Annotated in this window: 42 protein-coding genes, 4 tRNA genes, 3 rRNA genes and 1 riboswitch (2 of these 50 cut by a window edge); of the genes, 13 read left to right on the forward strand and 36 right to left on the reverse strand. The window is 57.7% G+C overall.

What is annotated here, in order from left to right; genetic code table 11:
- Positions 1–85, forward strand: partial view of a 4'-phosphopantetheinyl transferase family protein gene (locus ACYZTZ_RS20785; protein ID WP_461999572.1) — the final stretch only. Its footprint begins 641 nt before the window's first position; 85 of the gene's 726 nt are visible here — the last part of the coding sequence; its start codon lies off the left edge, out of view; its stop codon occupies positions 83–85.
- A 126-nt stretch (positions 86–211) separates the two neighbouring features.
- Here ACYZTZ_RS20785 and ACYZTZ_RS20790 read toward each other — a convergent pair whose 3' ends face one another.
- Positions 212–1,822, reverse strand: coding sequence for an ATP-binding protein (locus tag ACYZTZ_RS20790; RefSeq protein WP_461999573.1), 1,611 nt, complete (start codon positions 1,820–1,822; stop codon positions 212–214).
- A complete protein-coding gene (locus tag ACYZTZ_RS20795) occupies positions 1,819–2,532 on the reverse strand; it encodes a response regulator (protein WP_046046510.1) in 714 nt (237 codons plus the stop codon). Before ACYZTZ_RS20795 ends, ACYZTZ_RS20790 begins: the two co-directional genes overlap by 4 nt.
- A gap of 739 nt (positions 2,533–3,271) precedes the next feature.
- On the opposite strand from ACYZTZ_RS20795, the gene ACYZTZ_RS20800 reads away from it, so the two are divergent.
- Complete coding sequence (locus ACYZTZ_RS20800; RefSeq protein WP_008147967.1) at positions 3,272–6,166, forward strand: ribonucleoside-diphosphate reductase subunit alpha; 2,895 nt, start codon at positions 3,272–3,274, stop codon at positions 6,164–6,166.
- Positions 6,167–6,417: 251 nt separating this feature from the next.
- On the opposite strand, the gene flgE is transcribed toward ACYZTZ_RS20800, so the two are convergent.
- The 6 genes from flgE to ACYZTZ_RS20830 form a co-directional block, all read right to left on the reverse strand.
- The gene (gene flgE / locus ACYZTZ_RS20805; RefSeq protein ID WP_056743312.1) at positions 6,418–7,743 is read right to left on the reverse strand and encodes a flagellar hook protein FlgE; all 1,326 of its coding nucleotides are present in this window, start codon (positions 7,741–7,743) and stop codon (positions 6,418–6,420) included.
- A 31-nt stretch (positions 7,744–7,774) separates the two neighbouring features.
- On the reverse strand, positions 7,775–8,497 hold the full coding sequence (gene flgD / locus ACYZTZ_RS20810) for a flagellar hook assembly protein FlgD (RefSeq protein WP_056743314.1): 723 nt from the start codon (positions 8,495–8,497) through the stop codon (positions 7,775–7,777).
- A gap of 15 nt (positions 8,498–8,512) precedes the next feature.
- Positions 8,513–8,956, reverse strand: a complete 444-nt coding sequence (gene flgC, locus ACYZTZ_RS20815) for a flagellar basal body rod protein FlgC (protein ID WP_007937507.1) — start codon at positions 8,954–8,956, stop codon at positions 8,513–8,515.
- 3 nt (positions 8,957–8,959) lie between these two features.
- The gene (flgB, locus tag ACYZTZ_RS20820; RefSeq protein WP_461999574.1) at positions 8,960–9,367 is read right to left on the reverse strand and encodes a flagellar basal body rod protein FlgB; all 408 of its coding nucleotides are present in this window, start codon (positions 9,365–9,367) and stop codon (positions 8,960–8,962) included.
- A gap of 365 nt (positions 9,368–9,732) precedes the next feature.
- Entirely contained in the window at positions 9,733–10,560 is an 828-nt protein-coding gene (gene cheR / locus ACYZTZ_RS20825; protein ID WP_056743318.1) for a protein-glutamate O-methyltransferase CheR, read from the reverse strand.
- Between the two features lie 46 nt (positions 10,561–10,606).
- A complete protein-coding gene (locus ACYZTZ_RS20830; RefSeq protein ID WP_008147956.1) occupies positions 10,607–11,539 on the reverse strand; it encodes a chemotaxis protein CheV in 933 nt (310 codons plus the stop codon).
- An 82-nt stretch (positions 11,540–11,621) separates the two neighbouring features.
- Here ACYZTZ_RS20830 and flgA point away from each other — a divergent pair, with 82 nt between their 5' ends.
- The 4 genes from flgA to ACYZTZ_RS20850 all read left to right on the forward strand — a co-directional run bounded on the left by flgA (position 11,622) and on the right by ACYZTZ_RS20850 (position 14,231).
- Entirely contained in the window at positions 11,622–12,383 is a 762-nt protein-coding gene (flgA, locus tag ACYZTZ_RS20835; protein ID WP_461999575.1) for a flagellar basal body P-ring formation chaperone FlgA, read from the forward strand.
- A 166-nt stretch (positions 12,384–12,549) separates the two neighbouring features.
- On the forward strand, positions 12,550–12,876 hold the full coding sequence (gene flgM, locus ACYZTZ_RS20840; RefSeq protein ID WP_033055236.1) for a flagellar biosynthesis anti-sigma factor FlgM: 327 nt from the start codon (positions 12,550–12,552) through the stop codon (positions 12,874–12,876).
- Between the two features lie 48 nt (positions 12,877–12,924).
- A complete protein-coding gene (locus ACYZTZ_RS20845) occupies positions 12,925–13,392 on the forward strand; it encodes a flagella synthesis protein FlgN (RefSeq protein ID WP_056743324.1) in 468 nt (155 codons plus the stop codon).
- A 92-nt stretch (positions 13,393–13,484) separates the two neighbouring features.
- Positions 13,485–14,231 (forward strand): flagellar brake protein, encoded by a 747-nt coding sequence (locus ACYZTZ_RS20850; protein ID WP_223432459.1) that lies wholly within the window; start codon positions 13,485–13,487, stop codon positions 14,229–14,231.
- Between the two features lie 72 nt (positions 14,232–14,303).
- Here ACYZTZ_RS20850 and ACYZTZ_RS20855 read toward each other — a convergent pair whose 3' ends face one another.
- The 4 genes from ACYZTZ_RS20855 to ACYZTZ_RS20870 form a co-directional block, all read right to left on the reverse strand.
- Positions 14,304–15,674: an MFS transporter gene (locus ACYZTZ_RS20855; RefSeq protein WP_461999576.1), complete on the reverse strand. Its 1,371-nt coding sequence runs from the start codon at positions 15,672–15,674 to the stop codon at positions 14,304–14,306.
- A 71-nt stretch (positions 15,675–15,745) separates the two neighbouring features.
- Complete coding sequence (locus ACYZTZ_RS20860) at positions 15,746–16,987, reverse strand: glutamine synthetase family protein (RefSeq protein ID WP_462000692.1); 1,242 nt, start codon at positions 16,985–16,987, stop codon at positions 15,746–15,748.
- A gap of 202 nt (positions 16,988–17,189) precedes the next feature.
- Entirely contained in the window at positions 17,190–17,882 is a 693-nt protein-coding gene (locus ACYZTZ_RS20865; protein ID WP_461999577.1) for a sensor histidine kinase, read from the reverse strand.
- Positions 17,879–19,483, reverse strand: coding sequence for a response regulator (locus ACYZTZ_RS20870; RefSeq protein ID WP_461999578.1), 1,605 nt, complete (start codon positions 19,481–19,483; stop codon positions 17,879–17,881). Before ACYZTZ_RS20870 ends, ACYZTZ_RS20865 begins: the two co-directional genes overlap by 4 nt.
- A gap of 203 nt (positions 19,484–19,686) precedes the next feature.
- On the opposite strand from ACYZTZ_RS20870, the gene ACYZTZ_RS20875 reads away from it, so the two are divergent.
- A complete protein-coding gene (locus ACYZTZ_RS20875) occupies positions 19,687–23,823 on the forward strand; it encodes a CheR family methyltransferase (protein WP_461999579.1) in 4,137 nt (1,378 codons plus the stop codon).
- A 7-nt stretch (positions 23,824–23,830) separates the two neighbouring features.
- Here the strand turns inward: ACYZTZ_RS20875 and ACYZTZ_RS20880 are convergent, their stop codons facing one another.
- The 5 genes from ACYZTZ_RS20880 to ACYZTZ_RS20900 form a co-directional block, all read right to left on the reverse strand.
- The gene (locus ACYZTZ_RS20880; protein WP_461999580.1) at positions 23,831–24,370 is read right to left on the reverse strand and encodes a hypothetical protein; all 540 of its coding nucleotides are present in this window, start codon (positions 24,368–24,370) and stop codon (positions 23,831–23,833) included.
- Positions 24,371–24,519: 149 nt separating this feature from the next.
- Positions 24,520–24,635, reverse strand: a 5S ribosomal RNA gene (gene rrf / locus ACYZTZ_RS20885).
- 158 nt (positions 24,636–24,793) lie between these two features.
- Positions 24,794–27,685 (reverse strand): 23S ribosomal RNA (locus tag ACYZTZ_RS20890).
- 315 nt (positions 27,686–28,000) lie between these two features.
- Positions 28,001–29,539: ribosomal RNA gene (locus ACYZTZ_RS20895) — 16S ribosomal RNA — on the reverse strand.
- The 16S, 23S and 5S rRNA genes sit together here, the layout of an rRNA operon.
- A gap of 679 nt (positions 29,540–30,218) precedes the next feature.
- Positions 30,219–30,295 (reverse strand) — tRNA-Arg (locus ACYZTZ_RS20900).
- A 292-nt stretch (positions 30,296–30,587) separates the two neighbouring features.
- Between ACYZTZ_RS20900 and ACYZTZ_RS20905 the strand changes: the two genes are divergently transcribed.
- Both ACYZTZ_RS20905 and ACYZTZ_RS20910 read left to right on the forward strand, forming a co-directional pair.
- Positions 30,588–30,821, forward strand: a complete 234-nt coding sequence (locus tag ACYZTZ_RS20905) for a hypothetical protein (RefSeq protein ID WP_461999581.1) — start codon at positions 30,588–30,590, stop codon at positions 30,819–30,821.
- A 22-nt stretch (positions 30,822–30,843) separates the two neighbouring features.
- Positions 30,844–31,023, forward strand: a complete 180-nt coding sequence (locus ACYZTZ_RS20910; RefSeq protein ID WP_461999582.1) for a PA3371 family protein — start codon at positions 30,844–30,846, stop codon at positions 31,021–31,023.
- On the opposite strand, the gene phnN is transcribed toward ACYZTZ_RS20910, so the two are convergent.
- On the reverse strand, positions 30,998–31,570 hold the full coding sequence (gene phnN / locus ACYZTZ_RS20915) for a phosphonate metabolism protein/1,5-bisphosphokinase (PRPP-forming) PhnN (RefSeq protein ID WP_461999583.1): 573 nt from the start codon (positions 31,568–31,570) through the stop codon (positions 30,998–31,000). The genes ACYZTZ_RS20910 and phnN overlap by 26 nt on opposite strands.
- Positions 31,571–31,956: 386 nt before the next feature.
- On the opposite strand from phnN, the gene ACYZTZ_RS20920 reads away from it, so the two are divergent.
- Positions 31,957–32,283, forward strand: a complete 327-nt coding sequence (locus ACYZTZ_RS20920; protein WP_003178899.1) for an Arc family DNA-binding protein — start codon at positions 31,957–31,959, stop codon at positions 32,281–32,283.
- A gap of 105 nt (positions 32,284–32,388) precedes the next feature.
- Here the strand turns inward: ACYZTZ_RS20920 and mgtE are convergent, their stop codons facing one another.
- Positions 32,389–33,831: a magnesium transporter gene (mgtE, locus tag ACYZTZ_RS20925; RefSeq protein ID WP_056741416.1), complete on the reverse strand. Its 1,443-nt coding sequence runs from the start codon at positions 33,829–33,831 to the stop codon at positions 32,389–32,391.
- Between the two features lie 320 nt (positions 33,832–34,151).
- Between mgtE and ACYZTZ_RS20930 the strand changes: the two genes are divergently transcribed.
- Positions 34,152–34,670, forward strand: coding sequence for a cell envelope protein SmpA (locus ACYZTZ_RS20930; RefSeq protein WP_461999584.1), 519 nt, complete (start codon positions 34,152–34,154; stop codon positions 34,668–34,670).
- Between the two features lie 19 nt (positions 34,671–34,689).
- On the opposite strand, the gene ACYZTZ_RS20935 is transcribed toward ACYZTZ_RS20930, so the two are convergent.
- From ACYZTZ_RS20935 to ltaE, 7 genes are all read right to left on the reverse strand, one after another.
- A tRNA-Arg gene (locus tag ACYZTZ_RS20935) sits at positions 34,690–34,766 on the reverse strand.
- A gap of 71 nt (positions 34,767–34,837) precedes the next feature.
- A tRNA-Arg gene (locus ACYZTZ_RS20940) sits at positions 34,838–34,914 on the reverse strand.
- Positions 34,915–35,021: 107 nt separating this feature from the next.
- Positions 35,022–35,112: transfer RNA gene (locus tag ACYZTZ_RS20945), tRNA-Ser, on the reverse strand.
- 62 nt (positions 35,113–35,174) lie between these two features.
- A complete protein-coding gene (csrA, locus tag ACYZTZ_RS20950; RefSeq protein ID WP_002554426.1) occupies positions 35,175–35,363 on the reverse strand; it encodes a carbon storage regulator CsrA in 189 nt (62 codons plus the stop codon).
- 187 nt (positions 35,364–35,550) lie between these two features.
- A complete protein-coding gene (locus ACYZTZ_RS20955; protein ID WP_046045479.1) occupies positions 35,551–36,792 on the reverse strand; it encodes an aspartate kinase in 1,242 nt (413 codons plus the stop codon).
- 91 nt (positions 36,793–36,883) lie between these two features.
- A complete protein-coding gene (gene alaS, locus ACYZTZ_RS20960; RefSeq protein ID WP_461999585.1) occupies positions 36,884–39,508 on the reverse strand; it encodes an alanine--tRNA ligase in 2,625 nt (874 codons plus the stop codon).
- A 146-nt stretch (positions 39,509–39,654) separates the two neighbouring features.
- Entirely contained in the window at positions 39,655–40,659 is a 1,005-nt protein-coding gene (gene ltaE / locus ACYZTZ_RS20965; protein WP_461999586.1) for a low-specificity L-threonine aldolase, read from the reverse strand.
- 195 nt (positions 40,660–40,854) lie between these two features.
- A riboswitch (FMN riboswitch) is annotated at positions 40,855–41,025 on the forward strand.
- A gap of 101 nt (positions 41,026–41,126) precedes the next feature.
- On the opposite strand from ltaE, the gene ACYZTZ_RS20970 reads away from it, so the two are divergent.
- Positions 41,127–41,636, forward strand: a complete 510-nt coding sequence (locus tag ACYZTZ_RS20970) for a 6,7-dimethyl-8-ribityllumazine synthase (protein ID WP_140676536.1) — start codon at positions 41,127–41,129, stop codon at positions 41,634–41,636.
- Positions 41,637–41,787: 151 nt separating this feature from the next.
- On the opposite strand, the gene astE is transcribed toward ACYZTZ_RS20970, so the two are convergent.
- From astE to ACYZTZ_RS21005, 7 genes are all read right to left on the reverse strand, one after another.
- Positions 41,788–42,798, reverse strand: a complete 1,011-nt coding sequence (gene astE, locus ACYZTZ_RS20975; protein ID WP_461999587.1) for a succinylglutamate desuccinylase — start codon at positions 42,796–42,798, stop codon at positions 41,788–41,790.
- A 12-nt stretch (positions 42,799–42,810) separates the two neighbouring features.
- Positions 42,811–43,098, reverse strand: a complete 288-nt coding sequence (locus tag ACYZTZ_RS20980; RefSeq protein WP_033056735.1) for a hypothetical protein — start codon at positions 43,096–43,098, stop codon at positions 42,811–42,813.
- 19 nt (positions 43,099–43,117) lie between these two features.
- Positions 43,118–44,464: an N-succinylarginine dihydrolase gene (astB, locus tag ACYZTZ_RS20985; protein ID WP_033056736.1), complete on the reverse strand. Its 1,347-nt coding sequence runs from the start codon at positions 44,462–44,464 to the stop codon at positions 43,118–43,120.
- Between the two features lie 162 nt (positions 44,465–44,626).
- Positions 44,627–46,096, reverse strand: a complete 1,470-nt coding sequence (gene astD / locus ACYZTZ_RS20990) for a succinylglutamate-semialdehyde dehydrogenase (protein WP_415760810.1) — start codon at positions 46,094–46,096, stop codon at positions 44,627–44,629.
- A complete protein-coding gene (astA, locus tag ACYZTZ_RS20995; RefSeq protein WP_008154313.1) occupies positions 46,093–47,118 on the reverse strand; it encodes an arginine N-succinyltransferase in 1,026 nt (341 codons plus the stop codon). The genes astD and astA overlap by 4 nt, the downstream gene beginning before the upstream one ends.
- A gap of 83 nt (positions 47,119–47,201) precedes the next feature.
- On the reverse strand, positions 47,202–48,221 hold the full coding sequence (gene aruF / locus ACYZTZ_RS21000; RefSeq protein WP_056741423.1) for an arginine/ornithine succinyltransferase subunit alpha: 1,020 nt from the start codon (positions 48,219–48,221) through the stop codon (positions 47,202–47,204).
- Between the two features lie 225 nt (positions 48,222–48,446).
- On the reverse strand, positions 48,447–49,667 hold the full coding sequence (locus ACYZTZ_RS21005) for an aspartate aminotransferase family protein (protein WP_461999588.1): 1,221 nt from the start codon (positions 49,665–49,667) through the stop codon (positions 48,447–48,449).
- Positions 49,668–49,954: 287 nt separating this feature from the next.
- Between ACYZTZ_RS21005 and ACYZTZ_RS21010 the strand changes: the two genes are divergently transcribed.
- Positions 49,955–54,820 (forward strand): dermonecrotic toxin domain-containing protein, encoded by a 4,866-nt coding sequence (locus ACYZTZ_RS21010; RefSeq protein ID WP_461999589.1) that lies wholly within the window; start codon positions 49,955–49,957, stop codon positions 54,818–54,820.
- A 31-nt stretch (positions 54,821–54,851) separates the two neighbouring features.
- Here ACYZTZ_RS21010 and argR read toward each other — a convergent pair whose 3' ends face one another.
- The 3 genes from argR to ACYZTZ_RS21025 form a co-directional block, all read right to left on the reverse strand.
- Complete coding sequence (gene argR / locus ACYZTZ_RS21015) at positions 54,852–55,832, reverse strand: transcriptional regulator ArgR (RefSeq protein ID WP_046045451.1); 981 nt, start codon at positions 55,830–55,832, stop codon at positions 54,852–54,854.
- A 269-nt stretch (positions 55,833–56,101) separates the two neighbouring features.
- The gene (locus ACYZTZ_RS21020; RefSeq protein ID WP_008154324.1) at positions 56,102–56,866 is read right to left on the reverse strand and encodes an ABC transporter ATP-binding protein; all 765 of its coding nucleotides are present in this window, start codon (positions 56,864–56,866) and stop codon (positions 56,102–56,104) included.
- 27 nt (positions 56,867–56,893) lie between these two features.
- Positions 56,894–57,671, reverse strand: partial view of a M14 family metallopeptidase gene (locus ACYZTZ_RS21025; protein ID WP_461999590.1) — the 3' portion only. Its footprint extends 335 nt past the window's final position; only the last 778 of its 1,113 coding nucleotides appear in the window; its start codon lies beyond the right edge, outside the window; the stop codon is at positions 56,894–56,896.

Below are 57,671 nucleotides of genomic sequence, written 5' to 3' on the forward strand. Positions count from 1 at the left end.
CGAGTGGCGCAATGGCACTGAGCTGGATGCGCAGTTTGGGGTGGTGGATGGGCAGTTGTTGAGTCTGGTCAGTATCAAGGCCTGAATTTATGCAGCGCTGATTCGGGCCTCTTCGCGAGCAGGCTCGCTCCCACAGGGGATCTTCGGTATGGCATAGATCAGTGTGGGAGCGAGCCTGCTCGCGAAGGCGGTGGATCATTCACCACATATCTCAACGTTTCTCCTGATTCCTCGGCCAGCTCAGGCTGAAACACGCCCCGCCCAGGCTTTTGCTCTTGCTGATCAACGCCCGGCCATCATGCCAATGGATGATTCGCCGCACGATGGACAACCCCAACCCATGCCCGCCCGAAGCGCGGGTACGGCTGTCATCGAGGCGCAGGAACGGTGTGAAAATCTTCTCCCAGGCCGTTTCCGGCACGCCCGGCCCGTCATCCTCGACATCCACTCGACAGCGCTGCTGCCCAACCTGATAGCTGACGGTCACCCGTGATTGGGCGTGGCGCATGGCGTTGCTCACCAGGTTCTGCAATGCCCGGTGCAGGTAACGCGGCTCGGCCTCGACCCAGGCGTCGTCGTTGTCCGAGGCAGACAGGCACAAACCGCGCTGTACTGTGACCTCGGCGCGTAACGGCGCCAGTTCTTCGATCACCTGATTGACCAACGCATCCAGATCGATCCGCTGAAAATTCAGCGCCGGCGAACCCTGCTCCAATCGTGCGTAGGTGAGCATCTCGTCCACCAGTCGATCGAGATCCTCGATGTCGTGGTCCATGCCTTCACAGTATTTTTCCAACGCTTGCGGCGTGGTGGCCGAGCCGATCATTTCCAGGCCAAAACGCAACCGCGCCACGGGTGTGCGCAGCTCATGAGACACGGCGCGCACCAGCTCACGCTGAATCGCCAGCAACTGCTGCAAGTGCTCGGCCATGCCGTTGAACGCCGAAGCCAGCCGTCCCACCGAGTCCGCGCCGCGTGCCGGCACGCGGGTTTCCAGGCTGCCTTTAGCGATGCGCGTGGCGGCCGCTTCCAGGCCACGCAAACGACGCTCAAGTTGGCGCACCAACAAATAGACGATCAAACCGATCAGGCTCAAACCGAGGGCGGCGATCAGCACCAGCCATTCCGGCGGATAAGGATTCATCTGATACAACGGGCCGATTTCCAGCACCCACGGCGTACCGACCATGCCGGCAAACACCCGGATCGAATCGCCGCCCTTGCCCAGCGCCATCACCGTGTCACCCTCGGACACCCGGCGACTCTGGTCCTCGTCCATGTCCGCCTGTTCGATCGTCACCAGCCGCAAGTCGAAACCAAACCCTTTATCGCGCTTCAACTGCGCCAGGCGCTCGGGTTGCTCAGCCACCGGGTAGCGCACCAGTTCGTCGGCCAACAGGTAAATAGTCGCCCGGGCCAGTTGTTCACTGATCTGCTGGACTTCGCCGGTCAGCACCAGCTGTTCCTTGTCGCTGACCAGTCGATACACCTTCGCCGCGTGCGGACCGGTCTGTTCCACCAGCGCCTGACCGCGCAGCACGCGGGTGCGCTGGGTGAGGTCGAGGTCGGTTTGGGCAAAGGTCTTCAGCGCCAGAGGAATCCCCAGCAACCGCTCCCACACCAGCAAGGCACGGTGGCGCTCGGTTTCGTTCATCGGGGTCAGATTGTCGGCCATCAACGAAAACGTGCCGTGGGCCAGGCGTTCGCGGTATTGCTCGCCGCGCACCTGGTTGAGCAGGTGCAACGCGAGCACGCCAAGTACCGCGACCAGAATCAGCGCCGCACACATGCCGCCATAAATGCGCAGGAAGATCGAGTTCACAGCGTGCAGGCTTCCGGAACGAACAGATAACCTTTGCTGCGGATGGTCTTGATCAGCCGCGGATGCTCCGGGTCATCGCCGATTTTCGGGCGAATGCGCGAGATGCGCACGTCGATGGAACGGTCCTGGCCGTCATAGCCGATGCCACGCAGCGCGGTGAAAATCTCTTCCCGGGACAGGATGCGTCCGGCGTTGGCCACCAGCAGCCAGAGCAGGTCGAACTCGGCGCTGGTCAGTTCGATGCCGTTGTCGTTCAGCCAGGCTTCACGCAATGCGTTGTCGACCACCAAGGGACCGAACTGCAGACGCCGTTGTTTTTCCGGCGCCACTTCAGGGGTTTCACTGCGTCGCAGCAAGGCCTGGATGCGCGCCAGCAGCAGACGTGGGCGAACCGGTTTGCACACGTAGTCGTCGGCGCCCAGGTCCAGGCCAAGAATCTGATCGGTGTCGTCGGTGCGGGCGGTGAGCATCAGGATCGGGCCGTCATACTTGTCGCGAACCTTGCGGCAGATGCTCAGGCCATCTTCGCCCGGCAACATCAGGTCGAGGATCACCAGGTCCGGTTTCTCCTTGATGATCCGTGCCGCAGCCAAGGCGCCGTTGCCCTCGATCGATACGCGCAGACCATTGGCTTCCAGGTAGTCGCGGGTCAGTTCGGCCAGACGCTGGTCGTCCTCGACAATCAATACCTGCCAGGCTTCTTGCTCCACGGTGACCTCTGCTTGCCAACAACACTTAATAAGGAAGGATCCGCCCGTCTTTTTGTAATGATTGGGGAGGATAAGAATGCGTACGCACTGGCCGATTGTATAAACGTCGCCCGCCGAGAACACAAGCCGGTAAATGCGTTCGGACAACGCGGTTTTTTGTGATAGGGTTCGCGCCCTTAAAAATCCAAATGACCGTTTTCAATCATTGAAAATCAGTGAAAAACGGTCCGCTCCAGCTAGGTCGCGGCCTACACGCTCGTTCTACGTTTCACACACAATTTACGCACAGGTTTATCCACAGGTAGTACGTTGCAACACCCTCCAAAACGCATTATCTTGTACCTCGGCGCGAAAAAAACCCTACATGTAGGGTTTTACGCCAAAAACCAAACACAAACCGGACACCGATTTCAAGCGCTTTTATTGCCTCTTTCCGGTTGAACCAAACGTATTTTTGAAAGACCAAACCGCGCGTGCGGATGGCTACTGTTTTTGAGCCGAAAACGGCGTTAACGGTACGGGTGTTGCAGTCAATTACTGTCACCCAAAAGGATCCCGGTTTCAGGTTCAAGGCCTGGGACCAAAGACTTCGGCATGGAAGCGGCGCCCCAATTGCCCCTTCCTGATCTGTCCCGAAGTTGGTATGCCCGGCCCCTCGCCGGTTGTAGTGCTTCAGGACGGAACGGTGGGCACCGTGATGGTGCCCAAACAAACATAGAGAATGTGGAGACAACCCCCCATGCAAACCGACACAACTCGCGAGAACCCGCAGGGCACCTTGCCGCAGGCCGCAGATTCGACTTCGGATCTGTCCGCCACCGCGCCTGGCCAACTGCGCGTGATCAAGCGTAACGGCACTGTCGTTCCTTACACCGATGACAAGATCACCGTCGCTATCACCAAAGCGTTTCTCGCAGTTGAGGGCGGCACCGCTGCCGCTTCGTCGCGAATCCACGACACCGTTGCCCGCCTGACCGAACAAGTCACCGCGACCTTCAAGCGTCGCATGCCTTCGGGCGGCACGATCCACATCGAAGAAATCCAGGACCAGGTCGAACTGGCCCTGATGCGTGCCGGCGAGCAGAAAGTGGCCCGCGACTACGTGATCTACCGTGACGGTCGTTCGAAAGAACGCGCCGCCCACGCTCCGGCCGAAGAAGCGGTCAACGCTCACCCGTCGATCCGCATCACCCGCGCCGATGGCACCTTTGCGCCTCTGGACATGGGTCGCCTGAACACCATCGTTACCGAAGCGTGCGAAGGCCTTGCAGAAGTCGACGGCGACCTGATCCAGCGCGAAACCCTGAAAAACCTGTACGACGGTGTGGCCCTGACCGACGTCAACACCGCCCTGGTGATGACCGCCCGCACCTTGGTCGAGCGTGAGCCGAACTACTCGTTCGTGACCGCCCGCCTGCTGATGGACACCCTGCGTGCCGAAGGCCTGAGCTTCCTGGAAGTCGCCGAAAGCGCGACCCACCACGAAATGGTCGACCTGTACGCCAAGGCCTTGCCTGCGTACATCGCCAAAGGTATCGAATTCGAATTGCTGAACCCGGTCCTGGCCACCTTCGACCTGGAAAAACTCGGCAAGGCGATCAACCACGAGCGCGATCAGCAGTTCACGTACCTGGGCCTGCAAACCCTGTACGACCGTTACTTCATCCACAAGGACGGTATCCGCTTCGAACTGCCGCAGATTTTCTTCATGCGCGTGGCCATGGGCCTGGCAATCGAAGAGAAGAACAAAGAAGACCGTGCGATCGAGTTCTACAACTTGTTGTCGTCCTTCGACTACATGTCGTCGACCCCGACCCTGTTCAACGCCGGCACCCTGCGTCCACAGCTGTCGAGCTGCTACCTGACCACCGTGCCGGATGACCTGTCGGGCATCTACCACGCGATCCACGACAACGCCATGTTGTCGAAATTCGCGGGCGGCCTGGGCAACGACTGGACCCCGGTTCGTGCACTCGGTTCGTACATCAAGGGCACCAACGGCAAATCCCAGGGCGTTGTTCCGTTCCTGAAAGTAGTGAACGACACCGCCGTTGCCGTTAACCAGGGTGGCAAGCGCAAAGGCGCTGTGTGTGCCTACCTGGAAACCTGGCACATGGACATCGAAGAGTTCATCGAGCTGCGCAAGAACACCGGTGATGATCGTCGTCGTACCCACGACATGAACACTGCCAACTGGATCCCTGACCTGTTCATGAAGCGCGTCTTCGATGACGGCAAGTGGACCCTGTTCTCGCCGTCCGAAGTGCCAGACCTGCACGACCTGACCGGCAAGGCCTTCGAAGAGCGTTACGAGTACTACGAAGCCCTGTCCGAGTACCCGGGCAAGATCAAGCTGTTCAAGACCATCCAGGCCAAAGACCTGTGGCGCAAAATGCTGTCCATGCTGTTTGAAACCGGCCACCCATGGCTGACCTTCAAAGACCCGTGCAACCTGCGCAGCCCGCAGCAGCACGTCGGCGTGGTTCACAGCTCGAACCTGTGCACCGAGATCACCTTGAACACCAACAAGGACGAGATCGCCGTTTGCAACCTGGGCTCGATCAACCTGCCGAACCACATCACCAACGGCAAGCTCGATACCGCCAAGCTGGAACGCACCGTGAACACCGCCGTTCGCATGCTCGATAACGTTATCGACATCAACTACTACTCGGTGCCACAAGCGAAGAACTCCAACTTCAAGCACCGTCCGGTCGGTCTGGGCATCATGGGCTTCCAGGACGCTTTGTACCTGCAGCACATTCCTTACGGTTCCGACGCTGCCGTCGAGTTCGCCGACAAGTCGATGGAAGCGGTCAGCTACTACGCGATCCAGGCTTCCTGCGACCTGGCCGACGAGCGCGGCGCTTACGAGACGTTCCAGGGTTCGCTGTGGTCCAAAGGCATCCTGCCGCTGGATTCGCAACAGATCCTGATCGAGCAACGTGGCCAGAAGTACATCGACGTTGACCTGAACGAATCCCTGGACTGGGCACCGGTTCGTGCTCGTGTTCAGAAAGGCATTCGTAACTCCAACATCATGGCCATCGCACCGACCGCGACCATCGCCAACATCACTGGCGTATCGCAGTCGATCGAACCGACCTACCAGAACCTCTACGTGAAATCGAACCTGTCGGGCGAATTCACCGTGATCAACCCGTACCTGGTTCGCGACCTGAAAGCTCGCGGTCTGTGGGACTCGGTCATGATCAACGACCTGAAGTACTACGACGGTTCGGTGCAACAGATCGAGCGCATCCCGCAAGAACTCAAAGAGCTCTACGCGACTGCCTTCGAAGTGGACACCAAGTGGATCGTTGACGCGGCAAGCCGTCGCCAGAAGTGGATCGACCAGGCTCAATCGCTGAACCTGTACATCGCTGGCGCATCGGGCAAGAAGCTGGACGTGACCTACCGCATGGCCTGGTACCGTGGCCTGAAAACCACTTACTACCTCCGTGCCCTGGCCGCGACCAGCACCGAGAAGTCGACCATCAACACCGGCAAGCTGAACGCTGTTTCCAGCGGCGGCAACCACGGTGAAGATTCGGTCCTGGCAGCGCCTGCCGGCCCTGCTCCAGTGCCAAAGGCTTGCGCCATCGACGAGCCGGATTGCGAAGCTTGCCAATAAGCTGAGCCGGTGAGCGCTGAAAGGCGCTTACCTGGATAACCCCCGATCGGTCCTCTGGATTGTCGGGGGTTTTCTTTTGCCTGCCTTTCAAGATCAAAAGATCGCAGCCTCGTTTCACTCGACAGCTCCTACAAAAAATAGCGGTCCCCTGTAGGAGCTGTCGAGTGAAACGAGGCTGCGATCTTTTTGCCAGCCATAAAAAAGCCCCTCGATTGAGGGGCTCTTTGTGCAGCGCTATCCGCCAACCCGCATCAGGTCATCTGAATGATGGTCTGCATGATGGTGCTCTGGGTGGAGATGGTCTTGGCGTTCGCCTGGTAGTTGCTCTGCGCCTTGATCAGGTCGACCAGTTCATTGGTCAGGTTGACGTTGGACTCTTCCAGAGAGTTGGAGTGGATCTCGCCCAGGGTACCGGTGTTCGGCGCATCGTAGCCCGGGATACCCGACGAATAGGTTTCTTTCCAACTGGTGCCGCCTACAGGCTGCAAACCTTGTTCGTTGGTGAAACTGGCGAGCGAGATCTGACCGATGGCCTTGGTCTGGCTGTTGCTGAAGTTGGCGAGCATCACACCGCTGGTATCGATGGTCAGGTTGGTGATCTGGCCGGTGGCGTAGCCGTTTTGCGAAGGAATCGAACGCGCGGTGTCAGCGTTGTACTGCGTGGTTTTGTCCATGGAGACCGTAACGACGCCGGAGGCAGCGCCGTTGGCTTTCCACACGCCATTGGTCACGGTACCCGGAACCCAGCCGGTGACCTGCAGGTCAGGGCTGGTTACCACGGATGGCGGAACGGTCGCTGGAACAACCGGTGTGGTGACCGAAGTCAGCTTGCCGGAGCTGTCGAAGTTCATGGTCGAAGCGACCGGAAGGGAAGCGGCAAGAGTAGGATCGCTGCCATCCGGGTTGCGACCCTCGATCAGGGTGTAGGTCTTCCAGGTGTTGTCAGCAGTCTTGACCATGTATTGATCCATGATGTGCTGGTTACCCTGGGTATCGTAAATCGGGGTACTGAACTGCTTGGTGAAAGACGCTTCCTTGGACGGGTCAAACGGATTGGTAGTCTGGTTGATGATGGGAGCTGTGGAGTTCAGGTTGATCGTCGACGAAACCGTGGAGGTGTTTTTTGGCGCCAGGTTCGACGTATCGATGCGCAGGTCAGTCAAAACACCATTGAGGATCTTGCCATTGGCATCCACGCCATAACCCTGCAGACGCGCAGAGCCATCGCTATTGGTGACGTAACCGTCCTTGTCGACCTTGAACGTACCGGCACGGGTGTAGGACATCGAACCGTTCTCGCTCAGCACGAAGAAACCGGAACCATTGATACCCATGTCCAGCACGTTGCCGGTGTTGCTGACGTCGCCCTGGGTGAACTGCTGGGAAACGTTGGACAGGCGCACGCCGTTACCGATGGTTTTGCTGCCGGTACCCAGCTTGGTGGCCGAGTAAACGTCTTCGAATTCCGCACGGGACGATTTGAAACCGGTGGTCGCGACGTTGGCGATGTTGTTGCCGGTCACGTCCAGTTGTTTGTTGGCCGCATAGAGACCGCTAAGGCCGATATTGAAAGACATATTCCACTCCTTTGTGCCGTGTTAGTCGGCTCTACATACCAATAGTTTGTACTTTGGACAGGGCGATGCTGCCCGCCCCGGCCAGGTTGAGCATCAACTCACCGCCGGTCTGGCTGATGGTCACGCTGTTGACGGTGGCCGGCAGGTACGTCACCAGCGAGGTCGCCTTGCCGTCGTAGGTCGCCGTAGCGCCGAAGGTATAGGTACCCGCCGTGGCCACTTCGCCGGCGTCGTTTTTGCCGTCCCAGATGAAACTGGAAGTACCGGTTTTCTGGCTGGCCAGGTCGATCGTGCGGACAACCTTGCCATCGGTATCGGTGATCTTGACCTTGACCGGGTCCACCGACGCCGGTACGGCAATGGTGCCGCTGAAACTCTTGGAGGTATCGACCACCGCCTTGTCGGTCGGTGCAATAACCGAACGTCCGACCAGCGACGACGCCTGCAATGCCTGGGACGAGTTGTAATTGCTCGCCAGGCCACTGACGGTGTCGTTAAGCGTGGTGATGCCTTCCAGGCTACTGAACTGGGCCAACTGGGCGACGAACGCGCCGTTGTCCTGCGGTTCCAGCGGGTTCTGGTTTTTCAGTTGCGTTACCAGCAACTGCAGGAACGCGTCCTTGCCCAGGGCCTTTTTGCCGGTGGCGCTGTTCGTCGCCGACGTCAGGCCATCCGTCGTGGTGCTGGTCTTGATCGAGGAGTTGGCCAGGATGTCCTTGAGGCTAATGCCACTGGTGGTATCGGTAACACTCATCTGAGTCGCCCCTTATCACTGACCGAGGGTCAGGACCTTCTGCATCATGGTTTTGGCGGTGTTCATCATTTCGGCGTTGGTCTGGAACGAACGGCTCGCGGAAATCATGTCAGCCATTTCTTCCACCACGTTGACGTTCGGGTAGTAGACGTAGCCCTTGGCGTCAGCCGCCGGATGGTTCGGCTCGTAGCGCGCCTCAAGGTTGCTCTGGTCCTCGACCACGCCCAGCACTTGCACGCCTTGACCGGCCGCGTCCTGGTTCTGGAACAGCGAGTCGCTGCCACCGCTCTGGCCACCCTGGAACATGGTGGCGAATACCGGGTGCCGTGCACGGTAGGTCTGGTCGATGCTCGACGAGACGGTTTCGGCGTTGGCGATGTTCGAGGCGACGGTGTTCAAGCGAGTGGTCTGGGCACTCATGCCGCTACCGGCAATGTTGAAAACACTGGATAGAGACATGACTTACTCTCCACGAAGGGCTGACATCAGCCCTTTGAATTTGCTGTTGAGCAGGGTGAAGCTGGCCTGGAAGCCGACCGCGTTTTCCGCGTAGTTCGACTGTTCCAGCTGGGCGTCCACGGTGTTCTGGTCGATCGACGGTTGCATCGGCGTGCGATACAGCAGCGACTCGTCGCCATTACCCAGGCCTTCGGCTTCGATATGACGGCTGTTGGTCATGTTCAAGGCGAAAGTGCCGCTCTTGGTCTTCTCGTTCTGCTCGGCGAGCACTTTCGAGAAGTCCAGATCCCGAGCCTTGTAGTTCGGGGTGTCGGCATTGGCGATGTTGTTGGCCAGGACTTCGGCACGCTGAGCGCGGAAGCCCAGGGCTTGTTCGTGGATACCGAGCGCTTTATCGAAGCTGATGCTCATGTCGGAAACCTTCGGGTGACCTGATTTTTCGTAACAGGGACATAGCAAGCGTCGTGCCAATTGAAAAAAGCCCGTAAACAGGGGCTTTGCGGGCAGTGGCAATGTGGCAATGCCAGAAAAGCGGCAACCGATTTCCGCCGCCTGCCGCTTTTCTGCCGCTTATCCCGGCCGGGAGAGCACCACCTGCCCCTGTGGGAGCGAGCTTGCTCGCGATAGCGGTGGATCAGGCAATGAAGATGTCGACTGATCCGACGCCATCGCGAGCAAGCTCGCTCCCACAGGGAATTGGGGTGTTTGGGGGAAATCATCAGGCAAAAAAAACGGGAGCCCCTGAGGACTCCCGCTTTTTTGATGACGCCAACGAATCACTTCGCCTGGTAAATGATCCCCGGGCTGCACTGGACCATCTGGTAATGATCCGGCAAACCGTTCAGCGCCTCGGAAGCACCAAGAAACAGATAACCGCCTGGCTTCAACGTGCTGTGAATGCGCAACAGGATGTCCTTCTTCACCTCGGCGGAGAAGTAGATCAGCACGTTGCGGCAGAACACGATGTCGAACTTGCCCAGGGCTGCGTAGCTGTCCAACAGGTTGAACGAGCGAAACTCCACCCGGCTCTTGATCGGTGCCTTGATTGCCCAGCGCCCCGGCCCCTTCGGGTCGAAGTAACGTTGAAGGCGCTCGGGCGACAGGCCACGGCCGATGGCCAGGCTGTCGTACTCGCCGGTCTTGCAGTTGGTCAGCATGGTACCGGACAGGTCGGTGGCAACGATCTGCACGCCCATCTTCAACTGGCCCATGTTTACGCGCTCGAACTCATCGATCGACATCGACAGCGAATACGGTTCCTGACCCGACGAACAGGCCGCCGACCAGATCCGCAGACGCTGGCCAGGGGCGGCCTTGATCGCTGCCGGCAGCACCCTGTTCTTCAAGACTTCAAACGGATAGGTGTCACGAAACCACAGGGTTTCGTTGGTGGTCATGGCATCCACCACCATCTCGCGCAAACCGCTGCGCGGCTGGGTCTGGATGCGCTGGACCAGCTCACCCAGGGACTTGATGCCTTGCTGTTCCATCAGTTTGTTGAGACGGCTCGAGACCAGGTACTGCTTGTTTTCACCGAGCAAAATGCCACAGGCTTTTTCCAGGAAGACCCGGAACTGTTCGAAATCCAAATTACCCGTAGACAAAGATGCCGCCTCTTAAATCGTATTAACCGTTAGGGGCAAAAGGCCCCTAGCTGATGTCTGCTGCTTTGATCCGGTTGACTACCCGGGATGCCAGGTCATCAGGACGGAATTTGGCAAGAAAGTCATCGGCACCGACCTTCTTGACCATCGCCTGATTGAATACACCCGACAACGAAGTATGCAGGATGATGTGAAGCTTTTGCATGCGAGGGTCGTTGCGGATCTCGGCCGTGAGGGTGTACCCGTCCATCTCCGGCATCTCGATGTCGGAAATCATCATCAGGAACTCTTCTTCCGGCTTCTTGCCCTCGTCGACCAGCTTGCGCAGGTAATCCAGCGCTTGCCGACCGTCGTTCAACGCCACCACTTCGACACCGACCGTCTGCAGGCAACGGGTCACCTGCTTGCGCGCCACCGACGAGTCATCGACCGTCAGCACTCGCAAAGAGAGCGCCTTGTGCTGGGTTTCGACATCCACCACGCCGACGGAAATCGCTTCCGGTGTCGGCGCCACTTCTGCCAGCACTTTCTCGACGTCGATGATTTCGACTAACTGATTGTCGACCCGAGTCACAGCCGTCAGGTAATGATCGCGTCCCGTGCCCTTGGGTGGCGGATGAATCTCCTCCCAGTTCATGTTGACGATGCGTTCCACTGACCGCACCAGGAAACCCTGAGTCTTGGTGTTGTACTCCGTGATGATCACGAAGGGATTGCTTTGATCTTTCAGCGCACCGGAACCGGTCGCCATGGCCAGATCAAGAATCGGAATGGTCGCCCCCCGAATATTCGCCACACCGCACACGACAGGACTGGATTTTGGCATCAGCGTCAGTTTGGGGCATTGCAGCACCTCCCGAACCTTGAACACGTTGATCCCATACAGCTGTTGGCCGTCGAGACGGAACAACAACAGCTCAAGGCGATTCTGCCCTACCAGTTGCGTGCGCTGGTTTACCGCATCCATTACACCAGCCATGCACAGACTCCTACACCAACGCTTAAGTGTGTTGCGACGCGCATTCATCACTAAACGGCACGGCGCTTGCTTTTTAACTCTTATGAACACAGAACCGACATTTTTCCGACGCCTGACATCAAACGCCCGCAGATTGCTTTGCGCGGTGTCGGCTGTCTGCCTGTTCAACGCTGGCTGCCCTGCCCTTGCTGACGCGGTTACCTTGCCTGACATGCTTATCGGCGTCACTCAGGGCTTTCTTGAATTCACCGTAGAAGACTATCTGGCCACCAGTCAAACGGAAGGCCGCTACGAGATCGAGGTCAAGCAACTCGATCCACGGCTGCGCATGCCCATGTGCGACAAGGAATTGACAGCCACGCTTGAGAGTCCGGCAAGGCCGCTGGGGCGGGTTACCGTCAAGGTTGCTTGCGAAGGCACATCCCCCTGGACCGTCTTCGTACCCGCTCAAGTGCGCCTGTTTCGCGACATTGTGACCACCACCCGTGCGCTGCGGCGCGCCGGTATCGTCGAGCCCCAGGATGTGAACCTGCGCGAGCGTGACATCAGTCTGATCAACCAGGGTTACCTGACTTCCGTCGACCAGGCGATCGGGCAGAAACTTACCCGACCAATGGTCGCCGACCAGGTCATGACCCTGGTGCACATGGAACAGGCAGAAGTCATCAGCAAGGGCGACCAGGTGGTGATTACCGCCCGCAGTGGAACGCTCAGCGTGCGCATGCCGGGTGAAGCGCTGTCCAACGGCGGCTTGCGCGAACAGATTCGGGTGAAAAACCTCAACTCCCAGCGGGTCATCAAGGCGCAAGTCACCGCGCCCGGCCAGGTGGAAGTGGCCATGTAGAACTCTCTGTTTGTGAAGATGTGGCGCGCCACTCGACTGTTCCCTAGACTGTGCCCTATGCAGGGCAAGCGCTGACGCGCGCAAGCTCATTGATAATTGGGCCTAAAGTTTTTCCGGGTATGGCCGAAAACATGGCAAGCGTCCAAATACCCAGAGGTTTTTTGTCATGGTCATCGATTTCAGCCGTTTAAACAGTTCCTCGTCACTTACCGGTAGTACACGTACCAGCACCGCGAAGGAGACCGTCGAAGCCGGCAAACCCGCACCGCTGAATACCCCGGCCGAACAGGCCAGTACCGTCAAAAGCGGGGAATCGGTACATCTCAGCAATGAGGCTCAACAGTTGCAGAAGGTCACTGACAAGCTGCGCGATCAGCCTGCCGTCGACAACGCCCGCGTGGCCGAGTTGAAAGCAGCGATTGCCGATGGCAGCTACAAAGTCGACAGCAACCGTGTAGCCAGCAAACTGCTCAACTTCGAAGCCCAGCGCTAGGCCAAGGCCTGCGCCAGGCTTTTGGACGCTTAAAACCCAAGGCCAGCCATGCACGACACTAATTTACTGCAACTGATCACCGACGATTTCGCCCCGGCACAGCACTTGCTGGAGTTACTGCAAACCGAGTCCCTCGCCTTGCACGGTCGCGACATGCCACTGCTCGAAGAAATTCTGGCGCAGAAACAGGCATTGATCATTTTGCTCGATCAGCATGGCCGCAAGCGCAGTGAAATCCTCGCCAGCCTCAACCTGCCGACCAACCGCAACGGCCTGGAGCAACTTGCCAGCCATTCGAGTATTGGCAATCAGCTGTTGGAACAGAGCGATGTATTGACCGATCTTCTGGCTCAGTGCCAGGCGGCCAACGTCAAGAATGGCCAGTCGATCCTGGTGCAACAGGCCTCGACGGCCAATCAGCTGAAAATCCTCAACGGCGGCGAGCCGCCAGCGCTCTATGATGCACGCGGATCAACCTCCATGCTTGCGAAGCCACGCCCGCTCAGTCAGGCTTGAGCCTGCTGAAAAGCGCGCACTATCAAGACGCGAAACTTGCTGGCAATATGCTGGCCAGCCGTAGTCATATTTTGTCTGGAGATTGATGAACCGTGTTCAATGCCTTAAGCGCGGAAGATGCTCCGCAGCCACCCAAGGTGCTCACCACGCCGTTGGAGATCTCCGGCAACCTGCGCCAGCTGCAAGACAGCCATGATCCGCTGATCATCACGTTCCATGAGCGCAGCCAGCGCTTCCAGAGTTATCTGGTGGACATTGACCGTGACAGCAACATGATTGCCCTGGACGAAATGATTCCCCGCGATGGTGAACGCTTCCTGCTCGCCGGCGAACCGTTCAAGGTCGAAGGTTTTCACGACGGCGTGCGCATTGCCTGGGAAAGCAACGGCCCGTTGACCATCGACGAATCCGGTGGTGGTCGCTGCTACCGTGGCGCCCTGCCCGCCGAGGTGGTTTACCACCAGCGTCGTAATGCATTCCGCGCAGCATTGAAGCTGGCACAACTGGTCAACGTCGATCTGGGCGGTGAAAAACTCAAGTCGCCGATCAGCGGCAAGCTATTGGACATCTCTGCCACCGGTTGCAAGTTGCGCTTCGAAGGCGACATCACGGGCAGCCTGCAACTGGGCCAGGTCTATGACCGCTTCATCGCCGCCCTGCCTTTTGGCAACATGACGGCACCGGTCGAGCTGCGTTACCTGCACTTTGAAGAAAGGATCTCCACCACCTTCGCCGGCGTACGCTTTCACAACATGAGCGGGCTGGTGCAACGGCAGGTCGAGCGGTTCGTCTATCAGCTTCAGCGCGAAGCGCGGCGCTTCGACAAAGACGACATGTAATAAGACGCTTCAATAGAAAACGGGCAGCCCCTTGCGGTGACTGCCCGTTTTTTTATGCGTTGTTTTTATGCGTTATGGCCTGGCCTCGGTAAAACTTTGTTCGCGAGGTGCATCAGGGTCTTCGGGTGGCGGATCGGTTTCGGGCTCTGATTCAGGTTCCGGGTCCGGCTCAGGGTTGATCGGGTTCTGCATCTGATCCTGAACCACCTGCTCATCGACCCGCGGGTCAAGGCAAGCCACCAACGGCGAACTCGACATACTGTCCGGCATGGCGACGTGATGCAGCGGTGCATCGTCCACCACATGCAGGTTGGTCACCGCTTTCGGGCGAATCCGCCACACCAGCACCAACGCGAAGAAACTGAAGAAGGCATAGAGCATGTGGCTGCCGAACAGCTTCATCAGCACCCCGGCCACCAGCGGTCCGATACTGGCGCCAACACCGTAGGTCACCAACAGCATCGCTGTCAGGGACACCCGGCGATCACCCTCGACGTGGTCGTTGGAGAACGCCACCGCCAGCGGATACAGGCAGAACATCACCAGCGAACAGCAGAATCCGGTGATAAACAAAATCTCCAGCGGTACCTGCTGCATGATTGCCAACGGCAACGCGGTAAGCGCCAGGACCAGGGCAAAACAGCGAATCAACAGTGCCCGGTCATAACGGTCGGACAGCCAGCCCAACGGCCATTGCACCAGCAACCCCGCAAAAATGCAGCTACCCATGAACAGACCGACCTGCTCCGTGGACAACCCCTGCTGTGAGGCATATAGCGGTGCCAGACCGTAGAACGAACCGATGATCAGCCCCGCCCCCAGCACCGTGCTCAACGACTGCGGCACGCGCTTGATGAAGAACCGCGGCTCCATCGGGGCCGGGTGCAATGGCGCCGGGTGAATCCGCCGGGTCAGGGCCACCGGCACCAGGCACAGCGCGAAGCACAAGGCGACCAGCATCAGCAGTTCAAGGCCCAGGCCCGGGTGCATGACCAGAATCAACTGACCCAGCACCAGTCCCAGGTACGAGGCGATCATGTAGCCGCTGAACACCGTTCCGCGCTGCGAGGCTTCGGCCTGCTCATTGAGCCAGCTTTCGATGACCATGTATTGGCACATCATGCCGAGGCCGACGATGACCCGCAGGAAGATCCAGGCAGGCAACCAGTCCACCAGGCCATGGCCCAGCACCGCCGCGCCGACAATCCCGGCGCAGGCCGAATAGGCGCGAATGTGCCCGACCCGGGCAATCAGCCGGTGGCCGATCTTGCCACCCAGCACCAGGCCGCAATAGTTGGCCGCCATCAACGCACCGACCCACAGGCTGTCGACGTGATCGGCGGCCAGGCGCAAGGCCAGGTAAGTACTCAACAGGCCAGAGCCGATCAACATCATCAGCGAGGCAAAATAAAGCGCTCGAAAGGGTTTCCAGATTTGGCGCATCGGCGTTCCGAGCGGCTCCTTGCAGTGAGTTTCAGGCTACCGACAAACGATAGCCTGATGTCGACGGGGCGTCAGGCCTGGGCCGCTAAAACACGCCGTTCCCAGGGAGTAATTTCATCAAAGAAGCTGGTCAACTCCATGGTCTTCGAGGCGATGTAGCCTTCGATGAACTCCTTGCCGAACAGTTCCTTCGCCAATTGGCTACGTTTCAGACGCTCAAGAGCCGCATGCAAGGTACACGGCAACGAAAGATTGTCCGGTACTTCGAATTCACCCTGGATCGGCTCGCTCGGCTCCAGTTTGTGTTCAATGCCATACAACCCTGCGGCAAGGCTGGCGGCGATCGCCAGGTAAGGATTTGCATCAGCCCCCGGCAAACGGTTCTCGACCCGACGAGCGGCGGGCGAACTGGCCGGAATACGCAATCCGGCCGCGCGATTGTCGTGGGACCAGCAGGCATTATTCGGCGACGCATACGGATGGCACAAGCGCTGATACGAGTTCACGTTCGGTGCGAACAACGCGGTGAAATCCGCCATGCCGGCCTGCTGACCCGCGATGAAATGACGGAAGGTCGCGGTCGGCTCACCAGCCTTGTCGCTGAACACGTTACGCCCGCTGCCGATCTCGATGATGCTCTGGTGAATATGCATCGAACTGCCCGGCGTGTGCGCCAGCGGCTTGGCCATGCAAACCACGGTCAGGCCATGCTTGAGCGCGACTTCTTTAAGCAGATGTTTGAACAGGAGTGTCTGGTCGGCCAGCAGCAGCGGATCGCCGTGCAGCAAGTTGATCTCGAACTGGCTGACGCCCATCTCGTGCATGAAGGTATCGCGCGGCAAGCCCAGGGCCGCCATGCAGGCGTAGACTTCACTGAAGAACGGCCGCAAACCATTATTGGAACTGATACTGAACGCCGATTGACCGTCCTCGCGACGACCGTCCAGGCCCAGCGGCGGCTGGAACGGTTGAGTCGGGTCGGTATTGGGTGCGAAGACAAAAAATTCCAGCTCGGTCGCCACCACCGGCGCCAGGCCGAGGGCCGCGTAACGCGCGATCACGGCTTTGAGTTGGCCGCGGGTCGACAGAGACGAGCTTTCGCCAGTCAGCTCGTCCGCATCGCAAATGGCCAAGGCTCGCGGCTGCTGGCTCCACGGCAAGCGATGGATCTGCGCCGGGTCGGGCACCAGCGCCAAGTCGCCATCATCACTGCCGTAAAAGCGCGCTGGCGGATATCCGCCCATGATGCATTGCAGCAGCACTCCCCGCGCCATCTGCAAACGCCGCCCCTCGAGAAAGCCTTCGGCGGTCATTACCTTGCCACGGGGTACGCCATTCAAATCCGGCGTGACACATTCAATCTCATCAATGCCCGTCAATCGCTGTGCGAGTGAGCGATGGCCATCGGTTGTCATGACGCAATCCTTTGTTGTTGTGCGAGCCGCGAACGGCGACCCGTACAAAATAGGCTCCGCCTGTTCGGAATATCAAGCAACGGCCAACAAAAAGAACCGGTCAGGGCAGATAGAGGCTGAACACCCCGCCACCCAGCGGGCCACCATTGCTGATTTCGGTGCGTCCGCCCACGCCGTTGCGCTGATGAAGAGCGGCAATCCGCCCGGCAAAGTACAGGCCCAGGCCAGTGCTTCCGCTGCTGTGGTTGATGCCCTGCACGTAATCGGCCTGACGCTCGATCATCTCGGGTGGATAACCCTCGCCATCGTCGTTGACGGTCAGCACCAGTTGCCCCGCTTCATCGCTGACACTGATCAACACCGCGTGGCGGGCGTAACGAATGGCGTTGTTGATGCTGTTGCCCAGCACTGAAGCAATCAGCTCCCGGTCGAAGAAACCCAGAGGGCTCAACGGGTCCACTTCATAGGTCGCCATGATGCCGCGACTGGCAAATACGTCCTGGTGGCAAGCCAATTGCGCTTCGATGAAGTCATCCAGTTCATGGTAGGCCGGTTGCACCGGCATCTGGTTGACGCCGAGTTTGTACAGCCCCAGCAACTGCACCAGCATGCCATTGAGATGCGCGAATTCGAATTCGATCACGCCCTGCTCCGGGGTGTGCTGCTGCGGATCCGGCAAGCGCGCCAGCCATTGGCTGTGGGCCTGCATCAGCATCGCCAGGGAGTTCTTCATGTCGTGCACGGTGGAGGCAATCACCGTGGAAAAATCGAGTGCCTGTTCGCTGTTGTTCATTCGCCAAACGCCTTGCTTCGCAACTTCTGATAACGGGGAAAACGCGCATCGGAGTCGGGCATCAGGCCGACCATTTTCAGGCACGTCCGACATTCTTCCAGCTCCGCCGAAGGGACATTGGTGTCGGTGCCGTGCAGCAGCGACTGGGCCATGTTCAGCGCGATACTGATGTTCTTGGGTTGCAGCGCCAGGGCTTTGCGGAACACCTGCCGCGCCTCCACCAGGTTGCCGGTCTTGTACACCCGCACGCCCTGACGGTTGAGGTCGGCAGCGGCGTTGCCGGAGTTGAGGATGGTCGGATCGTCGGTCAGCTTGGCGATGCCCTTCATCACCGTCGGGTCATCGCCGTAGATTTCTGCGCAGTTTTTCAACATCGAGGCACCGGCGCTGGCCTGCCCGAGCATCTGCAGCTGCTTGGCCACCAGCAGCGCCGCTTCGGCGCTCATGAACTGTTCCATGCCATCGAGGCGCATCATCGCCTGTTCGGTGAGCTTCTCGGCAGTTTCGGCATCGTTGAGCAGCAGGCTGGTGGCTTTCATCAATCGCGCACGAATCTGCAGACCCGGGTCGGAAGGGTTTTCCTTGGCCACCGCACTCAGCGTCGTGTTGATTTCCAGTCGAGTCCGGGTATCCAGGCCTTTTTCGCTGCCTTTGCTGATCAATGCGTGGGCCAGGCCAAGGTTGCTCTCCGCATCCTTGAAACGTGACTGTGCGCCCTGCGCCACGGCCTGACGATAGGCTTTGGAGGCGGTGTCGAAATCTTCGTTGGCCATCGCCAACTTGCCCAGCTGCGCTTGCCGACGCACCGCCAGCGGCGACAAGCGGATCGCCTCTTCCAGCACACGCTGGGCCGCCTTGGTGTCGCCTTCGGCGACCAGCACATCAGCCATGCCGTCGTAGAGCGCCGGCATCATCGGGAACACTTTCAGGGCTTTTTCATACATGCCTTTGGCCTGACCGACCTGGCCACGTTTGAACAGCAATTTGCCCAGGCCGGCAAACGCCCACGGCAACGGTCGATCAGCAATGATGCTGTCGTAGAGACGCTCCAGCGCCTCGTTCTGATTCAGGTCGCGCAAGGCATCGGCGCGGTAGCGCAGGCACAACGGCGAGTAGCGGATGTCTTGTTTGCACAAGGCGATGCAGGCATTGAGCACTTCAACCGGTTTGCCCCGGTCAAGGGCCTGCAGAATCGGCTTGAGCAAGGTCTTGCGTTGCTCCAGCCGCTCCAGCCGTTGAGCCAGGCCGGAACGGTTGAACGGTTTGGTCAGGTACGCATCGGGTTCGTGTTCCAACGCACTGAGCACCATCGCCTGACTGGTCTCGGCGGTGACCATGACGAACACGGCCTCATGGCTGATCAGCTTCTCGATCATCAGGTCTTCAAGCACCTGCTGACCGTTCTTCTTGCCGTCGCCCAGGTGAAAGTCCTGCAGGATGAAATCGTAGGCCTTCTGCGAACACATACGCAGCGCCTGTTCGCCGGTGTCGGCGGTGTCAACATCCTTGACGCCCAGCTCGCGCAGCATGGACCTGACGGAACTGCGGAAATCCGAGAAATCATCGACGATCAAAAAACGCTTTTGGTGATACGACAGCATCGAAGATTTCCAGGCAATTTAAGAAGAAGACCATGACTGTTCGGGTTATCGGCCAGTAGTGGTGTTCCCTTGAGAAGTCATGCCGTTTAGTACGCGCTAAATATTTGAAGGAGTTATCAAAAAACAGGATTATCCTGACTTATTAGAACGCACGTACACCCCACTTGAATTCGAGGCGTTCCCCCTCGCCAAAGGCAAGCGTTATGACCACCACTCCCAAGCACTCGGCCCTTGCTCCTGAGCGAAAGGCCCTGAGCCCCAGCACCCTGGACTTTCCGGTGGTGGGCATCGGTGCGTCGGCGGGCGGGCTGCAAGCGATCAAACTGTTCTTTGAAAACATGCCTCAAGACAATGGCATGGCGTTCGTGATCATTCTCCATCTGTCGCCCGATCACCAAAGCATCGCTGACAAGATCATCCAGGAATCGACCAGGATGCCGGTTCTGCAAGTGACCGAAACGGTGGCCATCGAGAAAAACCGGGTGTACGTCATTTCACCGGCGCAACGGCTGACAATGAACGATGGTTTTCTGGAGGTCAGCGCCACAGACCCGAGCGAAGGTCGCCACGCGTCCATCGATCTGTTCTTCCGCGACCTGGCCGATGTGCACCGCGAGCGCGCCTTCTGTCTGGTGTTGTCGGGAACCGGCTCGGACGGCGCGGTTGGTTTGTCACGGATCAAGGAACAAGGTGGTATCACGCTGGCTCAGGCACCGGAAGACGCCGAATTCGATGGCATGCCTTGCGCCGCCATCGAAACCTGCATGGTTGACCTGGTGCTGCCCGTGGTGGAAATGCCGCAAAAGCTTCTGGAGCTTTGGCGCAACTCCAGGGAAATCTGTTTGCCCACCGCCAACGATCCGGAACTGCAAAGCATTGCTGCGGTGTCCGAACGTGACGCGGCACTTGCCGAACACGTGCTGCGTGACGTTCTGATTCAGTTACGCACCGGTACCGGCCATGACTTCAAACACTACAAACGCGCCACCGTGTTGCGCCGGATCGAACGCCGGATGCAGGTGACCGGCCAGCCGGACCTGAGCGCCTATTACCAGTATCTGCTGAACAACCCCGAAGAAACCAAGGCGCTGCTGGGCGACATGCTGATCGGCGTGACCAATTTCTTCCGTGACAGGGAGGCTTTCGAAGCCCTCGAACGAGATGTTGTGCCGCAATTGGTCAGCGCTGTCGTGTCCGCACAACCCGAGAAAGAAGAAATCCGCGTCTGGTCCGCGGGCTGCTCTACGGGCGAAGAAGCCTACAGCCTGGCCATGCTGCTCAACGATCAATTGCAACTGGACGCCAGCGCGGCGTCGATGCAGCTGTTTGCCACCGACATCGACGAGCGCGCCATCAGCGTCGGCCGGACCGGCCTGTATCCACAAGCGATCATCACCGATGTGCCACCTTCGCGGCTGCGCCACTATTTCATCAAGGAAGACGATCACTATCGGATCCGCAAGGAGATCCGCGAAAAGGTCTTGTTCGCCAAACACAGCCTGTTGTCCGACCCGCCCTTCTCGCAGATCGATCTGATTGTTTGCCGCAACCTGCTGATCTATCTGGATCGCGAAGTGCAACGCGAAATCCTCCAGATGTTCCACTTTGCCCTGCGTCCCGGCGGCTTCCTGTTCCTCGGCTCTTCCGAGAGCGCGGACGCGTGCCACGAATTGTTCGCCCCAGTGGATAAACGCAACCGGATCTTCCGTGCCAAGACCGGCACGGCCAACAGTCGGCGCACACCGACCATGCCGCGTGGAGGTTATGTGCGGACCAACACGTCCCAACAGGTCCCGCAAAGCAGCGCGCCGCGCAAATTGTCATTTGGCGATATCCATCAACGCGCCCTCGAACAGTCTGCACCACCGAGCGTGATCGTCGATGCCAACGCCGATATCCTGCACATGAGCGAGAGTGCCGGGCGCTTCCTGCGTCATGTTGGCGGCGAATTGTCGCGTAACTTGCTGACGCTGATTCTTCCGGAACTGCGCCTGGAAATCCGCACCACGTTGTTCCAGGTCCAGCAGAGCGGCCTGCCGGTCAAGTCCCGCGAAGTGCCGATCAAGCGTGATGAGCGCAGTTACCTGATCGATCTGGTCGCGCATCCCTACAAGGATGAAGAATCGGACGGCGAATACGTCCTGGTGATTTTCGAGGAAGTCGAAGTCGACCCTGCCGAACGAGCGGCCACCACCGTGCTCCAGACCGAAAGCCAGGTGCTGTCCAACCTTGAGCGCGATCTGCAACGCACCAAGCTGCACTTGCAGGACACCATCGAACAATCGGAAGTCTCCAGCGAAGAGCTCAAGGCTTCCAACGAAGAAATGCAGGCCATCAACGAAGAACTGCGCTCGGCCACCGAAGAACTGGAGACCAGCAAGGAAGAGCTGCAGTCGATCAACGAAGAGCTGCTGACGGTCAACTACGAGCTGAAAACCAAAGTCGAAGAAACCGACAAGATCAACGACTACCTGACCAACCTGATCGCCTCCACTGACATCGCCACGGTGTTTGTCGATCGCGGCATGCGCATCAAGTGGTTCACCCCGCGCGCCACTGACATCTTCAACATGTTGCCGGTGGATACCGGGCGTTCCTTGCTCGACATTACCCATCGCCTGCATTACGAGAACCTGGTGGGAGACGCGGCGCAGGTGTTCGAATCGCTGAACATGATCGAACGCGAAGTCAGCAGCACCGACAACCGCTGGTACATCGCCCGCCTGCTGCCCTATCGTTCCAGCGAAGACCACATCGACGGCACCGTGCTGACGTTCATCGACATCACCAAACGTCGTGCGGCTGAAGAAGAGCTGCGACTGGGCGAAGAACGCATGCGCCTGGTCGCTGAAAGCACTCGCGACTACGCCATCATCACCCTCGATGAGCAGGGCGTGATCACCACCTGGAACAAAGGCGCCGAGCTGATTTTCGGCTACAGCAAGGCCGAGGCCGAGGGCGCCTATTACGACTTCATTTTCTCGCCTGAAGATCGTGCGTCCGGCGTGCCTGACAACGAACTGCTGGCGGTGCGCACCCATGGTCGCAGCGAAGATGAGCGCTGGCACTTGCGCAAGGACGGCAGCCGCTTCTTTTGCAGCGGCGAGGTGACCTTGCTCAGCGGCGACAATCTCAAAGGCTACGTCAAAATCGCCCGCGACCTGACCGGCCATAAACGCCAGCATGAAGAACAGAGCCAACAACTGGCCGAAACGCGCAACACCAATTACCTCAAGGATGAATTCTTCGCGGTCATGTCCCACGAACTCAAGCATCCGCTGAACCTGATTCAGCTCAATGCAGAACTGCTGCGTCGCTTGCCGGTGACCAAGTCGGTGGCGCCGGCCGCCAAGGCCGTCAACACCATCTGCGACGCCGTCAACAGCCAGGCAAGGATCATCGATGACCTGCTGGATGTCGCCCGGGTCCGTACCGGCAAACTCAAACTGAAACCAATTGCTGTGGATCTGGGCGGTGTGTTGCGCGACATTCATGCCGTCGTGCTCAGCGACCGACACGACGCCACCGTCGAACTGCTCGTGCCTTCAGACGCCTTGATGGTCCATGCCGACCCGACGCGCCTGGAGCAAATTATCTGGAACCTGGTGAATAACGCGCTGAAATTCACACCCTCCAACGGCCACGTGCAATTGATCGCCAGCCAGGTTGGAAACATGGCGCGGCTGGACGTCAAAGACAACGGTGCAGGCATCGCACCCGAGAACCTCGATCACGTGTTCGACCTGTTCGGCCAGGCTGAAAAGCAGCACGTCAGCCACAACCGTGAAGGGCTGGGGATCGGCTTGTCACTGGTCCGCCAGTTGACCGAGGCCCAACGGGGAACGGTTGAGGTGAACTCTGCCGGGGTGGGAACAGGTTGTACCTTCACGGTTTACCTGCCCTTGGCCCACACCAAAGATGAGCCGCAATCCCCGACCCAGGTCGAAGAATCCTCTGGCAGGCTGAGCGGTTTGACGATCCTGCTGGTCGACGACTCCGCCGATGTACTGGAAACCTTGAAAATGCTGCTGGAAATGGAAGACGCGCAAGTGATTGCGTTCGACCGTCCGGTGGCGGCTTTGGATGCCGCAAAAAGCACGCGCTTCGACCTGATCATTTCTGATCTGGGCATGCCGGTCATGAACGGCCACGAGCTGATGAGCGCCTTGCGTCAGTTGCCACTGGTCAAGGATGTACCGGCCATTGCGCTGACCGGCTATGGCGCCCACAGCGATATCCAAAAGTCACGGCAATCGGGCTTTGACCAGCACATTGGAAAACCGGTGTCCTACGATGATCTGATCGAAACCATTGAGGCTCTGCGACGCTCCCAGACTTGAGGCAGAGTCAGCACAGGTAGGCGCGTTGTACGCAGGCTCGTCGATCGATGGCCTGCCTGAGCCGATCCTTGTGATCCGCCCAGACCGTGGGGTCGACTTTGGTTGAGCGCATCAGCGTCAACATGGCCGACTTGGCGGCCAGGTACTCCGACCAGGCATCGTCGGACCTGAGCTTCAACGACTCGCGCTCGGTCATTTCCATCCGCCGCAGGGCCAGTTCCGGCTCATCGGTAATCACCGGACTCAAGGTCAGCTGCACCCGGTGCGGCGCGACGAATTCCTGGGTGTCCGCGACAATCTCCTTCGCCCGCTGAGCGCCCCACTTCAACGCCGCGCAGTAATGCTCACCGGCGTAGCGGTCATGAAACTCCTCGCAAATCGCCCAGCCATCGGTGTCGTAGACGCCTATAAATACCTGGGTAACCCCCTCATGGCTGACCCGTGCCTGCACCTCGATGTGCAAGCCATTGCTGAGTACCTCTTCATGCGTATGGAGGGGTAACTGCGTGTTGGTCCATAACCAGAATTTTGTGCCTCTACGCCGCATCGACGTCGCCCCATGAGTTGTGTCTGGAGTAAGGCACAGCAATGACGGACTTTCCATGTAGATCGTCGGGTGGCGTGAGCCGGTGTCACTTTCCTGCGAGCAAAACAAAACCCCTACCTGCATACGCAGATAGGGGTTTCGGAATTTAATCTTGACGATGACCTACTCTCACATGGGGAAACCCCACACTACCATCGGCGATGCATCGTTTCACTGCTGAGTTCGGGATGGGATCAGGTGGTTCCAATGCTCTATGGTCGTCAAGAAATTCGGTAGCCAGGTCGTTCTCCTTGCGGATTACGCTCCAGCGAATGGGTATGCGATAGTTTGGTGTTTGGTGAGTATCTCGAACTTTCGGTTCGTTTCGTCTTCACACACCGCAATCTGGTGCCTCTTCAGGACAGCAAATTGCTTGGGTGTTATATGGTCAAGCCTCACGGGCAATTAGTATTGGTTAGCTCAACGCCTCACAGCGCTTACACACCCAACCTATCAACGTCGTAGTCTTCGACGGCCCTTCAGGGGACTCAAGGTCCCAGTGAGATCTCATCTTGAGGCTAGTTTCCCGCTTAGATGCTTTCAGCGGTTATCTATTCCGAACATAGCTACCCGGCAATGCCACTGGCGTGACAACCGGAACACCAGAGGTTCGTCCACTCCGGTCCTCTCGTACTAGGAGCAGCCCCTCTCAAATCTCAAACGTCCACGGCAGATAGGGACCGAACTGTCTCACGACGTTCTAAACCCAGCTCGCGTACCACTTTAAATGGCGAACAGCCATACCCTTGGGACCGGCTTCAGCCCCAGGATGTGATGAGCCGACATCGAGGTGCCAAACACCGCCGTCGATATGAACTCTTGGGCGGTATCAGCCTGTTATCCCCGGAGTACCTTTTATCCGTTGAGCGATGGCCCTTCCATACAGAACCACCGGATCACTAAGACCTACTTTCGTACCTGCTCGACGTGTCTGTCTCGCAGTCAAGCGCGCTTTTGCCTTTATACTCTACGACCGATTTCCGACCGGTCTGAGCGCACCTTCGTACTCCTCCGTTACTCTTTAGGAGGAGACCGCCCCAGTCAAACTACCCACCATACACTGTCCTCGATCCGGATAACGGACCTGAGTTAGAACCTCAAAGTTGCCAGGGTGGTATTTCAAGGTTGGCTCCACGCGAACTGGCGTCCACGCTTCAAAGCCTCCCACCTATCCTACACAAGCAAATTCAAAGTCCAGTGCAAAGCTATAGTAAAGGTTCACGGGGTCTTTCCGTCTAGCCGCGGATACACTGCATCTTCACAGCGATTTCAATTTCACTGAGTCTCGGGTGGAGACAGCGCCGCCATCGTTACGCCATTCGTGCAGGTCGGAACTTACCCGACAAGGAATTTCGCTACCTTAGGACCGTTATAGTTACGGCCGCCGTTTACCGGGGCTTCGATCAAGAGCTTCGCGTTAGCTAACCCCATCAATTAACCTTCCGGCACCGGGCAGGCGTCACACCCTATACGTCCACTTTCGTGTTTGCAGAGTGCTGTGTTTTTAATAAACAGTCGCAGCGGCCTGGTATCTTCGACCGGCATGGGCTTACGCAGTAAATGCTTCACCCTCACCGGCGCACCTTCTCCCGAAGTTACGGTGCCATTTTGCCTAGTTCCTTCACCCGAGTTCTCTCAAGCGCCTTGGTATTCTCTACCCAACCACCTGTGTCGGTTTGGGGTACGGTTCCTGGTTACCTGAAGCTTAGAAGCTTTTCTTGGAAGCATGGCATCAACCACTTCGTCACCCAAAGGGTAACTCGTCATCAGCTCTCGGCCTTAGAATCCCGGATTTACCTAAGATTCCAGCCTACCACCTTAAACTTGGACAACCAACGCCAAGCTGGCCTAGCCTTCTCCGTCCCTCCATCGCAATAACCAGAAGTACAGGAATATTAACCTGTTTTCCATCGACTACGCTTTTCAGCCTCGCCTTAGGGACCGACTAACCCTGCGTCGATTAACGTTGCGCAGGAAACCTTGGTCTTTCGGCGTGGGTGTTTTTCACACCCATTGTCGTTACTCATGTCAGCATTCGCACTTCTGATACCTCCAGCAAGCTTCTCAACTCACCTTCACAGGCTTACAGAACGCTCCTCTACCGCATCACCTAAGTGATACCCGTAGCTTCGGTGTATGGTTTGAGCCCCGTTACATCTTCCGCGCAGGCCGACTCGACTAGTGAGCTATTACGCTTTCTTTAAAGGGTGGCTGCTTCTAAGCCAACCTCCTAGCTGTCTAAGCCTTCCCACATCGTTTCCCACTTAACCATAACTTTGGGACCTTAGCTGACGGTCTGGGTTGTTTCCCTTTTCACGACGGACGTTAGCACCCGCCGTGTGTCTCCCATGCTCGGCACTTGTAGGTATTCGGAGTTTGCATCGGTTTGGTAAGTCGGGATGACCCCCTAGCCGAAACAGTGCTCTACCCCCTACAGTGATACATGAGGCGCTACCTAAATAGCTTTCGAGGAGAACCAGCTATCTCCGAGCTTGATTAGCCTTTCACTCCGATCCACAGGTCATCCGCTAACTTTTCAACGGTAGTCGGTTCGGTCCTCCAGTTAGTGTTACCCAACCTTCAACCTGCCCATGGATAGATCGCCCGGTTTCGGGTCTATTCCCAGCGACTAGACGCCCTATTAAGACTCGCTTTCGCTACGCCTCCCCTATTCGGTTAAGCTCGCCACTGAAAATAAGTCGCTGACCCATTATACAAAAGGTACGCAGTCACCCAACAAAGTGGGCTCCCACTGCTTGTACGCATACGGTTTCAGGATCTATTTCACTCCCCTCTCCGGGGTTCTTTTCGCCTTTCCCTCACGGTACTAGTTCACTATCGGTCAGTCAGTAGTATTTAGCCTTGGAGGATGGTCCCCCCATATTCAGACAAAGTTTCTCGTGCTCCGTCCTACTCGATTTCATGACTAAGAGATTTTCGCGTACAGGGCTATCACCCACTATGGCCGCACTTTCCAGAGCGTTCCGCTAATCTCAAAGCCACTTAAGGGCTAGTCCCCGTTCGCTCGCCACTACTAAGGGAATCTCGGTTGATTTCTTTTCCTCAGGGTACTTAGATGTTTCAGTTCCCCTGGTTCGCCTCTTAAGCCTATGTATTCAGCTTAAGATAACCATCTTATGATGGCTGGGTTCCCCCATTCAGACATCTCCGGATCAAAGTCTGTTTGCCGACTCCCCGAAGCTTTTCGCAGGCTACCACGTCTTTCATCGCCTCTGACTGCCAAGGCATCCACCGTATGCGCTTCTTCACTTGACCATATAACCCCAAGCAATCTGGTTATACTGTGAAGACGACATTCGCCGAAAATTCGATTCTTGCTCATAAAGAGCAACTCACAAATTTTACCTTAGCCTGATCCGTTACCAGTGAAAGTAACGTTCAGTCTATCTTTCTATCACATACCCAAATTTTTAAAGAACGATCTAATCAAAGACTAGAAATCAATATTCAATTTCGAATACTCATTTCTAAACTCTAACGACACAAGCCACCTTAGAGGCTGGCTTATCGTCTTCTTCAATGAATCAAGCAATTCGTGTGGGAACTTATGGAGCAGCTGATGTCGTCGATTAAGGAGGTGATCCAGCCGCAGGTTCCCCTACGGCTACCTTGTTACGACTTCACCCCAGTCATGAATCACACCGTGGTAACCGTCCTCCCGAAGGTTAGACTAGCTACTTCTGGTGCAACCCACTCCCATGGTGTGACGGGCGGTGTGTACAAGGCCCGGGAACGTATTCACCGCGACATTCTGATTCGCGATTACTAGCGATTCCGACTTCACGCAGTCGAGTTGCAGACTGCGATCCGGACTACGATCGGTTTTCTGGGATTAGCTCCACCTCGCGGCTTGGCAACCCTCTGTACCGACCATTGTAGCACGTGTGTAGCCCAGGCCGTAAGGGCCATGATGACTTGACGTCATCCCCACCTTCCTCCGGTTTGTCACCGGCAGTCTCCTTAGAGTGCCCACCTTAACGTGCTGGTAACTAAGGACAAGGGTTGCGCTCGTTACGGGACTTAACCCAACATCTCACGACACGAGCTGACGACAGCCATGCAGCACCTGTCTCAATGTTCCCGAAGGCACTCCGCTATCTCTAGCAGATTCATTGGATGTCAAGGCCTGGTAAGGTTCTTCGCGTTGCTTCGAATTAAACCACATGCTCCACCGCTTGTGCGGGCCCCCGTCAATTCATTTGAGTTTTAACCTTGCGGCCGTACTCCCCAGGCGGTCAACTTAATGCGTTAGCTGCGCCACTAAGAGCTCAAGGCTCCCAACGGCTAGTTGACATCGTTTACGGCGTGGACTACCAGGGTATCTAATCCTGTTTGCTCCCCACGCTTTCGCACCTCAGTGTCAGTATCAGTCCAGGTGGTCGCCTTCGCCACTGGTGTTCCTTCCTATATCTACGCATTTCACCGCTACACAGGAAATTCCACCACCCTCTACCATACTCTAGCTTGTCAGTTTTGAATGCAGTTCCCAGGTTGAGCCCGGGGATTTCACATCCAACTTAACAAACCACCTACGCGCGCTTTACGCCCAGTAATTCCGATTAACGCTTGCACCCTCTGTATTACCGCGGCTGCTGGCACAGAGTTAGCCGGTGCTTATTCTGTCGGTAACGTCAAGACACCAACGTATTAGGTTAATGCCCTTCCTCCCAACTTAAAGTGCTTTACAATCCGAAGACCTTCTTCACACACGCGGCATGGCTGGATCAGGCTTTCGCCCATTGTCCAATATTCCCCACTGCTGCCTCCCGTAGGAGTCTGGACCGTGTCTCAGTTCCAGTGTGACTGATCATCCTCTCAGACCAGTTACGGATCGTCGCCTTGGTGAGCCATTACCTCACCAACTAGCTAATCCGACCTAGGCTCATCTGATAGCGCAAGGCCCGAAGGTCCCCTGCTTTCTCCCGTAGGACGTATGCGGTATTAGCGTCCGTTTCCGAGCGTTATCCCCCACTACCAGGCAGATTCCTAGGCATTACTCACCCGTCCGCCGCTCGCCACCAGGTACAAGTACCCGTGCTGCCGCTCGACTTGCATGTGTTAGGCCTGCCGCCAGCGTTCAATCTGAGCCATGATCAAACTCTTCAGTTCAAACATCTTTGGGTTTTTAAGAAACCCTAAACTTGGCTCAGCAATCGTTGGTTACATCTTTGATTTCTCGCGGAGTAACTTGTGATGCTGATAATCTTGTTGACTATCAGTCTGACTCCACAAGCACCCACACGAATTGCTTGATTCAGTTGTTAAAGAGCGGCTGGTTAAGATCTTTCGTCTCAACCGAGGAGCGTACTCTACAGCACACATCCTTAAGTAGCAACCTTAAAAGTTTCTGATTTTTTAACAAAATCAATTACTTAGACTAAAAGCAACATCGTGCTGCTCGTTAGCGGGAGGAGAATAGTACAGGATTAAAATACGCGGTCAACCCCCACCTCAAAATTCTTTTCCTTATAAAGGAGCCTAGGGTGCCACTATGAAAACGCCCAAGGTCTGATGCTAACGTTCAGGCGTTCCCCTACCCAGGTCCCGAACAACCATTCAAGGATGACCAAAAGAACAGCACTGCCCCCGGCAGACGCAATTGTGGCCAGAGCGAACTCATCAGCGTATCCATACCTATCCTTAATAGAAGGGAACGGTTATGAAAAAGCCCCGCCAGATATTTATCTGAGCGAGGCTTTTTTATGCCTGAAGCAATCCGCTTGCACCCACGCTGTACCCATGAGGGTTTACCGGAGGGGCCATGAATTTCTAGAGGCCTTGAGTTATATGGTGTCCCAGGGCAGGTTCGAACTGCCAACCTTCCCCTTAGGAGGGGGATGCTCTATCCAATTGAGCTACTGAGACACAGATCGACCACGAAGAAGCGCGATGCGATGGACGGCGTGCATGTTAACGGGCAGGCCTGCTTTTGTCATGTCGTCCGTTGGGCTTTTTAAGTGTAGGCAGACACCTCGCAGGAGCGTGGCTTTGTTTACCGTGCAAATTGCATCACCGCAAAAAGCCATCATTGCAAAATGCAATGCAGGCACCTCGATGAAATATCTTAATTCATTGTTTTTAAAGGATTTAATTACCGTTAGACTCTTGGCATGCCGGCTGCTTTAGCTGTTCCCGAAGAACAACGGAGGCCAGCCTCATGAACAGCGCCCTTTTACTCTCGATCGCGATCGCTCTGGCGATTCTGTTGGGCTTTCATTTTGTCCCCGAGAGCGGTGTAGATCCGGTTGCTCAACAAATGCCTCATTACCTTCAGGTGCAAAGAGCGCCTCAACTGGCGGTAATGAGCGATCAGCGCAGCTTTGTCAGCCAAGAGGTGAGCCAGGAGGGCATTCTGCTGCCGGCTCAGTCTTCAGAACGTTTGGTATTTTGAATCACCCCATCAGGAGCACCGCATGTCCAAAGCAGCCGCAGGGTTTTTCATCCTCGCCTTACTGAGCGGCATTCTTCATCTATCAGTGGTCCAGGATACGGTCCTCACCCTGCCTTTGATCGCCAGCGGTGTGTTCGGTGCGCTGTTTGTGCTGGCGTTGATTGCCGGGCGCAAGATCAAGTTCGATCCGGTACTGCGTTAACCCTCAACAGGTCCAGCAAATTGGCAACTGTGGTGGACAGTTCGCCTGAATTGTCGAGTCGATGGATCTGCGTGTCACCGATTGAACCCGCGGCCGTGAATAACCCATTGCGATGCAGCCTTGCTTCAATCTCAGCAAAACTCTCGCGACCACGGCGCAGCAGGCGCTCTCGCAGAACTTCATCCTTGACCGTCAAAAGAACCGGCAACAGTGCTGGATACCTGTGCAGCGCTTCAGCCAGATGGCCGCGAGAACCGTTGACCAAGACATGCCGTCCGTCATTGAGCCATTGATCTATTTCGATCGGAATACCGTAATCCAGGCCATTGGCGTTCCAGCACAGCGCGAAATCGCCCTGGACTCTGTGTTGCTCGAACTCTTCCCGCGAAACGCCAATCGCATCTTCGCCCACTGATTCGGCCGAACGCGTGATGACCCGACGCACCACTTCGCAATTGAGCGTCTGCAACGGCTCTCGAGCGGCTTCGATGAGGCTGTCCTTGCCGGACCCAGAAGGCCCCATCAAGTAAATCAGCCTGCCATCCATCTTGAAATCACCTCGCACTGCACGTCTTCCCCTAGTAAATCGGCCAATTGCCACTATCCTGTACAAGTAAGGAACACTGATCGAATCTGCACAGCATGCGCCTTCAGGCGTCCCAGGGCATCACCTGCTGGGCAAGAGGAGGCGGTCAGTAATTCGGACCAGGACAAGCTTTTCAAACCAGTCCGCATTTCTGATAATTGGTGCTGGCATAACGCCTTTATCCAGTTCAATATTTGTCACAGAATTGACGCCAATGAACTGGCTGCTTTGAGGCATGATGCGAGCCTCTATCAATTCAGGTTGAACATTTGGCCAGACCGCTTGTCCTATCAGACATCCTGCGGCCAATCCCGAGAACCGCTCCCCTGAACTAACCGGTTAAATATATGCGCCCATTGAAACAGGCAATTTATTCCAGCCGTACGGCTGACAAGTTCGTCGTACGTCTGCCAGACGGAATGCGTGAACGCATTGCCGAGGTGGCTCGCAATCATCATCGCAGCATGAACTCCGAAATCATCGCGCGCCTCGAGCAGAGCCTTATTCAGGAAGGCGCGCTGGGCGAAGAGTTGAGCATGCGCCTGGACAGCCCGGAGCTGTCATTACACGAACGTGAACTGCTGCAACGCTTCCGCCAACTCTCCCACCGTCAGCAGAACGCTCTTGTTTCGCTGATTGCGCATGATGCCGAAATGGCCGCAGACGCTTCCTGATTTCATCCGAAAGTTCAAGCCAGCTTAATCGCTGGCTTTTTTTTGCCTGAAATTCGGGCATAAAAAAACCCGCCGATTGATTGGCGGGTTTTTAATGTCGATAAGTCAGAGCAGGAAGATCGTTGCCAACCCAAGAAAGATGAAGAACCCGCCGCTGTCCGTCATGGCGGTGATCATCACGCTGGCGCCCATCGCAGGATCGCGCCCAAGCCGCGCCAGGGTCATGGGAATCAACACCCCCGCCAATGCCGCCAGCAACAGGTTGAGCGTCATGGCAGCGGTCATCACTACCCCCAGAGACCAACTGCCATACAACAAATAGGCGACGACACCGATCACACCACCCCAGACCAGGCCATTGATCAAGCCTACCGCCAACTCCTTGCGCATCAGGCGCGAAGTATTGCCGGTGCTGACCTGATCCAGCGCCATGGCCCGAACGATCATGGTGATCGTCTGGTTACCCGAGTTACCACCGATACCCGCCACGATCGGCATCAGTGCCGCCAACGCCACCAATTTCTCGATGGAGCCTTCGAAAAGACCAATCACCCGGGATGCGATGAATGCGGTGATCAGGTTAACTGCCAGCCAGGCCCAACGGTTACGCAGGGATTTCCAGACTGACGCAAAAATATCTTCCTCTTCACGCAGACCCGCCATGTTGAGAACTTCGTTTTCGCTCTCTTCACGAATCAGGTCGACCATTTCATCGATGGTCAGACGGCCGATCAGCTTGCCGTTCTTGTCGACTACAGGCGCCGAGATCAAGTCGTAACGTTCGAACGCCTGAGCAGCGTCATAGGCGTCTTCATCCGGGTGAAAACTCACCGGGTCGCTGGCCATGACTTCCGAAACCTGTTTTTCCGGGTCGTTGACCAGCAAACGCTTGATCGGCAACACACCCTTGAGCACGCCGTCGTAATCGACCACGAACAGTTTGTCCGTGTGGCTAGGCAGCTCCTTGAGGCGCCGCAGGTAACGCAAAACCACTTCGAGACTGACGTCCTCACGGATCGTCACCATCTCGAAGTCCATCAGCGCACCGACCTGCTCCTCGTCGTAGGACAACGCAGAGCGGACGCGCTCACGCTGTTGACCGTCGAGGGTTTCCATCAGCTCGTGGACGACGTCTCGCGGCAGCTCGGAGGCCAGGTCAGCAAGTTCGTCGGCGTCCATGTCCTTGGCTGCAGCCAAGAGCTCGTGATCGTCCATGTCGGCGATCAGCGTTTCACGAACCGAATCGGATACTTCGAGCAGAATGTCGCCGTCGCGATCGGCCTTGACCAATTGCCAGAGCGTCAGACGATCGCCCAGCGGCAAGGCTTCAAGGATGTAGGCGACGTCGGCGGAGTGCAGATCATCGAGCTTGCGTTGCAACTCGACGAGGTTTTGCCGGTGAACCAGGTTCTCGACCCGGTCGTGATGCGGACCTTCCTGGCGGTGAGTCAGGTCTTCGACCACCCGCTGACGTTGCAGCAGCTCAACAACTTGAGCGAGGCGGTCCTGCAAGCTTTCCTGCGTTTTCTTTACTTCAACTTCAGACATAGGCGAACTCCACTCCCAGCAGCGGGGCACGCCGGAAGGATCAATCAGTCAATTCATGATTGGAAAAACGGGGTACTGAGTAACTACTGGGTAAGTCCATGGAGGTATTCCACAAGCCCCGGCGGGGCTGACGGGCGCAATGATACACCGCCCGACGGTTTTAAACGTTAAAAAATCGTGGCTGAAACAAGCGCTTGCAAGACAAACCTGAGCACCGCCCTGATCCATGAAACTGCGACGACTCATCCTGAAAAGAAAACACACCACAGCCGAAAAATGTAACGACTACCCTTCAGATGGACCGTCATGGAGGACGTTTGATGCCATCGAATGCACATTGTTTTTTGTTGATCACCCTGCTCTGCCCGCCGCCCTGGGCGCTTGCGACGACCGTTCACCGCTGCGAGGCGGCCGACGGGCGCATCACCTTCACTACGTTGAGCTGCAAGGCCGGAGACAGCCTTTCGCTGCAGGATGTCCGCACCTTCACACCAGGCAGCGTGACCGCTCTCATGCCGGAAGCCGAGAGTCGCGAAACATCAGGTATGAAAATCAAAAGGAGAGATCCGACTGTCGTCGGCAAGACCGAGGACAAATGCGGAAACCTCATCAGCGCTAAAGAACGCCGCGAAGCGATCATCAATCAGCGGGTTGTTGCCGGCATGAGTCAACAGGATGTCGAGAGCGCCCTTGGCAAGCCAGACAAGATCAATATTCGCAATTCGGCCACGAGCTACCGTTACGACACCCAGCGAGGTCGTAGCGCACACGTTGAATTCGATGAGAGAGGATGCACCAAAGGAAAAGCCAAATCCCAGACGGCAAAAAGCCCGCGTTAAACGCGGGCTTTTTGTTGTTTGGTGCACTCGACAGGATTCGAACCTGTGACCGCTCGGTTCGTAGCCGAGTACTCTATCCAGCTGAGCTACGAGTGCATTTGTGTTTTTATACCAGATCACAACTGGTTGAAGCCAAGTCATTCACATTACTGCAGATGACTCTTAAATGGTGCACTCGACAGGATTCGAACCTGTGACCGCTCGGTTCGTAGCCGAGTACTCTATCCAGCTGAGCTACGAGTGCATTTGTTGCCGCGCATTATAGGCCGTCTAATCTCTATGTCAAACACTTTTTCTAGTAATTTCAACAACTTACCGAAGAAGCCAGATTACAACGTACTACGCAAATAATGGCGGAGAACGGGGGATTCGAACCCCCGACACCCTTTTGAGGTGTACTCCCTTAGCAGGGGAGCGCCTTCGGCCACTCGGCCAGCTCTCCGCAACACGGGGCGTATATTAACCAGCTTCTTCCCCGTTTGCAAACATAAAAAACGATAAAAATTAATGGCTTGGTTCTTCGTCCTTCTCTTTCTTTATACGCAGGTAAATTTCCTCACGGTGGACCGCAACCTCTTTCGGGGCGTTGACACCGATACGCACTTGATTTCCTTTGACGCCGAGCACGGTCACGGTGATTTCGCCATCACCAATAATCAGGCTTTCTGCGCACCGACGAGTCAGAATCAGCATACCTTTCTCCTCACGCATTTCATTTCAGGGACAACAGTCTGCAAAAAAAAGGCACTCGACCTACAACCGGAACGATCGCAGCCCTACATGCCTGAGTATTGACTAGCGCGAGCAAAAGAACAGCTTCGGGTCGCACCATTCAAAAAAACAAAAGGGCGCGGTCAGACCGCGCCCTTCGGCAAACGCATCACTCGCCCTGACGGACCGGTGCGTCCAGTTCGAAAGCCGTGTGCAGAGCGCGCACAGCCAGTTCCAGGTACTTCTCTTCGATCACTACAGAGACTTTGATCTCCGAAGTCGAGATCATCTGGATGTTGATGCTTTCCTTGGCCAGGGATTCGAACATGCGGCTGGCCACGCCTGCGTGGGAGCGCATGCCGACACCGACGATCGACACCTTGGCAATCTTGATGTCGCCAACGACTTCACGGGCACCGATCTCGCGAGCGGTGTTTTCCAGCACGGTTTGCGCGGCCTGGAAGTCATTGCGATGCACAGTGAAGGTGAAGTCGGTGGTGTTATCGTGCGCAACGTTCTGCACGATCATGTCGACTTCGATGTTCGCGGCGCTGATCGGGCCGAGAATCTTGAATGCAACGCCCGGGGTGTCTGGCACGCCACGGATGGTCAGCTTGGCTTCATCGCGGTTGAAAGCGATGCCGGAAATGATCGGCTGTTCCATGGTTTCCTCTTCATCAATAGTAATGAGGGTGCCCGGACCCTCCTTGAAGCTGTGCAGTACGCGCAGCGGAACGTTGTACTTGCCGGCGAATTCCACCGCACGGATCTGCAACACCTTGGAACCGAGGCTGGCCATTTCCAGCATCTCTTCGAAGGTAATCTTGTCCAGGCGCTGAGCCACGGACACCACTCGCGGGTCGGTGGTATAGACGCCGTCGACGTCGGTGTAGATCTGGCATTCATCAGCCTTCAGGGCTGCTGCCAGCGCCACGCCGGTGGTGTCGGAACCGCCACGACCGAGGGTGGTGATGTTGCCGTGCTCGTCGACGCCCTGGAAACCGGCGACAACCACCACACGACCAGCCTTCAGGTCGCCACGAATCTTCTGGTCATCAATCTGCAAGATACGCGCTTTATTGTGCGCACTGTCCGTCAGAATCCGCACCTGGTTGCCGGTGTAGGACACCGCTGGCACGCCACGCTTGATCAGCGCCATGGCCAACAGCGCAATCGTCACCTGCTCACCGGTGGAGACGATCACGTCCAGCTCACGAGGAACTGGCTGGCCGTCGCCACTGATTTTCTTGGCCAGATCGATCAGACGGTTGGTTTCGCCGCTCATTGCAGACAGCACAACCACCAGGTCATCGCCGGCTTCGCGGAATTTCTTAACCTTGTCGGCGACCTGCTCGATTCTCTCGACAGTGCCGACCGAGGTGCCTCCAAATTTCTGTACGATCAAAGCCATTTCAAAGCCGCCTCTGCCCATGAAGGGCGCCCAAATAATCACTCAAACAGCGTTCGGGCCCGCCACTAGACTGCGGGCCGGACACACTGCCTTATAAACCCTGCTCTACAAATGGAACAGTCAGGGCCAATGCCGCATCCAGTGCGCCAGCGTCAGTACCACCGCCTTGCGCCATGTCTGGACGACCACCGCCCTTCCCGCCCACTGCCGCAGCGGCTTGCTTCATCAAATCACCGGCTTTGAGTTGGCCAGTCAGGTCTTTGGTTACGCCTGCAACCAGAACGACCTTTTCCTCATGGACACTGCCGAGCAGGATCACTGCGCGGCCGAGTTTGTTTTTCAGTTGATCGACCAGCGCCAGCAGCGCCTTGCCGTCCTGACCGTCCAGACGCACGGCCAGCACCTTCACGCCTTTGACGTCCAGGGCAGAAGCCGACAGATCGTCGCCCGCCGCGCTGGCAGCCTTGGCTTGCAACTGCTCGAGTTGCTTCTCCAGCAGACGGTTGCGCTCCAGCACAGCCGACAGCTTGTCGATCAGGTTGTCGCGGCTACCCTTGACCAGGTTGGCCGCTTCCTTGAGTTGTTCTTCAGCAGCGTTCAAGTATGCCAGCGCCGCGGCGCCAGTGACCGCTTCGATACGACGCACGCCGGAAGCCACACCGCCTTCGCTGATAATCTTCAGCAGGCCGATGTCGCCGGTACGGTTGGCGTGGATACCGCCGCACAGTTCGACGGAGAAATCACCGCCCATGCTCAGTACGCGCACATTGTCGCCGTACTTCTCGCCGAACAGCGCCATGGCGCCCTTCTGCTTGGCGGTTTCGATATCGGTTTCTTCGGTTTCAACTTCGGAGTTCTTGCGAATCTCGGCGTTGACGATGTCTTCCAGCGCCTTCAACTGCTCAGGTTTGATGGCTTCGAAGTGGCTGAAGTCAAAGCGCAGGCGCTGACTGTCGACCAACGAGCCTTTCTGCTGAACGTGGTCGCCCAGCACCTGGCGCAATGCGGCGTGCAGCAAGTGAGTTGCCGAGTGGTTCAGCGAAGTCGCGTGACGCACTTCGGCATCAACATGCGTTTCTACCGGCGCGCCGATGGTCAGGCTGCCCGACGCCAGCACGCCGTGGTGCAAGAAGGCGCCACCGGTTTTGGTGGTATCGCGCACGTCAAAGCGTGCGTTGCCGACCTGAAGGAAACCGCAGTCGCCAATCTGACCACCGGATTCAGCGTAGAACGGCGTCTGGTTCAGTACAACCACGCCCTCTTCGCCTTCACTGAGCACGTCGACCGACTGGCCATCTTTATAGAGACCAACGACTTTCGCCGAACCTTTGGTCGCTTCATAGCCGGTGAATTCGGTGGCCACATCAACCTTGACCAGGCTGTTGTAGTCCATGCCGAAGGAGCTGGCGGAACGCGCACGGACGCGCTGGGCTTCCATTTCGCGCTCGAAGCCTGCTTCGTCGATGGTCAGGCTGCGTTCGCGAGCGATGTCGCCGGTCAGGTCCATCGGGAAACCGTAGGTGTCGTAGAGTTTGAACACTACGTCGCCCGGCACCACGTCGCCTTTGAGTTCCGCCAGATCCTGCTCGAGGATTTTCAGGCCCTGCTCGAGGGTCTTCGCGAACTGCTCTTCTTCAGCTTTCAGTACGCGCTCGATGTGCGCTTGCTGGGATTTCAGCTCAGGGAAGGCTTCGCCCATCTCGGCGACCAGTGCCGCAACGATTTGGTAGAAGAAACTGCCCTTAGCGCCCAGCTTGTTGCCGTGACGGCAGGCGCGACGAATGATCCGGCGCAGCACGTAACCGCGACCTTCGTTGGACGGCAGCACGCCGTCGGCAATCAGGAAACCGCACGAACGAATGTGGTCAGCCACGACTTTCAGCGAAGCCTGAGCGTCGTTGGTGCAGCCGATGGCCTTGGCCGATGCGCTCAGCAGGCTCTGGAACAGGTCGATTTCATAGTTCGAGTGAACGTGTTGCAGCACGGCACTGATCCGCTCCAGGCCCATGCCGGTATCGACCGACGGCGCTGGCAGCGGGTGCAACACGCCATCGGCGGTGCGGTTGAACTGCATGAACACGTTGTTCCAGATTTCAATGTAACGGTCGCCATCTTCTTCCGGCGAGCCCGGTGGGCCGCCCCAGATGTCGGCACCGTGATCGTAGAAAATCTCGGTGCAAGGACCGCACGGGCCGGTATCGCCCATGGTCCAGAAGTTGTCGGACGCGTACGGCGCACCTTTGTTGTCGCCAATGCGAACCATGCGCTCGGCCGGAACGCCGATTTCCTTGGTCCAGATGTCGTAGGCCTCGTCATCGCTGGCGTAGACGGTGACCCAGAGCTTTTCTTTCGGCAGGTTCAGCCACTTGTCGGACGTCAGGAAGTTCCAGGCGTAGGTGATCGCATCGCGCTTGAAGTAATCACCGAAGCTGAAGTTACCCAGCATTTCGAAGAATGTGTGGTGACGGGCGGTATAACCGACGTTTTCCAGGTCGTTGTGCTTGCCGCCGGCGCGCACGCATTTCTGGCTGCTGACCGCGCGGGTGTACGCGCGCTTTTCCTGGCCCAGGAAACAGTCCTTGAACTGGTTCATCCCCGCGTTAGTGAACAGCAGGGTTGGGTCGTTGCCCGGAATCAAAGAGCTGGAGGCTACACGGGTGTGGCCTTGCTCTTCGAAGAAGCGAAGGAAGGCTTCACGGATTTCTGCGCTTTTCATTATGTTCTTCCACGGAGGCTGCGGCCAAAGGCCTGTGCGAAACGTCAACAGACGAAGCGACGGCAAAGGGCCGCATTATATCGGCCCTGCGCGCGGGGTACAGCGTGTTTATACGATAGAAACGGTCAATTGGACCGCTAACGCTATCAGTTGCGCGAAAACTCGACGAATGTCGCGACGACCTGCTCGATTTGAGCACGGCTGACGTCCATGTGCGTCACCATGCGCAGGCGGCCGGCAGCGCTGAGCTTGATCCCGCGTTCGGCGGCAAACGCCTTGATGGCCTCGGCCTTGTCGCCCATCTGCACGTAAACCATGTTGGTCTGCACCGGCTCGACCTCGTAACCCGCGGCTCGCAAGCCTTCGGCCAGCAACTGCGCATTGGCGTGGTCATCAGCCAAACGCTGAACATGGTTATCCAGCGCGTACAAACCTGCTGCAGCCAGAATCCCGGCCTGGCGCATGCCGCCGCCGACCATCTTGCGCAGGCGTCGCGCCTTAGCGATCAATTCGACCGAGCCGCACAGCACCGAACCGATCGGCGCGCCCAGGCCTTTGGACAGGCAGACCGATACGGAATCAAAGTGTTGAGCAATCTCCCGGGCGTCGACACCCAATTTGACCGCCGCGTTGTACAGCCGCGCGCCGTCCAGGTGCAGCTGCAACCCATGTTCACGGGTAAAGCTTCGAGCCTGCGCCAGATACTCCAGCGGCAAAACCTTGCCCTGCATGGTGTTTTCCAGCGCCAGCAAACGGGTGCGGGCGAAGTGGAAGTCATCCGGTTTGATCGCAGCCGCGACGTGCGCCAGGTCCAGCGAGCCGTCGGCCTGCACTTCCAGCGGTTGTGGCTGGATCGAACCCAGCACCGCCGCACCGCCGCCTTCGTACTTATAGGTGTGAGCCTGCTGGCCGACGATGTATTCGTCACCGCGTTCGCAGTGGGCCATCAAGCCCAGCAGATTGCTCATGGTGCCCGTCGGAACAAACAGCGCCGCGGCAAAGCCCAGCCGTTTTGCCAATTCAGCTTCCAGACGATTGACCGTCGGATCTTCGCCGTAAACGTCGTCACCAGTGGCCGCTGTGGCCATCGCGTCGAGCATCCCTGCGGTCGGTTGGGTGACGGTGTCGCTGCGAAGATCAATAACGCTCATGAATCTGGCCTCGGTAAGCAGGGAAAATCCCTTTCAGTCAGGAATTACTGCGGTCATGCAGACGAATAATCAACCCTTGGGTAGGAAAAGGCTTCCTGAACCGACGAAAAAGTCGATAGCAATCATCAAATAGCAGCAATGCACAGGTGAGAAATATGTGTTAAAAACGCTTCGTCGCCAAACAATCTGGCGGCAAAACGTTCTCAGGGCGGGGTGCAACTCCCCACCGGCGGTAATTGCGCGCAATGCGCATAGCCCGCGAGCGCTTGGCGACAGGCACGGCAATGGCTGTGATGGCGGCAAGGTCAGCAGACCCGGTGTGATCCCGGGGCCGACGGTCATAGTCCGGATGAAGAGAGAACGGGATTGGCGCCAAAGGGCCGTCCGCAGGCATTCGTGCGAGCGTGCGTACCCTTAAATCCCATTCGATTCATATGCCCTGTTTTTACATAAACAGGAGTCAGAACATGCAACCCACCGCAATCGATAGCAAAAGCAAAAACCATCAGGGCGAGCGCGTTGCGTTCATCCAGGCCTGCTGGCACAAGGAAATCGTCGATCAGAGCCGTAAAGGCTTTGTGGCCGAAATGATTGCTCAGGGTTATCAGGAATCGGAGATCGATTTCTTCGAAGTCGGCGGCGCCTTTGAAATTCCGCTGCACGCCAAGCTGCTGGCCAAGTCCGGTCGTTATGCCGGCATTGTCGCGGCGGGTCTGGTGGTCGACGGCGGGATCTACCGCCACGAATTTGTCGCCCAGTCGGTGATCAGCGGCTTGATGCAGGTTCAGCTGGAAACCGAAGTGCCGGTGTTCTCGGTGGTTTTGACCCCACACCACTTCCATGCAGGCGAAGAACATCAGAAATTCTTCTTCGAGCATTTCGTGCATAAAGGCCAGGAAGCGGCGAAGACATGCGCGGATACGCTGCACAAAATGCGTGCGTTGCGTCGTAGTGAGCACCGCGCGGTAGCCGTCTAAAACACCTCTGGCCTGAGTGAAGTCTCTGGCTTCACTCAAATCAATGTGGGAGCGGGCTTGCTCGCGAAAGCGGTTTAACATTCAACGCATTTGTTGACTGTCAGTCCGCCTTCGCGAGCAAGCCCGCTCCCACATTTGTTATGTGTTGAATTCAGGCGAGGTTTTCGTCGGTAGTCGGCACAATCAGGATGCCGGCGCGCAGGCCGTTCTTGACCTTGGGGTTCGGGAAGATGATCCGGGCACCCTCCTCCTCAATGATCCACCGGGTCTGGGCGATGTCTTCGGCCAGCAGGTAACCCACTTCCAACTCCGAAAAGTTCTCGATGTCCGCTGGCAGGTTCAAGCGGAAGCTATCGCTGTGCTTGATGATTTCTCGCGCCACGCTAAACAACTGCAAACCGTCCAGCGCCTCTTCGGTCTGGGCCGGCTCGCTGCCTTCGATAATCTGTTTGAGGCGAGTTTCCAGCAGATCGACGTTGACCCCATCGTTCTGCCCGAATGGCCGCGCCTTGCCCAACTCGAGGGTAAAGGACTCCGCACCGAGCTTGTCGTAGGTATAGGAGCTGAAAACGATGGACGGCTTGTTTTGCAGCAGCACCGCTTCCATGCCGGCAGCGCGCAGGCGTGCCAGTTCCAGGCGTGAGTGCTGACGGCCTTCTTTCCAGGGATATAGCGCGAACTGTTCGATTTTCGAACCGCGAATCGCGGTGTGAAGGTCGTAGTGCAGACGGTTGCGATCCGGCAGGCTGAAGAAACTCGCCGCCAGCCGCTCCAGTTCACACGCGCGCAGGGCTTCGGAGCCGCTGCTTTGTTCGTGACGGCCGTTGAACAGCCGATTGACGTCCTGCTCGATGAAACGCTCGCCTTTGCGAATCGCTTCCGGATTGCCGAACAAGAACAGAATACGTGCGCGGGGCTTAAGATCGCCGCGGGCAATGTCGCGCAACAGGCGATCAAGCAACTCGATCGGCGCTGTTTCATTGCCATGGATGCCGGCCGATAGCAGCAGGTCCAGGCCGTTGTCGCGAGCTTCAGGTGGCCGGACTTCCAGCGCACCTTCGCTCAACCAGCGCATGCGTACGCCTTCGACAGTCAGTTGAGTCTTCTCCGCCGGTTCGCGGCCGGCGAGGGTCAGTTCAAGCAGTTTGCCGAGGGCGAGCATAGAGCGGTTTCCTTAGTGGTCGTGTGCGCAATCCGGGCCGTGCACGTGGTCTTCGTCACCGACTTCGGCCGGTTCCATTTCCAGTTGCAGACTTACCAGATTAGTCGCCAATGGGCGCAGCAGCAGGTTTGCGTATTCAGCGTCACCTTCTTCGACGTCCACGCCGATCAGCAATTGGCCGCGGCCGTCCTGCTGGATCCACAGCTCTTTGCCTTGCCACATGACCGCGACGCGGGTGCAGGAAGTTTCCAGTTGCGTGCCGTCGGTGTCTTCAAGGATCAGCTGCAGGGTATCGCTCATGTTTTTACGCTCTCGACGTTCAATTGATCTGGAATGGATAAACCGCGCCCAGTTTAAGGATTTGCGTCAGTTCATCCAGTGCCGTCCGGCACTCAAGCAGCAATTGCGGGTCCGCGAGATCGTTTTCGGTCATGCGGTCGCGGTAGTGCTTGTCGACCCATTCGGTCAGCGTGCCGTACAACGGTGCCGTCATGATAACCCCTGGGTTGACGGCCGCCAGTTCGGTTTCGTTGAGCGCGACGCGCAGTCGCAGGCAAGCCGGGCCGCCGCCGTTCTGCATGCTCTGCTTCAAATCGAACACTTTCACTTCGCGGATCAGGCCGCCGGAGCTGGTCAAACCTTGCAGGTACTGCCAGACACGTTCGTTGCCACGGCATTCTTCCGGCACGATCAACAGCATCGAGCCGTCAGGACGCGACAGCAGTTGGCTATTGAACAGGTAGGAACGAACGGCGTCTTCCACGGTGACCGCGGAACGCGGTACGCAGATCGACTGAAATTTCCCACCGACTTTGGCGAGTTTGCTCTGCAATTCGGCCAGCATCTGCTCGGTGTCGAGGAACGCGTCCTCGTGATAGAACAGCACCTCGCCATTACCCACCGCGATCACATCGTTGTGGAACACGCCCTGATCGATCACCGAAGGGTTCTGCTGAGCGTAGACCACGCCGTCATCGCTCAAGCCGTGCAAGCGGGCAACCGCCTGGGAGGCTTCGAGGGTCTGACGGGCCGGGTATTTCTGCGGTGCCGGGTAACGGGTGTCGAACGCGCTGCGACCGAACACGAAGAACTCGACGCCCGCTTCGCCGTATTCACGGCAGAAACGGGTGTGGTTGGCTGCGCCTTCGTCCCCGAACTGCGCCACGGCCGGCAATGCAGCGTGGTGAGCGAAGTGTTTCTGGTCAGCGAACATCGCCCCCAGCACGCGACTGGTGGTCGGGTGTTCAATGCTGCGGTGATATTTGCAGTTCAGGTTGGCTGCGGTGAAATGCACACGGCCATCCGCAGTGTCGGCGCTAGGGCTGACGGTGGCGGCGTTGGCCACCCACATGCTCGACGCCGAGCAACTGGCGACCAGCAACGGCATCGCATCTTTAGCCGCCTGCTCGATCACCTGAGCGTCGGTGCCGCTGAAACCCAAACGACGCAGGGCTGCCACGTCCGGGCGCTCCTGTGGTGCCAGCACGCCCTGTTGAAAGCCCATTTCCATCAGCGATTTCATTTTCGCCAGGCCTTGCAGCGCGGCTTCCTTCGGGTTCGAAGACTGCTGGCTGTTGCTCTGGGACGCGACGTTGCCGTAGGACAAACCGCCGTAGTTATGGGTCGGCCCCACTAGACCGTCAAAATTGACTTCATAGGATTTCATCAGCGAGGCTCCACGAGAATCTGTTGTTATAGGCTTCAGTAACTATTCTTTGAGACCGAGGCGCGGCCATCGCCAGCAGGCTGGCTCCCACAGTGATTGCGTCGTACACAAAATGTGTGAACACCACCGAACCTGTGGGAGCCAGCCTGCTGGCGATGGGCATCACGCCATTTTCACGCCAGGCGTGAGAGTCGCCGGCAAGGTCAGGCTCGGCGTTTCCAGCGAAGCAACCGGGTACGCGCAGTAATCTGCCGCGTAATAGGCGCTGGCGCGATGGTTGCCCGAAGCGCCGACACCGCCGAATGGCGCGCTGCTCGCAGCACCGGTCAACTGTTTGTTCCAGTTGACGATGCCCGCACGGCTTTCCAGCCAGAACTGCTGATAACGTGCTTCGGAATCCGACAGCAGACCGGCCGCCAGGCCATAGTCGGTGTCGTTGGCTTCAGCGATCGCCGCCTCAAAATCAGCGTAGCGGATCACTTGCAACAGCGGGCCGAACAGCTCTTCGTCAGGGCGATCAGCCACTGCCGTGACGTCCAGAATGCCTGGGGTCAGCAAGGCAGCTTGAGCTTGTGGCTGAGTCATTTCCAGCAGCGCGACTGCGCCGTTGCCCAGCAGATGCTCTTGCGCATCCATCAGAGCTTTCGCAGCGCCGAGAGAAATCACCGAGCCCATGAACGGTGCCGGTTGCTGATCAAACGCGCCGACTTCAATCGTACGGCTGACCGCCACCAGACGCGCCAGCAGTGTGTCGCCCCAGGCGCCCTGTGGCACCAGCAAGCGGCGTGCACAGGTGCAACGCTGACCGGCGGAAATGAACGCCGACTGGATGATGGTGTAAACGGCAGCATCGAGGTCTGCGACCTGATCAACGACCAGCGGGTTGTTACCGCCCATTTCCAGCGCGAGGATCTTGTCCGGACGACCGGCAAACTGTTGATGCAGGTGATTGCCGGTGCGGCTGGAGCCGGTGAAGAACAAACCGTCGATGCCCGGGTTCGCCGCCAGGGCGATACCGGTTTCGCGAGCGCCTTGCAGCAGGTTCAACACGCCTGCCGGCAGACCGGCTTCGATCCAGCACTTGACCGTCAGCTCGGCGACTTTCGGCGTCAGCTCGCTGGGTTTGAACAGCACGCTATTACCGGCCAGCAGCGCCGGCACGATGTGACCGTTCGGCAAGTGACCAGGGAAGTTGTAAGGCCCGAACACCGCGACCACACCGTGTGGCTTGTGGCGCAACACGGCGGTGGCGTCGCCCAACGGGCCGCTCTTCTCACCGGTACGTTCGCGGTAGCTCTGCACCGAGATCGCAATCTTGTTGACCATGCTGGTGACTTCGGTCGCCGCTTCCCACAACGGTTTGCCGGTTTCCTCACCGATGGTGCGAGCCAGTTCGTCAGCATTGTTCTTCAGCGCGGCGGCAAAGGCCTCCAGCACTGTAATGCGCTCTTCCAGGGTACGTCGGGCCCAGCTCGGGAATGCCTGGCGCGCGGCTTGCACGGCCGATTCAACCTGAGCAGTGGTAGCGCCTTCGCCGGCCCACAGCACTTGTTGGGTGACCGGGTTCAGCGACTGAAAGGCGTCACCCTGGCCGGCCAGCCATTCACCTGCGATGTATAGCGAATTCATTATTTCGACTCCCTGGCAGCGGACAACGGAACGGCGCGCACTTGATCGCCGGCGTTGAGTTGAAGACGTTTGGCGGTCAGCGGATCGACCACCAGCGTACCGGCGGCGAAACGTGCAGGAGCAGCAGTGATCCGGCAGTCTTCGCGCTTGCGGTTATGAATAAGGAATGGAGTGGCGTCGTCACCCGGCGTGCCGATGGCCAGCACCAGTGCCTGGCTGTCGCGCACCGCGCGGATCTTGCCGGTTTCACACTCAACAGCAGGACCGGCGTCGAAGATGTCGACGTAGCCCTGATAGCTGAAACCTTCGCTTTTGAGCATGGCCAACGCCGGCTCGGTGTCCGGATGAACCTGGCCGATCACGTTGCGTGCATCTTCCGACAGGAAGCAGGTGTACAACGGGAATTTCGGCATCAGTTCGGCGATGAACGCCTTGTTGCCCACGCCTGTCAGGTAGTCAGCCTGGCTGAATTCCATTTTGAAGAAGTGACGCCCCAGGCTTTCCCAGAACGGCGAACGCCCCGCTTCGTCGGACATACCGCGCATCTCGGCGATGATCTTGTTGCCGAACAGTTGCGGGAACTCGGCGATGAACAGCATCCGCGCCTTGGCCAGCATGCGACCGTTGAGGCCAGTGCGGTAGTCGGCGTGCAGGAACAGCGAGCACAGCTCGGAGTTACCGGTCAGGTCGTTGGCCAGGAACAGCGTCGGGATTTCGCGGTAGATGTTCAACTCTTGCGAAGCGCTGACGGTCAAGCCAACCCGGAAGTTGTACCAAGGCTCACGCAGACCGACGGCGCCGGCAATGGCGGAAATACCCACCACGCGGCCGTCATCGTCTTCGAGCACGAACAGGTAGTCCGCATCGCCCCGCCCGGCTTCGCCGCGGAAGGTCTTCTCGGCCCAGCCGACCCGATGGGCCAGACGCTCTTCGTTGGCCGGCAAGGTGGTCAGGCCGGTGCCGGTGCTGCGGGCCAGGTCGATCAGAGCGGGTAAATCGCTGCTGCGTACGGGACGAACGATCATGCTATCTCCTCAAACGGGTCGCAGACGCCACCCGTGAAACTTCGCTGCTTTCTAGGCAATTCTCTCTAGGATTAAAGCAGGCGTTAAACCGCCACCAGGCGCACGCTGGCACCTTCACCGACGCCCAAGGCTTCGGCCGCTTCAAGATCCAGAGTCACGGGTTTGCCCGGCGCGTAATCGAGCTCAAGCAAAACGGCGCGGTAATCCTGCAACTGGGCGTTCGCCACCAGGTACTGACGACCAGCGCCTTTGACCGGCTCGCCGATCTTCACCGGGACTACTCGGCTCTGGGCGATCGAACGGATCCCCGAGACACGGGCGTGCAGAGTCGGCCCGCCGTCGAAAATGTCGATGTAGTGATCGGTCTCGAAGCCTTCGCGCATCAGGATGTCGAAGGTGATCTGCGCCCGTGGGTGCACCTGGCCCATCGCCTCTTGAGCGGAGTCCGGCAGCAGCGGCACATAGATCGGGTAATGCGGCATCAGTTCGGCCAGGAACGTCCGGCTCTTCAGACCGCACAGACGCTCGGCAGCGGCGTAGTTGAGGTCGAAGAAATTACGACCGATGGCATCCCAGAACGGCGAATCACCATTTTCATCGCTATAACCGACGATCTCGGTCACCACAGAATCGGCGAAACGCTCTGGATGGCTGGCCACAAACAGCAAGCGACCACGGGAGTTGAGTTCCGACCAGGCCGACCCCACCAGCTCCGGCAGCACGTAGAAACTGGTCAGCAAACTGTTGCCGGTCAGGTCGTGGCACTGGGAGAGCACGTGGATCTTGTTATGAATCTTCAGCTCGCGGGAGGCGTGCACAAAGGTTTCATTACGGAAGCTGTAGAACGGCTCGGAATAACCGGCCGACGCAACGATGGCCGAGCAGCCCACCAGTTTGCCGGTGGCGGTGTCTTCGAGGACAAAGAAATAGCTCTCTTCACCGTTGAAGCTGACTTCGGCGGAGAACGAGGCTTCGCTTGCTGCGATCTTGTCGCTCAGGCGTTCAACGTCATCCGGCAAGGAAGTGACACCAATCGGGCTGTCCGCAGCCAGACGCTGTACCTCGCCCAGATCAGCCATTTGCGCGGGGCGCATCACCAGCATGGTGTCACTCCTTTCTCGAAAAACTCTTTGAGGAAAAATAACCGGGCCAGTCCTGAAACCACTCAGAGTCAACTGTGGGAGCGAGCTTGCTCGCGATGAGGCCCTGCCAGTCGCCATCAATGTCGACTGTCAGATAGCTATCGCGAGCAAGCTCGCTCCCACATTGAATCTGGCCCGGCATAAAAATTGGGTTCGACGCCTGAAAGTCAGGCGTCGAATTAACTATCAGGCTTGAGTCAGTTTCGCCGCGGCGCGCTCGAAACGATCCAGACCGGCATCGATATCGGCGTCTTCAACCACCAGGCTTGGCGCAAAACGAACCACGTCCGGGCCGGCTTGCAGAATCATCAGGCCTTCTTTTTCAGCGGCGTTGAAGATGTCCTTGGCCTTGCCTTTCCAGGCATCGTTCAGCACGCAACCAATCAACAGGCCCATACCACGGACCTGGGTGAACAGGCCGTACTTCTCACCGATCTGCTCCAGGCGAGCCTTGAACTTGTCGTGCTTGGCGTTGACGCCGGCCAGCACTTCAGGGGTATTAACGATGTCGATCACGGCTTCAGCGACAGCGCACGCCAGCGGATTGCCGCCGTAGGTGGTGCCGTGAGTGCCGACGACCAGGTGTTTGGCCAGGTCTTCGGTGGTCAGCATCGCGGCGATCGGGAAACCACCGCCCAGGCTCTTGGCGCTGGTCAGGATGTCCGGGGTCACGCCGTAATGCTGGTAGGCGAACAGCTTGCCGCTGCGGCCCATGCCAGTTTGCACTTCGTCGAAAATCAGCAGCGCGTTGTGCGCGGTGCACAGTTCACGGGCGCCTTGCAGGTACTCGAGTTCGGCCGGGATCACGCCGCTCTCGCCCTGGATCGGTTCCAGAACCACAGCGCACGTCTTGTCGGAAATGGCGGCTTTCAGCGCAGCCAGATCGTTGTACGGCACGTGGGTGATACCGGTGATCTTCGGACCGAAGCCATCGGAATACTTCGACTGGCCACCGACGTTCACGGTGAACAGGGTACGACCGTGGAAGCTGTTGAGCGCGGCGATGATTTCGTACTTCTCGCTGCCGAAACGATCGAAACCGACGCGACGGGCCAGCTTGAAGGCGGCCTCGTTGGCTTCGGCGCCAGAGTTGCAGAAGAACGCGCGATCGGCAAACGTGGCGTCGACCAGCTTATGGGCCAGGCGCAAGGCTGGCTCATTGGTGAAGACGTTGGACACGTGCCACAGCTTGTTCGCCTGCTCAGTCAAGGCAGCGACCAGCGCCGGGTGCGCATGGCCCAATACGTTAACGGCAATCCCGCCGGCGAAGTCGATCAGCTCGCGGCCAGACTGGTCCCAGACGCGGGAGCCGGCGCCACGAACAGGAATGAAAGCGGCAGGCGCGTAGTTGGGAACCATTACCTGGTCGAAATCGGCGCGTTGTACCGCAGCGTGCTCAACGGACATCGGAGTCTCCTGATGAGGAACACTCGCCTGAAACTGGCGAGCGATGGGGGGATTGTAAGGACAGTTTTCAGCCCGGCCTTGCCGCCAAGCGACAACTTCTTATAGCGCAAACCCCGGTTTCAGCCGGGTTTACGGCAATGCGACATATAGCGTCGCAAAGGCGCAGTTTAAACTGCCGGCACAGGTTATAGGCAGGGTTGTCGAGCGGTGCGGTAAATATGTACCGCACGGAACCGATCATCGTCTGTTTTGCTGGCGGCTCATTCAAAACGCTAAGGGAATAGCGCATGAGCCGATACGAGAACGATCGCCTTTCCACTACTGGAGGCAGTGAATCCGCTACGCAACCGGACGATCACTACCATCACCTGTTCAACAATCTGCCAGTCTGGGTATTAGAAGCATCGTCCAGTACACACCGAGCTCTCAAGAACGCCACGTTTATGACGCCGCACTGGCATGGCACCGCAACACCGCTGCAGCACCAGTCGCTGAAAAAGATCAGTCAGGAACACTGGACCCATCGAAATCGTCTGGACTCAATGCTGTCGAAGCTGCGAAGCGCGCAAGCCTTTGCCGAACCGCTGCTGAGCGACGCTCTGAAAACCCGGTTCAACCTGGATCTGGACGTCAAAACCACCTTCCTGCGCCTGTACATCCCTCAAACCGTGCCGCTTTTCGGAATCAATACTGGCGCCGCGCGCACCTGGACCGTGTCGATGCTCGACGCCGCCCTGCATAACTTTCAGGAATCGGAAACAGCGGCAGGGGCTTACGAGTCAGCCTCGACGTTCATCACCAAACCTTCGCCCACTGGGCAGTTCGATACGCTGCCGGCGGTCAAGCAAAAGCTCACTATCCCGGCCTTTGCCCGGTTATGCCGGGAACTGGATATCGGTGCCCGGTACAACGCTTACCTCAAAGACAATCTGGGGCTGTCCAACCCGGTGGCCGGTGCGGTGTTGAAATCGAAGGTGATCGGCTCGCACAAAACAGCACTCAAATCTGCGCTGCAGATGGCGCAAATCCGAAAAGATATTTCAGCGGATGCCCATCTCTCGATCCTGCGCATTCTGGAAGGGCGTTCGGGTGCTCGACTGGATGGGCAGCCGCTGCAGGGTCACGACCTGACAATGATGTCCTCCTCGCTGACCGGCATTGTCATTTTCGCGGCGAGCCTGGAGCGCGTACGCACGGCAACACGGATCATTGCCTACATTCCCGATGATCCAGAGCATCCTCTCAAGGAATACCCGAACACATTGGCGTTCATGGCCGAGCTGACCCGCAAACTGCGCTCGCCCGCTTATCAAACGTTCTTCAGTCGCTTCGTCGACCACAAGGAAAGAGGACACTTTTTCGCGGACCTCAACCGTCGCCTCCAGAGCGTGATCTGGCATCAACACCGACAGGGCGACCCACTGCCGAGCTGGCGCGAAACGCCCATCGACAAGCCTGATTTGCGGTTTTCGGCGACCCCGTTCAGAGCGGACCTGTGGAACCATCTCTATCAGCGACAGCTGAACAAGATCCTCAACGATGCAAGCACGCTCGCCGTCTCCACCGCCACTGCCGACAGCAACGCGCGATGGGCATTGTGGAATGCCTTCAGCAAAGTGGCGTCGACAATCCTTGAAATCGCGGCGTTCGTTGCGCTGCCTTTCGTCCCGTTTCTCGGCGAACTGATGCTCGGCTACATGGCCTACCAGTTACTCGACGAAACTTTCGAAGGCATAGTGGACCTGGCTGAAGGGCTGAAAACAGAAGCGTTCGGGCATCTGATGACGTTCGTCGAAACGGTGGTTCAGGTGGGGACATTTGCGGTGGGCGGCGCCATCGCTGCCCGAACCCTCAGCCATCTGCTCTCTCGTGAAGCTATTGCGCTTGTCGACCCACTCAAACCCGTCACAACGACCAAAGGAAAAACCCGCTACTGGAAGCCGGATCTCAAGCCTTACGAACAAGCACTCATTTTGCCCGAAGGAGCAAAACCCGATCATCTCGGCCTCTATCAATACGAGGGCAAGACGCTGCTGCCACTGGAGGAAAAACTGTACGCCGTGAAGCCCGACCGCGTGCCAGGCACGTTTCAGATTAAGCATCCGAACCGAACTGACGCTTATCAGCCGCCTCTGCTGCATAACAACCACGGCGCCTGGCACACAGAACTGGAGCAACCGCTGAACTGGGACCGGGAAAAAGTCATGCGTCGCCTCGGCCATAGCGTCGAGTCGCTCACCAACGCCGAGCGCGAACAGATCCTGCGGGTCAGCGGTTACCACGACGACGTAGTGCGCGAAATGCATGTCGAACATTTTCGTCCGCCTTCGCTGCTGACAGACACGATCAAGCGTTTCAGGATCAACCGAGACATTGAAACTTTTATCGAACAGATCGGCAGCGACCAGCCCGAGCGCTATCGCAAGGCCGATCTGATCCTGCAACATCAATTACTGACCAGCTACGACGATTGGCCTGTCGACACGCCAATGCCGGCACCGGAAACCCAAACGCGAGCCTTCAGAAAACTAACGGCCGAACTCGCCCGAAAGCGCGACAAATCGCTGTTCGAGACACGCTATCGCGCGCAGGAGAAAACCGACAACGTGCAGGTCCAGCGACTGCTCGACGACGTGCATGAATTGCCAACCGATGTCGCGCAAGAGCTGGTGAGCAATGCAACCGGGACGGAGTTACGCCAGCTGCACAACGGTCGCGCGCCTCAACGGCTCAAGGAAGCAGCACTAAAAGCCATGGAGGCCGTACGCGCAACCCGAGCCAGCGAAGGCCTTTATTCCGACATTCTGGACAACACCAACACCCACCGACTGGCCTTGCATAGCCTGAGTTCGCTGCCCGGCTTTCCCGCCGAACTGCGTATTGAAGTGAGGGATTACACCCATGACGGACTTGTGCGCGACAGCATTGGCCAGGCCGATGCGCCAATCCTGAAAACACTGGTGCGCGCCGAAGACGGCACCTATCAGGTTTATCAAGACAATGAATCGGTGCCCGGTGATTTTTATCAGGGACTCTTTCAAGCGTTGCCGCAAGCGCAGCGTAGTGCATTGAGCCCATCGATCACTGATGCTCAGACACTCAAACTACGCATCACCGAACATGCCCTGGACCAGCCGGCACTACGTAAGCTGTTCGCAAAAAATCCCAATCGAAAACCGTTCTACGACCCGACGACCATGCGCTTGCCTGGTGGCTCGGATGGATACCGACGCAGGTACTTTCCGACGCCGTCCCTCAACGACCGTGTTCGCGAGGTTTACCCCAGTCTTTCCGAGGAGGAACTCCAGTCTGTTGTTCTCCAGTTACAAACGCATCCCGACGGCGCTCGCATGGAGCTCTCACGCCTGTCCAGCGAACTCTCGCGACTGAATCAGGACCTCAACACCTGGATAAACGACTCGCCCACTGTTCACCCGCGAACCCGGGTCCCTCTGAGCGAATTGGAACGACAGGCCGCTCGACACAATCGCAGGCTGCTGGCCCATGAAATCCAGCGCAGCTGGCGCCGACAATCAGAGCGGGACTTCAATGGCCCGGATGACACGCCACGCTATGCACTCAGATTTTCCGAGCCGATTCTTGGCGATCTACCCACGCTGACGGCCGATTTCCCCCATGTGTCATTGCTGTCCCTTGAAGGCAGTCATGCTGTGCAGGGTGCTCCCGAGTTTCTTCAGCGCTTCACCAGCTTGCGCCGCCTCGATTTAAAACGCTTTTCCCTGTCCGCCCTCCCCGAGGCCATTCCTCGAATGACGGACCTTGATGCGCTGGTGTTAAGCGATTGCGGAATCAGGTTCGATGCAGCCAACTGGGCGAAAATGTCTTCATTGAACAAGCTGGTCATGCTGGATCTGTACCAGAACCCGTTCACTATGGTGCCCAGTGTCGAATCCATGCCTGAGCTTGTTCACCTGGACCTGAGCCGTACCGGCCTGACCGACATTCCCGACAGCGTAGTTCGCCACCCCAAACTTGATACCGCCAAGCTGCTACACAACAGGATCAGTGAGCTGCCTTCGCAATTATTCGAAAGCCCGGTGTACACCAAACAAGCTATACACCTGACGCACAATCCGCTTTCGGATAACGCCCGACAACTGATCAAGCATCACTACTTCGACAGCTCATACGATTTGGGTATCTATGCCCCAGAGGCGGACATCAACCGAGTCAGGGTGCTGTACCCGAACCTGGAGGTTGAACAGGCGAGCGAGTTTGTCTATGAACTGGCAGGCACACTGGCAGACGGCCGGATCGAGCTGACAAACCTTGAAGCGGAGTTGGCACAACTGAGCAACGACTTGGCGGCATGGACCGCCGACCTTCCGGCCCAACACCCGTTGACGGGCGAACCGTTCACCGCCCAACAACAGCTTGTCGAGCACATGAACCGCGACCTGTTCAAACAGACACTGGAGCAGTGCTGGCGGCATGAAAGCGAACAGGATGATTTCAATGAGGCGCTGGAGCCCACCTATGATCTCGTTTTCGAATCCTACATCAACGGCGACCTGCCTACCCTGAACGCCGACTTCAGTCATGTGACATCGCTGGAGTTACGCAGCGCCGACGGAGTGACCCGCGCCGGGCATTTTCTGGAGTCGTTCCCCAAACTCAAAAGACTCAGACTGCGCGACTGTAATCTGGGCAACATTCCCGATGCAGTGTTCAAGATGGGTCAACTGCGGGCGCTGTCGCTCCCTGAATGCCGCGTCAGGCTGTCAGCGGAATCGGCAAGTGCGCTGGCGGGAATGGAACAGCTCGATTATCTCGATCTGGCCCACAACCCCCTGGGGCAAACGCCTGACCTGAGTCAGATGATGGAGCTCGTGACCGTACTGCTGAATGACACCGGTATCACCGAAATACCGCACGGCCTGCTGCAAATGACAGAGCTGGACTGGGCCGATCTCAGTGGCAACGCCATCACCGAAGTCCCCAGCGACGTACTGGAACTGCCGGTGGAAATCGCTGAAAACATCAGTTTTCGAGGTAATCGGTTTTCCGGGGAGAGCCTGCTACGGCTGATCGATTACTTCGAACGGACGGGCATGGACTTTGGCGTGGAAGAGGTGATCAATCGAGGTGAGATGGATATCTCGACTTCTGAAGGCTCCGACATGGAGGAGTAAATCAGCCTCAGCAGGTGACGTGGTTGCTCTGTCACCCACGCTCCGAGGGCACCGACGACAATTCGAACGGGCTGCTGCTGCGCCGCTGGTTGCGATCTTCCCGCGGCGTGGCGCCGAAGAAGTTGCGGTAGGCGCTGGAGAAATGCGGCCCTGAGGAGAAGCCACACGACAGGCCGATCTGGATGATCGACTTGCTGGTTTGCATCAACATCTGCCGGGCCTTGTTCAGGCGCAGTTCCAGGTAATACTGGCTCGGCACACGGTTGAGGTATTGCTTGAAGATCCGCTCCAGCTGCCGACGGGACACGCACACATGCTGGGCGATTTCGTCAGTGGTCAGCGGCTCTTCGATGTTGGCTTCCATCAGCAGCACGGCTTGCGTGAGCTTTGGATGGCTGGAACCGAGACGGTTCTGCAGCGGAATGCGTTGACGCTCGCCGCCTTCGCGGATGCGCTCCACCACCAGTTCTTCGGATACCGCACCAGCCAGTTCGGCGCCGTGGTCGCGGGCCAGCACGGCCAGCAGCAAGTCGAGTACCGACAGGCCGCCGCACGCGGTCAGGCGATCGCGATCCCAGTCGAACAGATGGCTGGTAGCAATGACTTTCGGGAAGCGCTCGGTGAAATCGTCCTGCCAGCGCCAATGCACGGCAGCGCGATAACCGTCGAGCAAACCCAGTTGCGCCAACGGGTAAACACCGGCAGACAAACCACCGATCACGCAGCCAGCACGCACCAGTTGTTTCAGCGCACTGCTGAGCGCCGGCGCGAGTGTGGTGGGTGGCTCATCGGCGAGCAGGAAGAGTTTTTGGAAGTTTTCGAGCTTGCCGGCCCACGGCTCACCCGGCAATTGCCAGGCGCCTTCGGTCGGCGGTTCGGCCTGCAAAAACGACAGTTCGTAGACAACGTCCGGATGCACACGCTGGGCAACACGCAAGGCCTCCTCAGCCAGCGCAAGCGTCAGTGCTTTAGTGCTGGGCCAAATCAGGAAACCAATTCGATGGGCAGTCATGGCGGGCAATCCGAAACTAAAACAGTGATGAAGGCATGGGCCAATGCTAGCCCGTAAATGAACGCAAATCTCGAAACCAACAACGATCAAATGTGGGAGCGGGCTTGTCGCCCTCCCTGTAGGAGCTGTCGAGTAAAACGAGGCTGCGATCTTTTGATTTGAACAATCAAGATCAAAAGATCGCAGCCTTCGGCAGCTCCTACAGGGGATCGGGGCCAGCCTCTAGATTGCGAAGCATGCACTATCCCGGTGCGCAACGGGAGTTCGGTTTACTTCAGGCTGCCCGAGAGGAATTGTTGCAGACGTTCGGACTGTGGATTGACCAGCACCTCACGCGGGTTGCCGCTTTCTTCAACGACACCTTTGTGCAGGAACACCAGCTGGTTCGACACTTCACGGGCGAAGCCCATTTCGTGTGTCACCACCACCATGGTCCGGCCTTCCAGCGCCAGGGCCTGCATGACCTTCAGCACGTCGCCAACCAGTTCCGGGTCAAGCGCCGACGTCGGTTCGTCGAACAGCATCACCTCAGGTTCCATCGCCAGCGCACGGGCAATCGCCACACGCTGCTGCTCGCCGCCAGACATGTGGCCCGGGTAAGCATCTTTACGATGGGCCACACCGACCTTGTTCAGGTAGTGCTCGGCCTTCTCGCGGGCTTCGGCCTTGGACATGCCGAGCACGTGGACCGGCGCTTCCATGATGTTTTCCAGCGCGGTCATGTGCGACCACAGGTTGAAATGCTGGAACACCATCGACAGGCGCGAACGCATGCGTTGCAGCTGCTTCGGGTCGGCCGCTTTGAGCGCGCCGTCCTTGTTGGCAACCAGTTTCAGCTCTTCGTTGTTGAGCAGAATCTTGCCCGCGTGCGGCTGCTCCAGCAGGTTGATGCAGCGCAGGAAAGTACTTTTGCCGGAGCCACTGGAGCCGATGATGCTGATCACATCGCCAGCCGCCGCTTTCAGGGACACGCCCTTGAGCACTTCGTGACTGCCATAGCGTTTATGCAGGTCTTGGACTTCAAGTTTGTACATGCGGTCGGTTCTCACAAAAACAGTCAGTCAGTCGTTGAGCAAGCGCCCGTGACGCAGCGCTTCGCGCCCCGCCACCTTGGCCAGCCAGAAACCGGGTTGGGCATAACGCAGCCGTTCAATGGCAAACAGCACCCCGGACGTACCAGCACACACCGTGCTGACCCGATCCGATAACGGATCGATCACTTCGAAAATCTCATCGCCGGCTTCAATCCATTCACCGGGTTTACGCAAGAAACTGATCACGCCAGGGTGTGGCGCAAACAGTAATTCGGTGCCTTCGAACGGCATGCCTTCGCACGCGTCCTGCGCAGGTTTTGGCCATTCGCCGCTGATCAGGCCTTGCTCGGCGAGGAACGCCAGAATGCCTTCGGCGTAAGCGCAGGCTTCAGCGCGACCGGTATCGGCCTGACCACCTAATTCAATGGTAGTCGCCAGGCAGGCAAGGGGAATCTGCGCATCAGGAAACAGACGCGACAGACGCAACCACGGCAGCGAACAGGCTTCGTCGAAGGAACTGCCGCCAGAATCTTCCGCCAGCAGCCCCACCTTCACGTCCAGGTGCGCGGCCAACGAACGCCATTGCGGCCAGTGTTGCGGCAAGGTGTACATGTGCAGCGCCGCTTCGGCATCGCAATGCAGATCCAGCACCACGTCAGCGGTGCAGGCATGGCTGAGCAAAATGCGCTGCATGCCTTGCAACTGACTTGTAGCTGGCGGCAATGCAGCGAGCACATCGCTCATGGTCTGACGGATCAGCTGAATATTGGCGTGCGGATCATCACCCAGGTGCCCTTCCAGCTCG

The organism is Pseudomonas sp. LB3P58, from assembly GCF_054897895.1.

What these genes read in the sequence shown, in the direction of transcription:
- ACYZTZ_RS20865 (WP_461999577.1), bottom strand. Translation starts at nt 17,882, where the DNA reads ATGAACAACAGCGAACAGGCACTCGATTTTTCCACGGTGATTGCCTCC.
- flgC (WP_007937507.1), bottom strand. Translation starts at nt 8,956, where the DNA reads ATGTCTCTATCCAGTGTTTTCAACATTGCCGGTAGCGGCATGAGTGCC.
- astB (WP_033056736.1), bottom strand. Translation starts at nt 44,464, where the DNA reads ATGAAATCCTATGAAGTCAATTTTGACGGTCTAGTGGGGCCGACCCAT.
- ACYZTZ_RS20930 (WP_461999584.1), top strand. Translation starts at nt 34,152, where the DNA reads ATGCCATCGAATGCACATTGTTTTTTGTTGATCACCCTGCTCTGCCCG.
- ACYZTZ_RS20880 (WP_461999580.1), bottom strand. Translation starts at nt 24,370, where the DNA reads ATGCGGCGTAGAGGCACAAAATTCTGGTTATGGACCAACACGCAGTTA.
- flgE (WP_056743312.1), bottom strand. Translation starts at nt 7,743, where the DNA reads ATGTCTTTCAATATCGGCCTTAGCGGTCTCTATGCGGCCAACAAACAA.
- argR (WP_046045451.1), bottom strand. Translation starts at nt 55,832, where the DNA reads ATGACTGCCCATCGAATTGGTTTCCTGATTTGGCCCAGCACTAAAGCA.
- ACYZTZ_RS20875 (WP_461999579.1), top strand. Translation starts at nt 19,687, where the DNA reads ATGACCACCACTCCCAAGCACTCGGCCCTTGCTCCTGAGCGAAAGGCC.
- ACYZTZ_RS21020 (WP_008154324.1), bottom strand. Translation starts at nt 56,866, where the DNA reads ATGTACAAACTTGAAGTCCAAGACCTGCATAAACGCTATGGCAGTCAC.
- ACYZTZ_RS20970 (WP_140676536.1), top strand. Translation starts at nt 41,127, where the DNA reads ATGCAACCCACCGCAATCGATAGCAAAAGCAAAAACCATCAGGGCGAG.
- ACYZTZ_RS21005 (WP_461999588.1), bottom strand. Translation starts at nt 49,667, where the DNA reads ATGTCCGTTGAGCACGCTGCGGTACAACGCGCCGATTTCGACCAGGTA.
- mgtE (WP_056741416.1), bottom strand. Translation starts at nt 33,831, where the DNA reads ATGTCTGAAGTTGAAGTAAAGAAAACGCAGGAAAGCTTGCAGGACCGC.
- flgA (WP_461999575.1), top strand. Translation starts at nt 11,622, where the DNA reads ATGAACACAGAACCGACATTTTTCCGACGCCTGACATCAAACGCCCGC.
- ACYZTZ_RS20980 (WP_033056735.1), bottom strand. Translation starts at nt 43,098, where the DNA reads ATGAGCGATACCCTGCAGCTGATCCTTGAAGACACCGACGGCACGCAA.
- flgD (WP_056743314.1), bottom strand. Translation starts at nt 8,497, where the DNA reads ATGAGTGTTACCGATACCACCAGTGGCATTAGCCTCAAGGACATCCTG.
- alaS (WP_461999585.1), bottom strand. Translation starts at nt 39,508, where the DNA reads ATGAAAAGCGCAGAAATCCGTGAAGCCTTCCTTCGCTTCTTCGAAGAG.
- ACYZTZ_RS20955 (WP_046045479.1), bottom strand. Translation starts at nt 36,792, where the DNA reads ATGGCTTTGATCGTACAGAAATTTGGAGGCACCTCGGTCGGCACTGTC.
- ltaE (WP_461999586.1), bottom strand. Translation starts at nt 40,659, where the DNA reads ATGAGCGTTATTGATCTTCGCAGCGACACCGTCACCCAACCGACCGCA.
- ACYZTZ_RS20910 (WP_461999582.1), top strand. Translation starts at nt 30,844, where the DNA reads ATGTCCAAAGCAGCCGCAGGGTTTTTCATCCTCGCCTTACTGAGCGGC.
- aruF (WP_056741423.1), bottom strand. Translation starts at nt 48,221, where the DNA reads ATGCTGGTGATGCGCCCCGCGCAAATGGCTGATCTGGGCGAGGTACAG.
- ACYZTZ_RS20855 (WP_461999576.1), bottom strand. Translation starts at nt 15,674, where the DNA reads ATGCGCCAAATCTGGAAACCCTTTCGAGCGCTTTATTTTGCCTCGCTG.
- astE (WP_461999587.1), bottom strand. Translation starts at nt 42,798, where the DNA reads ATGCTCGCCCTCGGCAAACTGCTTGAACTGACCCTCGCCGGCCGCGAA.
- ACYZTZ_RS20920 (WP_003178899.1), top strand. Translation starts at nt 31,957, where the DNA reads ATGCGCCCATTGAAACAGGCAATTTATTCCAGCCGTACGGCTGACAAG.
- phnN (WP_461999583.1), bottom strand. Translation starts at nt 31,570, where the DNA reads ATGGATGGCAGGCTGATTTACTTGATGGGGCCTTCTGGGTCCGGCAAG.
- ACYZTZ_RS20870 (WP_461999578.1), bottom strand. Translation starts at nt 19,483, where the DNA reads ATGCTGTCGTATCACCAAAAGCGTTTTTTGATCGTCGATGATTTCTCG.
- ACYZTZ_RS21010 (WP_461999589.1), top strand. Translation starts at nt 49,955, where the DNA reads ATGAGCCGATACGAGAACGATCGCCTTTCCACTACTGGAGGCAGTGAA.
- ACYZTZ_RS20845 (WP_056743324.1), top strand. Translation starts at nt 12,925, where the DNA reads ATGCACGACACTAATTTACTGCAACTGATCACCGACGATTTCGCCCCG.
- flgB (WP_461999574.1), bottom strand. Translation starts at nt 9,367, where the DNA reads ATGAGCATCAGCTTCGATAAAGCGCTCGGTATCCACGAACAAGCCCTG.
- astA (WP_008154313.1), bottom strand. Translation starts at nt 47,118, where the DNA reads ATGATCGTTCGTCCCGTACGCAGCAGCGATTTACCCGCTCTGATCGAC.
- ACYZTZ_RS20905 (WP_461999581.1), top strand. Translation starts at nt 30,588, where the DNA reads ATGAACAGCGCCCTTTTACTCTCGATCGCGATCGCTCTGGCGATTCTG.
- csrA (WP_002554426.1), bottom strand. Translation starts at nt 35,363, where the DNA reads ATGCTGATTCTGACTCGTCGGTGCGCAGAAAGCCTGATTATTGGTGAT.
- ACYZTZ_RS20860 (WP_462000692.1), bottom strand. Translation starts at nt 16,987, where the DNA reads ATGACCGCCGAAGGCTTTCTCGAGGGGCGGCGTTTGCAGATGGCGCGG.
- ACYZTZ_RS20800 (WP_008147967.1), top strand. Translation starts at nt 3,272, where the DNA reads ATGCAAACCGACACAACTCGCGAGAACCCGCAGGGCACCTTGCCGCAG.
- flgM (WP_033055236.1), top strand. Translation starts at nt 12,550, where the DNA reads ATGGTCATCGATTTCAGCCGTTTAAACAGTTCCTCGTCACTTACCGGT.
- ACYZTZ_RS20830 (WP_008147956.1), bottom strand. Translation starts at nt 11,539, where the DNA reads ATGGCTGGTGTAATGGATGCGGTAAACCAGCGCACGCAACTGGTAGGG.